The sequence below is a fragment of the Streptococcus infantis genome, from assembly GCF_047463655.1.
GTDB lineage: Bacteria > Bacillota > Bacilli > Lactobacillales > Streptococcaceae > Streptococcus > Streptococcus infantis_Z.
Genome location: NZ_JASHDM010000012.1, coordinates 1 through 57671 on the forward strand (window position 1 = coordinate 1; position 57671 = coordinate 57671).

54 protein-coding genes and 2 pseudogenes (1 of these 56 running past the window's edge) are annotated in these 57671 nt (G+C 38.6%); 47 read left to right on the plus strand and 9 right to left on the minus strand.

Annotated features, from left to right (window positions below):
* The 7 genes from QM877_RS08005 to QM877_RS08035 all read left to right on the plus strand — a co-directional run.
* A partial coding sequence (locus QM877_RS08005) for an LPXTG cell wall anchor domain-containing protein (protein WP_414318102.1) occupies window positions 1-782 on the plus strand: 782 nt, incomplete at its 5' end.
* Between the two features lie 225 nt (window positions 783-1007).
* Window positions 1008-1193, plus strand: coding sequence for a hypothetical protein (locus QM877_RS08010; protein WP_414318103.1), 186 nt, complete (start codon window positions 1008-1010; stop codon window positions 1191-1193).
* On the plus strand, window positions 1174-1524 hold the full coding sequence (gene tnpB / locus QM877_RS08015) for an IS66 family insertion sequence element accessory protein TnpB (RefSeq protein ID WP_414318104.1): 351 nt from the start codon (window positions 1174-1176) through the stop codon (window positions 1522-1524). The genes QM877_RS08010 and tnpB overlap by 20 nt, the downstream gene beginning before the upstream one ends.
* A 52-nt stretch (window positions 1525-1576) precedes the next feature.
* Window positions 1577-1783, plus strand: coding sequence for a transposase domain-containing protein (locus QM877_RS08020; protein WP_414318105.1), 207 nt, complete (start codon window positions 1577-1579; stop codon window positions 1781-1783).
* A complete protein-coding gene (tnpC, locus tag QM877_RS08025; RefSeq protein WP_414318106.1) occupies window positions 1767-3083 on the plus strand; it encodes an IS66 family transposase in 1317 nt (438 codons plus the stop codon). Before QM877_RS08020 ends, tnpC begins: the two co-directional genes overlap by 17 nt.
* 507 nt (window positions 3084-3590) lie before the next feature.
* Window positions 3591-4448, plus strand: a complete 858-nt coding sequence (locus QM877_RS08030) for a CatB-related O-acetyltransferase (RefSeq protein WP_414318107.1) — start codon at window positions 3591-3593, stop codon at window positions 4446-4448.
* 112 nt (window positions 4449-4560) lie between these two features.
* On the plus strand, window positions 4561-5445 hold the full coding sequence (locus tag QM877_RS08035) for a glycosyltransferase family 2 protein (protein WP_414274043.1): 885 nt from the start codon (window positions 4561-4563) through the stop codon (window positions 5443-5445).
* 131 nt (window positions 5446-5576) lie between these two features.
* Here QM877_RS08035 and QM877_RS08040 read toward each other — a convergent pair.
* Window positions 5577-5780, minus strand: a pseudogene (locus QM877_RS08040) (transposase); the annotation flags it as partial.
* 37 nt (window positions 5781-5817) lie between these two features.
* Between QM877_RS08040 and QM877_RS08045 the strand changes: the two are divergent.
* From QM877_RS08045 to QM877_RS08155, 23 genes and pseudogenes are all read left to right on the plus strand, one after another.
* A pseudogene (locus tag QM877_RS08045) lies at window positions 5818-6697 on the plus strand (IS630 family transposase).
* A 538-nt stretch (window positions 6698-7235) separates the two neighbouring features.
* The gene (locus QM877_RS08050; RefSeq protein ID WP_414318108.1) at window positions 7236-9329 is read left to right on the plus strand and encodes a glycosyltransferase; all 2094 of its coding nucleotides are present in this window, start codon (window positions 7236-7238) and stop codon (window positions 9327-9329) included.
* A complete protein-coding gene (locus QM877_RS08055) occupies window positions 9319-10191 on the plus strand; it encodes a DapH/DapD/GlmU-related protein (RefSeq protein WP_315640023.1) in 873 nt (290 codons plus the stop codon). The genes QM877_RS08050 and QM877_RS08055 overlap by 11 nt, the downstream gene beginning before the upstream one ends.
* A 1-nt stretch (window position 10192) precedes the next feature.
* Entirely contained in the window at window positions 10193-11068 is an 876-nt protein-coding gene (locus QM877_RS08060; protein WP_414311096.1) for a glycosyltransferase family 2 protein, read from the plus strand.
* Window positions 11069-11092: 24 nt separating this feature from the next.
* Complete coding sequence (locus QM877_RS08065; RefSeq protein ID WP_414274037.1) at window positions 11093-12103, plus strand: sugar transferase; 1011 nt, start codon at window positions 11093-11095, stop codon at window positions 12101-12103.
* A gap of 8 nt (window positions 12104-12111) precedes the next feature.
* Window positions 12112-14568, plus strand: coding sequence for an SP_1767 family glycosyltransferase (locus tag QM877_RS08070; RefSeq protein ID WP_414318109.1), 2457 nt, complete (start codon window positions 12112-12114; stop codon window positions 14566-14568).
* A gap of 11 nt (window positions 14569-14579) precedes the next feature.
* Window positions 14580-15806, plus strand: a complete 1227-nt coding sequence (locus QM877_RS08075) for a glycosyltransferase family 8 protein (RefSeq protein WP_315640019.1) — start codon at window positions 14580-14582, stop codon at window positions 15804-15806.
* Entirely contained in the window at window positions 15806-17002 is a 1197-nt protein-coding gene (locus QM877_RS08080) for a glycosyltransferase family 8 protein (RefSeq protein ID WP_371559278.1), read from the plus strand. The genes QM877_RS08075 and QM877_RS08080 overlap by 1 nt, the downstream gene beginning before the upstream one ends.
* 130 nt (window positions 17003-17132) lie before the next feature.
* Entirely contained in the window at window positions 17133-18350 is a 1218-nt protein-coding gene (gene secY2 / locus QM877_RS08085; RefSeq protein ID WP_414318110.1) for an accessory Sec system protein translocase subunit SecY2, read from the plus strand.
* Window positions 18351-18359: 9 nt separating this feature from the next.
* Entirely contained in the window at window positions 18360-19940 is a 1581-nt protein-coding gene (asp1, locus tag QM877_RS08090) for an accessory Sec system protein Asp1 (protein WP_315640017.1), read from the plus strand.
* Window positions 19924-21456, plus strand: coding sequence for an accessory Sec system protein Asp2 (gene asp2, locus QM877_RS08095; RefSeq protein WP_414318111.1), 1533 nt, complete (start codon window positions 19924-19926; stop codon window positions 21454-21456). The genes asp1 and asp2 overlap by 17 nt, the downstream gene beginning before the upstream one ends.
* The gene (gene asp3, locus QM877_RS08100; RefSeq protein ID WP_315640015.1) at window positions 21453-21893 is read left to right on the plus strand and encodes an accessory Sec system protein Asp3; all 441 of its coding nucleotides are present in this window, start codon (window positions 21453-21455) and stop codon (window positions 21891-21893) included. Before asp2 ends, asp3 begins: the two co-directional genes overlap by 4 nt.
* Entirely contained in the window at window positions 21880-24258 is a 2379-nt protein-coding gene (gene secA2 / locus QM877_RS08105; RefSeq protein WP_414318112.1) for an accessory Sec system translocase SecA2, read from the plus strand. Before asp3 ends, secA2 begins: the two co-directional genes overlap by 14 nt.
* A gap of 12 nt (window positions 24259-24270) precedes the next feature.
* The gene (gene gtfA / locus QM877_RS08110; RefSeq protein WP_414318113.1) at window positions 24271-25791 is read left to right on the plus strand and encodes an accessory Sec system glycosyltransferase GtfA; all 1521 of its coding nucleotides are present in this window, start codon (window positions 24271-24273) and stop codon (window positions 25789-25791) included.
* On the plus strand, window positions 25775-27121 hold the full coding sequence (gtfB, locus tag QM877_RS08115; protein WP_414318114.1) for an accessory Sec system glycosylation chaperone GtfB: 1347 nt from the start codon (window positions 25775-25777) through the stop codon (window positions 27119-27121). Before gtfA ends, gtfB begins: the two co-directional genes overlap by 17 nt.
* Window positions 27114-27293 (plus strand): accessory Sec system protein Asp4, encoded by a 180-nt coding sequence (asp4, locus tag QM877_RS08120; RefSeq protein WP_075230876.1) that lies wholly within the window; start codon window positions 27114-27116, stop codon window positions 27291-27293. The genes gtfB and asp4 overlap by 8 nt, the downstream gene beginning before the upstream one ends.
* Before the next feature lie 4 nt (window positions 27294-27297).
* Window positions 27298-27522 (plus strand): accessory Sec system protein Asp5, encoded by a 225-nt coding sequence (asp5, locus tag QM877_RS08125; protein ID WP_414318115.1) that lies wholly within the window; start codon window positions 27298-27300, stop codon window positions 27520-27522.
* Window positions 27523-27766: 244 nt separating this feature from the next.
* The gene (locus QM877_RS08130; RefSeq protein ID WP_414318116.1) at window positions 27767-28489 is read left to right on the plus strand and encodes a pseudouridine synthase; all 723 of its coding nucleotides are present in this window, start codon (window positions 27767-27769) and stop codon (window positions 28487-28489) included.
* 120 nt (window positions 28490-28609) lie between these two features.
* On the plus strand, window positions 28610-29944 hold the full coding sequence (gene pepC, locus QM877_RS08135; protein ID WP_414318117.1) for an aminopeptidase C: 1335 nt from the start codon (window positions 28610-28612) through the stop codon (window positions 29942-29944).
* A 138-nt stretch (window positions 29945-30082) separates the two neighbouring features.
* Window positions 30083-31399 carry an ISL3 family transposase gene (locus QM877_RS08140; protein WP_001059646.1) on the plus strand — a complete coding sequence of 439 codons (1317 nt, stop codon included), beginning with the start codon at window positions 30083-30085 and terminating at the stop codon, window positions 31397-31399.
* Window positions 31400-31660: 261 nt separating this feature from the next.
* Window positions 31661-32239 (plus strand): DUF4230 domain-containing protein, encoded by a 579-nt coding sequence (locus tag QM877_RS08145; RefSeq protein WP_000493216.1) that lies wholly within the window; start codon window positions 31661-31663, stop codon window positions 32237-32239.
* A 166-nt stretch (window positions 32240-32405) separates the two neighbouring features.
* Entirely contained in the window at window positions 32406-32651 is a 246-nt protein-coding gene (locus tag QM877_RS08150) for a hypothetical protein (RefSeq protein WP_004238875.1), read from the plus strand.
* Between the two features lie 362 nt (window positions 32652-33013).
* On the plus strand, window positions 33014-33409 hold the full coding sequence (locus tag QM877_RS08155) for a leucine-rich repeat domain-containing protein (protein WP_083301256.1): 396 nt from the start codon (window positions 33014-33016) through the stop codon (window positions 33407-33409).
* Between the two features lie 83 nt (window positions 33410-33492).
* Here the strand turns inward: QM877_RS08155 and QM877_RS08160 are convergent, their stop codons facing one another.
* The 5 genes from QM877_RS08160 to adhP all read right to left on the minus strand — a co-directional run bounded on the left by QM877_RS08160 (window position 33493) and on the right by adhP (window position 37774).
* A complete protein-coding gene (locus QM877_RS08160) occupies window positions 33493-33582 on the minus strand; it encodes an IS3 family transposase (protein ID WP_367400507.1) in 90 nt (29 codons plus the stop codon).
* A 61-nt stretch (window positions 33583-33643) separates the two neighbouring features.
* Entirely contained in the window at window positions 33644-34555 is a 912-nt protein-coding gene (locus QM877_RS08165; protein ID WP_006149277.1) for a PTS system mannose/fructose/sorbose family transporter subunit IID, read from the minus strand.
* 14 nt (window positions 34556-34569) lie between these two features.
* The gene (locus QM877_RS08170) at window positions 34570-35382 is read right to left on the minus strand and encodes a PTS mannose/fructose/sorbose transporter subunit IIC (protein ID WP_281335193.1); all 813 of its coding nucleotides are present in this window, start codon (window positions 35380-35382) and stop codon (window positions 34570-34572) included.
* A gap of 29 nt (window positions 35383-35411) precedes the next feature.
* Entirely contained in the window at window positions 35412-36401 is a 990-nt protein-coding gene (locus QM877_RS08175) for a PTS sugar transporter subunit IIB (RefSeq protein WP_281335194.1), read from the minus strand.
* Between the two features lie 353 nt (window positions 36402-36754).
* Entirely contained in the window at window positions 36755-37774 is a 1020-nt protein-coding gene (adhP, locus tag QM877_RS08180; protein WP_414318118.1) for an alcohol dehydrogenase AdhP, read from the minus strand.
* A gap of 369 nt (window positions 37775-38143) precedes the next feature.
* On the opposite strand from adhP, the gene QM877_RS08185 reads away from it, so the two are divergent.
* The 10 genes from QM877_RS08185 (at window position 38144) to QM877_RS08230 (ending at window position 48948) form a co-directional block, all read left to right on the plus strand.
* On the plus strand, window positions 38144-39421 hold the full coding sequence (locus QM877_RS08185) for a glutamate-cysteine ligase family protein (protein ID WP_248035885.1): 1278 nt from the start codon (window positions 38144-38146) through the stop codon (window positions 39419-39421).
* A 74-nt stretch (window positions 39422-39495) separates the two neighbouring features.
* On the plus strand, window positions 39496-40980 hold the full coding sequence (thrC, locus tag QM877_RS08190) for a threonine synthase (RefSeq protein WP_414318119.1): 1485 nt from the start codon (window positions 39496-39498) through the stop codon (window positions 40978-40980).
* Window positions 40981-41040: 60 nt separating this feature from the next.
* On the plus strand, window positions 41041-42321 hold the full coding sequence (locus QM877_RS08195; protein WP_414318120.1) for an MATE family efflux transporter: 1281 nt from the start codon (window positions 41041-41043) through the stop codon (window positions 42319-42321).
* 3 nt (window positions 42322-42324) lie between these two features.
* Window positions 42325-42939, plus strand: a complete 615-nt coding sequence (locus QM877_RS08200; RefSeq protein WP_414318121.1) for an HAD-IA family hydrolase — start codon at window positions 42325-42327, stop codon at window positions 42937-42939.
* 176 nt (window positions 42940-43115) lie between these two features.
* Window positions 43116-44177, plus strand: a complete 1062-nt coding sequence (locus QM877_RS08205) for a LysM peptidoglycan-binding domain-containing protein (protein ID WP_414318122.1) — start codon at window positions 43116-43118, stop codon at window positions 44175-44177.
* A gap of 233 nt (window positions 44178-44410) precedes the next feature.
* Window positions 44411-44827 (plus strand): MarR family winged helix-turn-helix transcriptional regulator, encoded by a 417-nt coding sequence (locus QM877_RS08210; RefSeq protein ID WP_153225644.1) that lies wholly within the window; start codon window positions 44411-44413, stop codon window positions 44825-44827.
* A 10-nt stretch (window positions 44828-44837) separates the two neighbouring features.
* The gene (locus QM877_RS08215) at window positions 44838-45200 is read left to right on the plus strand and encodes a DUF1304 domain-containing protein (RefSeq protein WP_414318123.1); all 363 of its coding nucleotides are present in this window, start codon (window positions 44838-44840) and stop codon (window positions 45198-45200) included.
* Window positions 45201-45555: 355 nt separating this feature from the next.
* Complete coding sequence (locus tag QM877_RS08220; protein ID WP_153225646.1) at window positions 45556-47334, plus strand: phosphotransferase; 1779 nt, start codon at window positions 45556-45558, stop codon at window positions 47332-47334.
* 1 nt (window position 47335) lies between these two features.
* Window positions 47336-47521 carry a hypothetical protein gene (locus QM877_RS08225; RefSeq protein WP_153225647.1) on the plus strand — a complete coding sequence of 62 codons (186 nt, stop codon included), beginning with the start codon at window positions 47336-47338 and terminating at the stop codon, window positions 47519-47521.
* Window positions 47521-48948 (plus strand): cytosine permease, encoded by a 1428-nt coding sequence (locus QM877_RS08230; protein WP_414318124.1) that lies wholly within the window; start codon window positions 47521-47523, stop codon window positions 48946-48948. The genes QM877_RS08225 and QM877_RS08230 overlap by 1 nt, the downstream gene beginning before the upstream one ends.
* A 52-nt stretch (window positions 48949-49000) precedes the next feature.
* On the opposite strand, the gene QM877_RS08235 is transcribed toward QM877_RS08230, so the two are convergent.
* Entirely contained in the window at window positions 49001-49858 is an 858-nt protein-coding gene (locus QM877_RS08235) for a DUF975 family protein (RefSeq protein WP_414318125.1), read from the minus strand.
* A gap of 116 nt (window positions 49859-49974) precedes the next feature.
* On the opposite strand from QM877_RS08235, the gene tgt reads away from it, so the two are divergent.
* From tgt to QM877_RS08250, 3 genes are all read left to right on the plus strand, one after another.
* Window positions 49975-51117, plus strand: a complete 1143-nt coding sequence (tgt, locus tag QM877_RS08240; protein ID WP_414318126.1) for a tRNA guanosine(34) transglycosylase Tgt — start codon at window positions 49975-49977, stop codon at window positions 51115-51117.
* Between the two features lie 132 nt (window positions 51118-51249).
* Window positions 51250-53067, plus strand: a complete 1818-nt coding sequence (locus QM877_RS08245; protein ID WP_414318127.1) for an acyltransferase family protein — start codon at window positions 51250-51252, stop codon at window positions 53065-53067.
* Between the two features lie 263 nt (window positions 53068-53330).
* On the plus strand, window positions 53331-53672 hold the full coding sequence (locus QM877_RS08250; protein WP_075230952.1) for a metal-sulfur cluster assembly factor: 342 nt from the start codon (window positions 53331-53333) through the stop codon (window positions 53670-53672).
* Between the two features lie 43 nt (window positions 53673-53715).
* Here QM877_RS08250 and QM877_RS08255 read toward each other — a convergent pair whose 3' ends face one another.
* Together QM877_RS08255 and ilvD are read right to left on the minus strand one after the other, a co-directional pair.
* Window positions 53716-54000 (minus strand): glyoxalase, encoded by a 285-nt coding sequence (locus tag QM877_RS08255; protein ID WP_075230951.1) that lies wholly within the window; start codon window positions 53998-54000, stop codon window positions 53716-53718.
* Window positions 54001-54106: 106 nt separating this feature from the next.
* Window positions 54107-55810: a dihydroxy-acid dehydratase gene (gene ilvD, locus QM877_RS08260; protein WP_414318128.1), complete on the minus strand. Its 1704-nt coding sequence runs from the start codon at window positions 55808-55810 to the stop codon at window positions 54107-54109.
* Window positions 55811-55992: 182 nt separating this feature from the next.
* Between ilvD and QM877_RS08265 the strand changes: the two genes are divergently transcribed.
* The 4 genes from QM877_RS08265 to rpmG form a co-directional block, all read left to right on the plus strand.
* Window positions 55993-57000, plus strand: a complete 1008-nt coding sequence (locus QM877_RS08265) for an SPFH domain-containing protein (protein WP_414318129.1) — start codon at window positions 55993-55995, stop codon at window positions 56998-57000.
* Window positions 57001-57002: 2 nt separating this feature from the next.
* The gene (locus tag QM877_RS08270) at window positions 57003-57203 is read left to right on the plus strand and encodes a PTS ascorbate transporter subunit IIC (RefSeq protein ID WP_000796543.1); all 201 of its coding nucleotides are present in this window, start codon (window positions 57003-57005) and stop codon (window positions 57201-57203) included.
* 148 nt (window positions 57204-57351) lie between these two features.
* Window positions 57352-57534: a 50S ribosomal protein L32 gene (gene rpmF, locus QM877_RS08275; protein WP_000290417.1), complete on the plus strand. Its 183-nt coding sequence runs from the start codon at window positions 57352-57354 to the stop codon at window positions 57532-57534.
* Window positions 57535-57549: 15 nt separating this feature from the next.
* Window positions 57550-57671 carry the 5' portion of a 50S ribosomal protein L33 gene (rpmG, locus tag QM877_RS08280; RefSeq protein WP_001265622.1) on the plus strand. It continues 28 nt past the right edge of the window, so only the first 122 of its 150 coding nucleotides appear in the window; its start codon is at window positions 57550-57552; the stop codon falls past the right edge of the window.

The following is a 57671-nucleotide window of genomic DNA, read 5'->3' on the forward strand; positions in this document are numbered from 1 at the left end:
AGTCAGCGTCAACCAGTGCAAGCCAATCAGCCAGCACATCAGCTTCTGAGTCAGCAAGTACAAGTGCAAGCCAATCAGCCAGCACATCGGCCTCTGAGTCAGCGTCAACCAGTGCAAGCCAATCAGCAAGTACATCGGCCTCTGAATCAGCGTCAACCAGTGCAAGCCAATCAGCAAGCACATCGGCCTCTGAATCAGCGTCAACCAGTGCGAGTCAATCAGCCAGCACAAGCGCCTCTGAATCAGCGTCAACCAGTGCAAGCCAATCAGCCAGCACCAGCGCATCAGAGTCAGCGTCAACCAGTGCGAGCCAATCAGCCAGCACCTCGGCTTCTGAGTCAGCAAGTACAAGTGCAAGCCAATCAGCAAGCACATCAGCCTCTGAATCAGCATCAACCAGTGCGAGTCAATCAGCCAGCACCTCGGCTTCTGAGTCAGCAAGTACAAGTGCGAGTCAGTCAGCAAGCACAAGCGCATCTGTTGTTACAAGTAAGGGAGTGCCAGAGAGCTTATCACTTGATAGTTTAGATATCGATAGTGTGATTACATCGGATTCAATTAGCACATCAGTATCGCAATCACTATCATTATCAGTAAGCGTAAGCCAGTCAGTGATTCATTCGACTAGTCAAGCTCCTCAAACTGATACCACTAAGACACGTAAGCAACTTCCAAATACTGGAACAGCAACTTCGGCTACAAATCTGTTCCTAGGAGCTGTAGCAGGTCTAACAGGATTAGGATTAGTAGCTAAACGTCGTAAGCGTGATGATGAAGAATAAGCTTTCTAACTAATCAGTAATTTGATTATTCTGATCAAAAAATCTGAAAGTTCAGATTGAAGACAAAGGAGTCTGGGACAATAGTCCGTATCTCCTAAAAAAGCAACGGTTTTTGCCGTTGCTTTTTTACATGTTTAGTAACCGCCCCATAACAGAGTACCTAGCCAACTTTCCATTCCTCCAGTATACTGTTAGTAGAAAAAAACAGTACTGGAGGTTATTTTAATGTCACACCTTATTGTCCCTTTGGAAACACCCCAGTCTCGCCGTTTTGATAAGAAAAAGAAGAATGAGATGATTTTTCGTTGTCAGTTAAAAGAGTTTGATTTTTCCATCTATTCTTCCGTCTCTCCTGAACAAATGGCTGCTATTTTAGACAAGGTGCTTTCTTATGACAATCCAACTCAGTAGTCTAGGTCAGGTCTACCTTGTTTGTGGAAAAACAGATATGAGACAAGGTATTGACTCACTGGCTTATCTGGTTAAAAGTCAATTTGACTTGGATCCCTTTTCTGGTCAAGTTTTCCTCTTCTGTGGTGGGCGTAAGGATCGCTTCAAGGCACTTTACTGGGACGGACAAGGTTTCTGGCTGCTTTATAAACGTTTTGAAAATGGAAAACTCACTTGGCCTAATGATGAACAAGAAGTCAAAACCCTAACTTCCCAACAAGTCGACTGGCTCATGAAAGGATTTTCCATCTCTCCCAAAATAAATGTTTCAAAAAATCGTGATTTCTATTGAAAACATGACCTTTTTTTGGGTATAATAAGAGAAAAATCAGGAGGGTATTAGTTTGGAAGAATTATTAGATATCATCAAGCAACAAGCTTCTGTTAACCAACAATTAACCAACGAGCTTGCCCTTCTGCGTGAACAAGTGGCATATCTGACTCAGAAACTTTATGGCAAATCTTCTGAGAAAACCTCAACCATGGCTGGTCAACTCAGTCTCTTTGACGAAGAACAGTTAGCTGAAGAAGAGGATGACCTACCCAGTTGATACTGAAGTCATTACTTACAAACGCCGAAAGGTTAAGGGAAAACGCCAAGTCCTTTTGAGTCAGTTTAAAGCAGAGGAAGTTCACCACAGACTAGAAGACTGTACTTGTCCAGACTGTCATGGTGAGCTCAAGGAAATTGGTGCAAGTCTTCAACGCCAGGAATTGGTTTTCATTCCAGCACAATTAAAGCGACTTGACCATGTCCAACATGCCTATAAGTGTCTCAAGTGCAGTCAGGCAAATGACGGAGATAAGATTGTCAAGGCTCCAGTCCCTAAGGCACCTCTGGCGCACAGCCTGGGCTCAGCTTCCATCATTGCCCACACCATTCACCAGAAATTTAATCTAAAAGTTCCTAACTATCGCCAAGAAGAGGATTGGGCTAAGATGGGCTTGTCAATTAGCCGTAAGGCAATGGCTAACTGGCACATCAAGTCTAGTCAGTATTATTTTGAGGCGATTTATGACCTTCTACGAGAGAAGCTCTTGGAGCAGCCGATTCTTCATGCGGACGAGACCTCCTACAAGGTTCTAGAAAGCGATAGCCAGCTGACTTACTATTGGACTTTCCTATCTGGCAAGCACGAAGAGCAGGGGATTACCCTCTATCATCATGACAAGCGACGCAGTGGCCTGATGGTTAAGGAGTTTCTTGGAAATTATGATGGCTACATTCACTGTGACATGTGGGGTGCTTATCGCCAGTTGGAAAAGGCAGAGCTGGTTGGTTGTTGGGCACATGTGAGACGGAAATTCTTCGAAGCGACTCCTAAGAAGGCAGACAAGAGGTCCTTAGGAGCCAAGGGTTTGGCTTATTGCAACCAGATGTTTGGGCTAGAAAGTTCATGGGAGAAATTGAGCGCTGAAGAACGTCTTAAGAAACGTCAGGAAGAGTTGAAACCTTTGATGGAAACCTTCTTTTACTGGTGTCGAAGTCAAGCAGTTTTGTCTGGTTCAAAACTTGGAAGAGCTATTGACTACAGTCTCAAGTATGAGGAAACTTTTAAGACCATTCTAAAGGATGGCAATCTGGTGCTCTCTAACAATCGAGCCGAGAGAGCCATTAAGTCTTTGGTCATGGGTCGGAAGAACTGGCTCTTTTCACAGAGTTTTGAAGGAGCCAAGGCAACAGCTATTATTATGAGTCTGCTTGAAACCGCCAAACGACATGGACTTGATTCCGAGAAATATATCATCTATCTTCTAACCCATCTCCCCAATGAGGCGACTCTCGCGAAAAGAGAGGTGCTAGAAGCTTATTTGCCATGGGCTGAGGTTGTACAAGAAAATTGTAAATGACAAAAGTTCCAGAGTCAAAACTGACTTTGGAACTTTTTCAATATACTTTGTTATGGGGCGGTTACTATATTTCGTCGTAAATGTCCAATAATGATCTATAGTTGTATTCGCATTTTTCCTGTACGATTATAGCTTATGGTAAACAAGGCTTTAAGACCTCTTTTTGCTTGTGGATTAATATCCTTGAAAAAATGAAACTTCAATGGCATGACTTTAAATCGTGTATGATCATATTTCCGATTTGCTAATTGTATGTAAATTTATTAATTATCAATTTTTGGATAGCATTGATATTTTTATGTAAGTTGCTTTTATTATAAGGCTATTTGTGGTAAGATGTACATAATAACAGAATGCTATATAGTATCTCTATATTAATGGTAAATAACATTAAATTTGTATAAAAGTTTTAGTTAGATGACAAGTTATTCATATTGTAGGCACACTGATAGATATAGTCAATTTAGTTGGAGGGGGAAGTTTTAATTGCTATCTGGAAAATTCTGCATGTTTTCACATAAAAATAAGCAACATCAGCGCTTTTTTCAACTTTTACCTGATGGTCAAATCAAGGATATTGGTGGAACCGGTCATGATAATGAGCGGTTTTGGCATATGCAGGAGAAAAAACTTCAACTATTTTCTAGCTCGAAAGAGTTGACGGCAGTTTTTGACTGTTGTTATGAGGAAGTCAGCTATTCTTATTGGGAAGGTTTGCATCAGGAAACGATTCCTCTGGAAATTCGTGTCTATAATTCGCGTTCGGATCTGTTTGATTACCTGACGAAATTTACTAGTCGCTATTTGATTGACTACGGGGCCTTAACAGTGGGCAATCATACTTATGGTATTCCTCAATTAGTTGACTATGACCATGGAGGCCAGGTCATTATTGGTGATTATTGTTCTATTGGACAAAATGTTCAATTTGTAACAGCAAATCATGATTTAGAGTTGATTACAACCTATCCATTCAAGAGTTTAGAGGTGTTTTACACGGATGAGCCTCTGCAGATGACTGATGATCATATTTTGAAAAGTCCAACTCGAGTTGGGAATGATGTTTGGATTGGAAACAATGTTCAAATCATGGCAGGGGTAACTATTGGAGATGGAGCAGTGATAGCAACAGGTGCTGTAGTAACCAAGGATGTGGAACCCTATGCTATTGTTGGAGGAAATCCTGCTAAGCTTATTCGTTATCGCATAGCAGATCCTACTTTCCGTGAACAGATGTTAGAAATTGCGTGGTGGAATTGGCCGGAAGACATTATTTCTGAACGATTGGATAAAATCATGAGTAAGGATATATCAGGATTTATAAAAGAATACTTACCAAATGCTGGGAAAGTTAAACATGATTGATCTGTTCTCAGAAATATTAGAATTGATTTAGAATGTATCTTAAAGAAATGTGTATTGAAATCGACTTTGTTTTTTATATATTGCATCAGAAAAGGAGTATATGATTAAAATGATGGAAAAAATAAGTGTTATTGTTCCTGTTTACATGTCAGAACTATATCTTGAAAAATGCTTGGATAGTATCGTTCAACAAACCTATCAAAATCTTGAAATTATTTTGATTAATGATGGCTCAACAGATGGTTCAGCCGCAATCTGTCAACGTTATCAAAACCAAGATGCACGTGTTAAAGTCTATCATAAAAGAAATGGTGGAGTTTCTTCTAGCCGCAATCGTGCCTTGGAAGTGGTAACTGGGGATTATATCGTTTTTGCAGATAATGATGACTGGTTGGAGTTGGATCATATCCAAAATCTTTATGATTTATTGAAAAAAACAGATGCAGATATTGCAATCGGAAACTTTACTCAATTTTTGGATGATCAAGCTAGTTTTTTGATTCATGTAGGAGCAGATGATTATTTTGAGAAGACTTATACGCCATTTGAATGGTTTAACCATCAATATGATAGTAAGTATAATTTCAGTCAATGCTTCACAGTTCCGTGGGCGAAGTTATACAAGACAGAGCTATTTAAAGATATTGTATATCCAACAGATAAAAGTGTAGAGGATGATTACACAACTTATAAAGTTTATCTTCAGGCAGATAAAATTGCTTTTATGAATAAGGCTATTTATATCCATAGAAAACGTTCTACAAGTGTTACAAGGACAGTCAATCTTGCAGATGTATATCCCTTAAAGAGTATTGAAGAACGTATGACTATTCTCCAATTAATTGGAGCTCCTCAGGAGTTATTAGATAGAGAAATTCAAGCTTATAAATGGCGATTATCTATTCATGAAGAAGAAACTCTTAAACATGGGGACGTGGAATCTTATCAACAAATTTTGGTCAAAAAAGCAATTGCAGCTAAATATTTTGAAGGTTAGTCAAACACATTTTATAAATTGATTTTTCTCTATTTTTAGATAGAAAAAGTGACCTATACTCAAAAATTAGAATGTTATCTCGTTTTTGATGTAGGTTGCTTTTTACGTTTATCAGATAGCTATTCTAATACTCAATTGTTTTCAAAAAACAACCTCATCCATTGTCTGCTGACAGTGGACTTTAAAATACTTTTTTCCAGTCCTTGAATAACTTCTTGAAGCTTATCAATGACAGATTCCAATGTTTGAAAAGCCTTATTTTTAAAACCTCGTTTTTGAATTTCTTTCCAGACTTGTTCAATAGGGTTCATTTCTGGTGCGTAAGGTGGGATATAGTCGCTTAGTTTATAAAATACATGTTATAATAAAGTTATGGCATATAGTACAGATTTTAGACAAGGAGCATTAGATTACATCAAAGAGGGACACAGCCATGTCGAGGCAGCCAAAGTTTTTGATGTTGGCATCAGAACTCTCTTCACATGGGAAAAGAAATTACGTGAACAAGGGCACTTAGAGCGGAAAAAGCGAGTCGCCAAAAGCCGAAAGATTCCTTTGGAGGAGTTGAAGGCCTTTGTAGAGGCTCATCCAGATGCTTTTTTACGGGAAATTGCGACACATTTTGATTGTGCTGTTCCTTCAGTATGGGCAGCTTTAAAGCAGATTAAGGTCACTTTAAAAAAAGACGACTAGCTTTAAGGAACAAGATCCTGAGAAAGTCGCTGAGTTTCTTGATATTTTGGATAACCTAAAAGATTTACCAGTCGTATATATTGACGAAACAGGAATCGACCGCTACCTCTATCGTCCTCATGCACGGGCTCCTAGAGGAGAGAAAGTCTATGAAAAGATTAGTGGACGGCGTTTTGAGCGGGCTTCAATTGTTGCAGGACAAGTAGATGGAGAGTTTATAGCTCCTATGATTTACAAGGAAAGCATGACGAGCGACTTATTTGTGAAGTGGTTCAAAACGTAGCTCTTGCCTGCTTTGAAGACACCTCATGTCATTGTCATGGACAATGCTAGTTTTCATCCCAAGAACATCTTGGATGAACTCTGCATTCAAGATAGACACTTTTTCTTACCTCTACCACCTTATTCACCAGATTTGAATCCTATTGAGCAAGCTTGGGCTGTCTTGAAAAAGAAAGTGACAGCTTTATTAAGGGAAGTCCCCAATATCTTTGAATCATTAGAGTGCTTTTTAAAACTAAATGACTATAACACTTTTCTTTTGAGCGAAAATAAATAATCTGTAGACGTTTATGATATTTGGCGTACGATGAATCTCTTAGGAGTTGTTCAATTTTTTGTATTTCTTCATTTGTAAGTTTCATAACTACTATTATAAGATGTTTTTTTTGATTTTAGTATAGTATAAAATAATAAGGTTATTTACATCGATAGATACCTAAAATATACTTGAGATGAATTATAGTGAGTTGAATCTGGAATAGCACACCACAGTTACTAAAATATTTTTATAAAGTGATTTAAATTTTCTAATTATTTTGTTCAGTTTTTAATTCATTTCACTATAAAAATTTATCTTTAGGATTGATTATTCGAAAATGTTATCATATAATTACAGCGAGATTACAATATTGAATTTATTAAGCTATTTTACTTTTGTTTTTGTATGATTATTTAATTTGGAAAGTAATTATAATTTAACACTGTATGAACGATACTGTCAATGAAATAAATATATTTTTGAAATTGAAATTCCTTAATAGCTCAAAAAATAGCAAAAAAAAAATGTTATAATAGTAGGAAAGGAGAGCGACTACATGACTGAAAAAATTACTGTGATTGTACCCGTTTATAATGTTGAAAATTATCTAGAAAAATGTTTGGATAGTTTAATAAACCAAACTTATAAAAATCTTGAAATTATCGTTATCAATGATGGCTCTACAGATAATTCGGGCACAATTTGTCAAGAGTACGCACAAAAAGATAATCGAATTGTCTATATTGAAAAAGAAAATGGTGGTCAAGCGGAAGCAAGAAATATGGGCTTGGATCGAATGACTGGATCTTATGTGAGCTTTGTTGATTCGGATGATTGGGTCGAGTTAGATTATGTAGAAACCCTATATAAAAAAATAACGGAGTATCAGGCTGATATTGCGGTTGGAAATTATTGTAAGTTTAATGAGTCTGATTCAAATTTCTATTTTCATATATCTGGAAATTATTTTGAGAAACTTTATGACAATGTCTCTATAGTGGATTGTTTAAATGATTCTAATAGATTATTAAATTCAGCATTGATAGTTGCTTGGGGAAAAATTTATAGAAAAGAAATTATTTCTAATTTTCGTTTTCCGGTAGGAATAGTGACTGAAGATACAGTATTTAATTTGAAAATATTATTAGCTTCTAAAAGTATTGTTTATATTAATAAAGCTGCTTATATCTACAGAGTTAGGAGTGGAAGTATTTCAAATACTTGGGATGAAAAATGGATTAGAGATTGCATATACGCTATAGAAGATAGATTGGCATTGTTATCAACATTAGGTTATCCAATGTCAGAACATATACATGCTTATAAATTTATTTTAAATCATATAACTTCTGAAAGTAAGAACAGAGGAATATCAGAATCTCATGTGTTAGATCAGATAAAAGAGAAGAAGATGTTATTAGATTTACTTCAGACTCAAAATCAGGAATTTAAGAAAGCTATTGTCCTCGCAGCTAACTATGCCTATGTTGAGCAGGTCATGACGACTATTAAATCTATCTGTTACCATAATCGCTCGATTCGGTTCTATCTGATTAATAGTGATTTTCCTAATGAATGGTTTAAACAATTAAATAAGCGATTAGAAGTATATGATTCAGAGATTATCAATTGTCGGGTAACTTCTGAGCAAATTTCGCGTTATAAAACAGATATTAGTTACACAGTATTTTTGCGTTATTTTGTATCTGACTTTGTGAAAGAAGATAAGGCTCTCTATTTAGACTGCGACTTGGTAGTAACTAAAAATCTGGATAACTTGTTTGAAACAGATTTGCAAGACTATCCATTAGCAGCTGTTCGAGATTATGGAGGAAGAGTATACTATGGTAGGGAAATGTTCAATGCGGGTGTTTTACTAATCAACAATCGTTTGTGGAAACAAGAAAACATGTCCCAACGCTTGATAGATTTGACAAATGAGTGGCATGATAAGGTGGATCAAGCAGATCAGAGTATTTTAAATATGCTCTTTGAAAATAGATGGCTAGAGATGGAATTTGACAATAACCATGTTGTGATTCATAAGCAATTCACAGATTATGAGTTACCAGCAGGTCAAGATTATCCTGGGATTATCCACTATCTCTCACATAGAAAGCCGTGGTTTGATTTAGCTGCGCAGACCTATCGTGATGTTTGGTGGTATTATCATAGTCTCGAATGGACAGAGTTAGGAAAAAATCATCATTTACATCCATTACAAAAATCACATATCTATCCTATCAGAGAACCGCTTACTTGTTTAATTTATACGTCTTCAGATCAGATTGAACAAATTGAGACATTGATTCAATCTTTGCCTAATATTCAATTTAAGATTGCGGCTAGAGTGATGGTCAGTGATCGTTTGAAACAATTGTTGGTCTATCCAAATGTAACTGTTTATGCTGGAATTAATTATTTAGCAGAACTAGATCAAGAATTAATTGAGACTAGTCAGGTACTTTTAGATATTAATCATGGTGAAAAAACAGAGGAAATGTTAGATCAATTTTCAGAAAGAGGAAAGTTGATTTTAGCTTTTGAGAATACAAAATATCGTGAAGTTGGACAGATAACCTACAAAGTAGAACAAGTTCAAGAAATGATTGAAAAATTAAGAGAAGTGGAAGAAAAACATGGATTTTAAAGATTCTGTAAAGTTATTAGGAGATTTTCATCATATAGAGATTTCCCCCACCAGTACTATTGAATTAGGAACAGATGTTACATTTCGTTCATTTGTAAGTTTAGAAGTGGCTAATAATGCTAAATTAACACTTGGAAATAGAGTTTTCTTTAATGACCATTGTACGATTCGTTGTGGTAAAGAAATTGAAATTGGTAAGGATACCATGTTTGGAGATGGGGTAAGGATTTTTGACCATAATCATAAATACTCAAATTACCACATCGAAAAAATTCAATTTACTGCTGATAAAATAACGATAGGAAAAAATTGCTGGATTGGAACCAATGTTGTCATTTTAAAAGGGGTGACGATTGGAGATAATGTCATTATTGGAGCAAATGCCCTAATTTATAAAGATATACCAGCTAATTCTATCGTTACTTCTCAGGAGGATTTAAAAATCATTCCTAGGAAACAACACCAATTTCATGTTTTTACTTTAACAGCTTCAGACACTTTAGAAAACCTAGACTATCTTGTTCAGAATCTTCCAGAGGTAGCTTTCCATATAGCAGCTAAAACAAATATTTCGGATTATCTTGAAAGTTTCAATCGTTATGAGAACGTGAATATATACACAAATGTTCATCATGATGATATTATTGAGGATTTGTTGAAGAAATCAGATATTTATTTAGATATTAACCATTGGGGAGAGGTGGATGGTATTGTTCATAGAGCAATAGAACAGAATAAGCCTGTTTATGCTTTTGAGAATACCAATCATGATTCAAGTGGATTTAGTAAAGTTTTTCGACAAGAAGATGCAAATGGAATGGTGACAGAGATGAAAAAATTTTTAGGAGAAGAAAAATTATAGTATGGAGAATGAATTAATCAGTATTGTAGTTCCAATCTACAACGTTGAGAATTACTTGCGAATGTGTTTGGATAGCATTCAAAATCAGACGTATCAAAATTTTGAGTGTTTATTAATCAATGATGGTTCTCCAGATAATTCAGCAGATATCTGTAGAGAATATCTTGCTAAAGATGCTCGTTTCCGTTACTTTGAAAAAGAAAATGGTGGCTCATCTTCAGCAAGAAATTTTGGGATTGAACGTTCGGAGGGGGAGTATGTTACGTTTGTAGACTCTGATGATTGGTTGGAACATGATGCTTTACAACTGTTATATGATGCATTGAAAAAAGAAAATGCGGATATTAGTATCGGACGTTATAATTGTTACGATGAATCACGTTGCCAATATTTGTTTTATGATTCTAATCCAGATGATTCTCTTGAGGTGATAGAAGGAAAAGAAATCATAGATAGAGAAGGTGTCGAAGAAATGAAAACTGGGAATTGGACTGTAGCTTATTTGAAATTATTCAAGAGAGAGTTACTACAAGATTTACCATTTCCTATAGGGAAAATGGCTGAGGATACATACTGGACATGGAAGGTACTTCTAAAAGCTTCGAAGGTGGTCTATTTAAATCGTTGTATTTACTGGTACCGTGTTGGTTTGACTGGTACTTTATCAAATACATGGAGCGAAAAACGTATATATGATGAAATAGAGGCTAGGGAAGAGAAAATCTCTATTTTGGCAAGTTTAGATTATGACTTGACCAATCATATTTTAGTTTATAAAAATAGATTACAAAGAGTGATAGCGAAGTTAGAAGTACAAAATATGCAGTCTACGGAGATTTATAGAAGAATGATGGAAAAATTGTCTTTACTACCGTAGTAATAAAAAATGAGATAATACAATATGAAACTACATTTAACAAACTTATACGGTATGGCTGGTGATAGTACCGTCATTCTTGCCCAAAATGCTGTACAAAAAATAGCAAGTCAACTGGGGTTTAGAGAGGTTGGTATTTATTTTTACAACATTGCTTCAGATAGCCCTTCTGAAATGAATAAGCGTCTGGATGGGATTATGGCTAGTATCTCTATTGGTGATATCTTAGTCTTTCAATCTCCTACTTGGAATGGTTTTGAATTTGATCGTGTCTTATTTGATAAGCTGAAGGATATGCAGGTGAAAATTGTTTGCTTTATTCATGACGTTGTTCCTCTCATGTTTGATAGTAACTATTATCTCATGAAAGAATACATGTATATGTATAATCTATCAGATGTTTTGATAGTTCCATCAGAGAGAATGAAAGCACGCTTGATGGAAGAAGGCTTGACAACTAAGAAAATCCTCGTTCAAGGGATGTGGGACCATCCTCATGATTTATCCTTATACACTCCGGCTTTTAAAAAAGAACTCTTTTTTGCTGGAAGTTTAGAGCGTTTTCCAGACTTACAAAATTGGTCTCAAGATACGCCTTTAAGAGTATTTTCAAATAAAGGGGAGGCTAGTTCTAGTGCTAGAAATCTTAGTATTGAAGGATGGAAAAAAGATGAGGAACTGTTGCTAGAATTATCAAAAGGTGGATTTGGTCTTGTCTGGGGAACTCATCAAAATGATGGAGAAAGTAACCAATATTACACCCTGAATATATCTCATAAGGTTAGCACCTATCTGACAGCCGGGATCCCAGTCATTGTACCAAGTAGCTTATCAACTGCTAAATTTATAGTAGATCAAGGCTTGGGCTTTGTGGCAGATAGCCTAGAAGAGGTTCATGAGATAGTTGATAAAATGAATCTACAAGAATATCAAGAAATGACGAATCGGATAAAGACCTTTAGTTATTTGCTAAAAGAAGGTTATTTTACAAAAAAATTACTGGTAGATGCCATCTATCAATTAGGAATTAACTAGGAGAAAATATGAAAAAAGTAATTGTACTAGCTGGGGATTGCATCTATACTTCCCAGCTAGAAACGACGATCAAGTCCATTCTCTATCACAATCGAGACCTTAACATTTATATTTTAAACCAAGATATCATGCCAGATTGGTTTCGGAAACCTCGCAAAATGGCTCGAATGCTGGGGAGCGACATCATCGATGTGAAGTTACCCGAGCAAGCCGTGTTTCAGCAGTGGAGTAAACAGGATCATATCAGTGCGATTGCCTATGCTCGCTATTTTATAGCCGACTACATTCCAGAAGACAAGGTTTTATATTTAGATTCGGATTTGATTGTGAATGATTCTTTAGAGGGATTGTTTACTATCAATCTTGGAGATAAGTGGCTGGCTGCTGTTAGGGATACAGAGGGTGTTACCTTTAATACTGGGGTTTTGTTAATTAACAATGCCAAATGGAAACAAGAGAATATTAAAGAGTTACTCATTACTCAATCAATTGAAACTCTAAAAATAGTAGCAGAAGGTCGTTTTAAAAATTTCAATGGTGATCAGACTATTTTTAATCAGGTTGTCAAGGATAACTGGCTAGAATTGGACCGTCGATTCAATTTGCAAGTTGGACATGATGTTGTCGCTTTTTATAGTAATTGGCCAAATTTTTTTGATGAATCATCCTACAGACCTGTTGTTTTGCATTTTTTATCTCATAGAAAACCATGGACGACATTGATAGCTAATCGCTACCGTGATCTCTGGTGGGATTTTCATGATTTAGAATGGACGCAAATTTTGCAACACCATATGGGCGAGTTTGAGCTAGTTTCCCCTCAGAATCGAGGATTTTCTTGCTTGACGCTTACAACATCGCAAGATTTAGAAGGAATAGAAGAACTGCTTACAGCTTTACCAGACGTGATTTTCCATATCGCAGCCTGGACCGATATGGGCGAAAAGCTCAAAAGACTGGCAAGCTATGATAACGTCCGCCTCTATCCTCAAATTGTTCCTCCAGTATTAGAAAATCTTAAAAATCTAGCTTCAATCTACCTTGATATTAACCATGGCAATGTGGAGCAATCGATGTTGGAGTCCATGAAAAAACAAGGGAAACCAATGCTGGCTTTCCAATCCACCCAACATGGAAATTGTGGTCAAGTTTTATTTGAAACAGGGAAAACTGCTTTGATGATTGAGGCAATCAAAGATTTCAAGGAGAATGGGCACTTTACACGATTTTATCAAGTTCCAGAATTAACGTGTTTAACCTTTACGGCTTCTCAAGAACTAGAACAATTAGACTACTTAGCAGAACAATTGCCAAATGTAGCCTTTCATGTAGCAGCCTGGACAAGTATGGGGCCAAAACTTCATGACCTATCCAATCGTTATCCAAATATCCACCTCCATCCAGCAATTTCAAAAGAAAAACTCGAAGAACTAAAAGAGCAGATGGATGTTTATCTGGATATTAACCTAGAAACCTCAACTTCAGACATGGTTGCAGATGTAGTTCAACTGTCTAAGCCTGTCTTTGCTTTTTATAAATCTCAAAATGGCTATCATGGACAAAGACTATATTCGAGTGAGCACCCTGAACGGATGCTAGCAGACCTTCAAAAACTTCTTGATGGGGAACCACTGGCAAAACAAGAAGATCCTATTCAGGTTAAGAGCATTGATGAAACTCTGGATTATATCATTGAACACCAGTCGTCTTTAGTTCGCTTTGGAGATGGCGAGATCAATATGCTTGCTGGGCATTCAATTCCCTACCAAAACTATGATGAAGAGCTCGTTTCCACCATGCGAGAGATTATAGGTTTAGAAAGTGCGAAAGACCTAGTAGTCTGCCTTCCTGATGCTTTTACGGATCGTTTCAAATTTACATCATGGGCCATTCCCTTCTGGAAAGAACATATGGATCATTATATGGACTTTTATCGCGAACTCTGCACGGGTTCGTGGTATGGTTCAACCTTTGTATCACGTCCTTACATTGATTTCGAAGATAAGAGTCAGGCCAAAGGTCAATTTGATAAACTGAAAAGTATTTGGGAAAATCAAGACCTACTCATTGTAGAAGGGGCTACTTCACGTTCGGGTGTCGGCAATGATTTATTTGATGAAGCAAAATCGATTAAACGAATCGTTTGTTCATCTCATAGTGCCTATTCGCGTGTCGATGAGATTGAGCAAGAGATAGAAAAGCATGCAGCTGGGCGTCTTGTTTTATGTATGCTTGGACCTACAGCCAAGGTTTTGGCTTACCGTCTAAGTCAGAAAGGCTATCAGGTCTTAGATATTGGACACATCGACTCAGAATATGAGTGGATGAAGATGGGAGCTAAAACTAAGGTTAAATTTGCCCATAAACATACGGCTGAATATAATTTTGATCAAGATATTGAATTTATCGAAGATGAGACCTATACAAGTCAAATAGTTGCTGATTTATCAAAAGCAACTCAGTAAAAGGAGAACGAATGAAAAAACAGCAGTCAGTTATCTTTGCAGGAGATTATGCCTATATTCGTCAAATTGAAACTGCTATAAAATCAATCTGTCGCCACAATAGCCATTTGAAAATATATGTACTTAATCAAGATATTCCACAAGAATGGTTTATGAATATTCGGACCTATATTCAACAAATGGGTGGGGATTTGATTGATTGTAAGGTCATTGGAGCAAAATATAAGATGAACTGGACCAATCAGTTGCTTCATATCAATCACATGACCTTTGCCCGCTACTTTATTCCAGATTTTGTCGAAGAAGATAAGGTTCTCTATTTAGATAGTGATTTAGTTGTGACTGGTGATTTGAGTCAGCTGTTTGAAATAGAACTAGAAGAAAATTATTTGGCAGCAGCTCGTTCTTGTTTTGGTGCAGGAGTTGGTTTTAATGCAGGTGTATTATTAATCAATAATAAAAAGTGGAAATCAGATGACATCAGACAGAGATTGGTTGATTTAACTGAGAGAGAGCATGAAAACGTGGGAGAAGGAGATCAGTCTATTCTCAATATTCTCTTTAGGGATAGCTGCTATCAGCTAGAAGATACCTATAATTTTCAAATAGGTTTTGATGCTGGTGCAGCTGAAATGAATCATCGTTTTGTCTTTGATATTCCGCTAACACCTCTTCCAAAAATTTTACACTATATCTCTCCAGATAAACCTTGGAACCAATTCTCTGTTGGTCGTCTCAGAGACCAATGGTGGCACTATTCCATGATGGAGTGGTCATATATTGTATCTACTTGGAGAGAAAAGAATCTTGTTTGTACTGCAGATGTTTACAAACCTAAGTTAAGATGCATGAACCTAACCAATTCTTGGTGTGTTAAGAAAATAGATTATCTGGCTCAACACTTGCCTGAGGTCCATTTTTACATTGCTGCTCATACATTTATGGCAGATGAACTGAAGCGCTTATCAGCTTTTCAAAATGTGACTCTCTATCCAAATTCCTTCCCTCTTTTAGTGGAGAATGTTCTTGAACAATCGGATCTTTATTTAGACCTAAACATGGATCAAAAACTAACTTACATTTATGATTTGGTTCAAAAATACCAAAAGCCGATGCTCAGTTTTGATAGTAGTCGTTGTCCAGATTTGCCTGATACTTGCTATGCAGGTGTTTACTCTGAAAGTCGACCAGAAGAATTAGTAGAAGCAATTAAGTGCTATATGAAGGAGAGAGAATAGTGAGAAAGTCAATTGTACTTGCGGCAGATAATGCCTATCTCATCCAGTTAGAAACAACCATCAAATCGATTTTATATCATAATCAAGATGTTGATTTTTATATACTAAATAGTGATATCGCACCAGAGTGGTTCAAGTTATTAGCAAAGAAAATGACAGTTGTGAATTCTACTATTCATAATGTCCATTTGAACAAAGAGATATTTGAAGGTTATAAGACGGGGCCTCATTTAAATTACGCTTCATACTTTCGTTTTTTTGCTACGGAAGTGGTTCATTCTGAACGAGTTCTGTATCTTGATTCAGATATCATTGTGACAGGGGACTTGTCACCTTTATATACAATGGATCTTCAAGGCTATTATGTAGGTGCTGTCGATGATGTATATGCCTACGAAGGTAGGGAATCAGGATTTAATTCTGGTGTTTTAATCATGGATGTAGCAAAATGGAAAGAGCACTTAATTGTTAATAGTCTATTAGAATTAGCAGCAGAACAGAATCAGGCTGTGCATCTAGGGGATCAAAGTATTTTAAATATTTACTTTGAAAACAAATGGCTGCCCTTAGACCAAACTTATAATTATATGGTTGGTGTAGATACTTATCATCTAACCCAGAAGTGTCAACGTCTAGATGATCAGCCACCAGTAATTGTTCATTTTGCTAGTCATGATAAGCCATGGAACACCTATAGTATTTCACGGCTTCGTGAACTCTGGTGGACTTATAGAGATTTGGATTGGACAGAGATTGCTTTTAAACGTTCTAGTTTGAACTACTTTAAACGGAGTAATCAATCTCAAAAACAAGCGATGATTGTGACTTGGAGTGCTAATGTGGAGCATTTAGAGTATTTGATTAGTAGCCTACCAGATTGGCATTTCCATCTAGCAGCTCCAGTTTACTGTATTGAGTCGCTCACAAAGCTATCCTCTTATCCTAATATGACTTTGTACCAGTCTATCCTTCATCAAAGAATTGATTGGTTATTGGATGATTCCAGTGTTTACTTGGATATTAATAGGGGTGATGAAGTCTTGGATGTAGTTTCAAGAGCAAAAGAAAGAGGAAAGAAAATTTTTGCTTTTGAAGACACTCGAAAAAAAGCTGAAGATAGTATCTATGATGGCATTTTCTCTATCGATAAACCAGAGGACTTGGTAGCTGCTATGAAAAACTTGGATACTAACTAATTACCAAGTGATTGAGAGTTACCTGTAAGATTAGAGGATGAGTGAAGAATGATATAATTTTCAAATCTCATTTGTAACAACAGCTTGAGTGATTTGACTGCAACCTATAACTAATGAAAAGGAGTATTTCGTGAAACGATTTTTTTCATCTATAGCAGTAAAGAAAGGTCTAGGAACCTTGTTTCTGCTCTTTATTTATGTATTAGGGAGTCGAATTACTCTTCCTTTTATCGATTTGAATAGCAGGGATTTCCTTGGCGGTGCTACCGCCTATTTGGCCTTTTCAACCGCAATTACAGGTGGAAATCTACGGAGCTTGTCAATCTTTTCAGTCGGTTTATCTCCTTGGATGTCATCGATGATTTTATGGCAGATGTTCTCCTTTTCTAAGTGTTTGAATCTTGCCTCTGGTTCGACTGAGGTTCAGGATAGGAGAAAGATGTATCTAACCTTTACAATCGCTTTGATTCAATCGCTAGCCTTAGCGGTAAATCTACCAATCAAGGACAACTATAATACACTTTTGGTACTCATACTCAACACGATATTGCTGATAGCTGGAACATTTTTCTTGATATGGTTATCAGATATTAACTCGGTGATAGGTGTTGGTGGCTCTATTGTCATCTTGTTGACCAGTATGATTATCTATATTCCCCAAGACATTGTGCAATCGATACAAAAATTAGGGATTCCTATGTGGATTGTTGAAATACTCGGAGCGATGGGGATCGTTTTTGCCTATCTCATTGCAATTTTTTATCGTGCTCGTTATCGGATTCCAGTCAATAAGATTGGTCTCCACTCTCGCTTTAAGCGTTATTCTTATTTTGATATAATGCTGAATCCTGCAGGTGGGATGCCCTTCATGTACGTGATGAGTTTAATTAACTTACCAACGTACTTGTTTCTTTTGTTGCAATTATTTGATCCAGGAAATCCAGTTTATCAACAAATAACGATCCAATATGCGATGGGGAAACCCTTGTGGATCTATACCTATATAGCGACCTTGTTTGTCTTTAGTATTGCCTTTGCTTTTGTCAATATTAGTGGAGAGCAGGTGGCAGAACGGATGAAAAAATCTGGCGAGTATATTTATGGCATCTATCCAGGTGAGGACACTAGTAAATATATCAATAATCTAGTATTCAAGTTTGCTATTGTAGGTGGTATCTTTAATGTGTTATTCGCAGGTCTACCGATGTTGTTTGTTTTAATGGATGAACAATTATTAAGAGTGAGTATGATACCAGGTTTGTTTATGATTTTAAGTGGTATGATCTTTAACATTAAAGATGAAATTAGAGCACTGAAGTTAAATGAAACTTATAAACCACTGATTTAGGAGAGTGTTATGTATTATTTTATTCCGGCTTGGTATGGTAGCCATCAGCAGTGGCATGCTGATATAACCCCTTGGTACTTTTCACAATTTAAATTAGAATTTGACGATACCTTTAATCAGATTCGTCTACTAGATAGGTTGGAACAATCGACACGTCTATTGATTTTGGCTTATCAGCCACATCTTCGCTATTTTTTACATCGTCATGGTGTATTAGAAGCTGAAGTATATTCTATTTTTGATGAGATGCAGGATATTACTGATATTTCTCCACAAGTCTTGAATATCAGAGATATCGAGTGGGATAAGGACTGTGAATTTATATACAGTCCTTTCGCCATTATTGTCCAAAAAGATGGAAATCGCTATGCTCAGATTGAGCATGGAGTGGAAGGATTTATTAGTGATATCCAGTATTTTGATATCCAAGGGCAAATGTCTAAACGCTATATTATGGATGACAGAGGCTTTGTTTCGAGTGTCATTTATTATCAGGACAATTATCCAGCTTGTCAAGATTACCTGAATCCTAAAGGGATTTGGCAATTCAGAGAGTATTTACAAGAGGATGGTAGGGTAGAGATTAATCCTATTTTTGCCTTTCGTTTTCATTCGCTCCATTATAGTGATATGGGGCAGTTGGTTGCTGAATTTTTTGAGAAACGACTCGAGAAGATTGAAGAGAGTAGTGATTTGTTTATTGTCCCATCTGATTCTCGGCATAACGATTTTGTTCTAAATCGTTTACCTGAAGCAAATCCGAAAATCTTGAGCCTTTTCATCGGTCGCAATCCAAAGCAGACTATGAGAGACCTTCTTGGTCCTATATCCAAAGTCGATTTGGTCTTGGTTGATAGGGAGGATAGCCTTCAGCTTTTGCAGGAATTGTATCCAGATAAATACAATCTGTTCAAACATTTATCGCCATTTGATACTCGTTTGAGATTGGGAAAAAGTCAGACAAAGAGGGAATCCATTATTTACTATCAACTTAATTTTGAAGAAGAAGTGGACAAAGAAGGACTTTTCCAAATCTTATCCTTCCTTGCAGAGACCAAAGACACTGAGGTAATTTTCGGTGCTTTTGCTGCCAATAACGACCAGATGGAGAGAGTGGCAGATATAATTCAAGAGATCATAGATGAAAAATTCCCAGCAAAGAGTTTTGAAAAAGCGGTTGACTATGAAGGGGCTGAAAATCCTTTAAAGGAAAATGCACAGCAGAAACTCCGTTATCGCCTGTTAAACATCAATGATGAATTGGAAATGATTAAGACATTAGAATATGTGCGTTTGATTGTTGATTTGAATCCTCAACCTCATCTATATACCCAAATAGCAGGGATTAGTGCAGGAATTCCTCAGGTGAATCAAGTAGAGACTGTCTATGTTGACCATTTGAAAAATGGCTACCTGCTTTCTACCATCACAGAATTTAAGAAAGCGGCCCATCACTACCTGGATACCCTAAAAGAATGGAATCAGTCTTTAATCTACTCGATTGATAAAATCAAGGAACATACAGGTGAAAAATTTGTGGAAAAACTAGATCAATGGATAGAGGAGAGTACAAATGTCAAAGGATCTTAAAATCCTACAGATAGGGACGGGAAATTGGAAACATCGTTATGAGATCCCTAAGAAAATGGAATGGTATTATTTTTATCCTAATTCTCCTAAGGTACTTAAGGAAACGATAAAAATGGATGAGATTCGCAAGTTTAATGCCATTCTCATTGAAGACGGCCGTTACTTGGTTGACCTATTACCAATTATTAAAATGATCGATCCTTATACGATTTTTTATAACCAAGAGTTTCAAACAAGCAACCCTCTTATTTTAGATTTAATCAAGAAACGCTGTGCCCAAGCAATCGACTTTTCAGATCCACAGAGGCTATTAAAAGATTTATCAACTTCCTTATTTGGTGGTGGTTATGGAGATAAGTTGAATCCCTCTGCAATTGATGTCCATCCAAGTTTTAAGGGTTCTATTTCTTATCAAGGGTTTGAATATTTGCTCTTAGAGGGAGATTTTGGTTCTGAGTTTTCCCAAGTAGCTAATTGGAAATACAACTTTGTATCATCAACAAAACTTCCAATCGAGGTGTGGTTAGAGTATGAAAAAAGTGAAGGTGTAGAATTTCAGTTTCGTGTTCGAAAAATGCCTGAAGGTTCAGTTTCGGATGTGGTTGAAGACTTGATGTATACAGAAGAGGAACTAGAAACGGCTCTAGTCATGGAGCAGGATTACAATGCCCACCTCTGTATGTCTATTGAAGCGCGTGGTCAGGGAAGCTTAAAATTGGGAAATCTACATCAGCGTTGGACCCGTAAACAATTTGGGAAATTTGTTCTTGGAGGCAATATTTTACACGATAGTAAGAGAGACGAGATTAACTACTTCTTTCATCCTGGGGATTTTAAGCCACCATTGGCTGTTTACTTTTCAGGATTCCGACCTGCCGAGGGATTTGAAGGATACTGGATGATGCAAAATTTCAAGTGCCCCTTCATTTTGTTCTCGGACCCTCGCTTAATAGGTGGAGCATTTTACCTAGGTAGTGAAGAACTAGAAGAAAAAATCAAACAAACGATTGAACATTATCAGAAATACTTAGGTTTTGATAAAAAAGATTTGATCTTATCAGGTTTATCAATGGGAACTTTCCCTTCTCTTTACTATGGCTCATTCTTCGAACCGAAAGGAATCGTTGTAGGTAAACCCTTAGCAAATTTAGGAACAATTGCAAGACGTGGTAGATTGGAAGCACCAGGTGTCTTTCCAACAGGATTCGACGTGCTTCATCATCAAACTGGAGGAATCAGCCCAGCCCACATGGATGAGTTGGATAACCGTTTTTGGTCTGCCTTCAAACAAGCAGATTTTTCTCAAACGACGTTTGGTCTTTCTTACATGAAGGATGAAGATATGGATAGTCATGCTTATGATCAGCTAGTCACTACGCTCTGTCAAACTGGAGCGAAGATCTTATCAAAAGGAACAGCCGGTCGACACAATGATGATACAGGGACCAACGTTACCTGGTTTATCCATTTTTATAACATGATATTACAAGCAGAATTTGGAAGAGGTGAGACATGATTATAAATCAAAGAGAAGACATACTCTGGGGAGATATGGGAGCAACTTACCTGTATGGAACTCGAGTTCAGTTTTGGGAAGATGGCCATATCAGTCTTTCAAATCCATTACTAGCTCCAGGAGAAGTTCTCAAATCATGGCTTTCAAGCTTGAATTATCAAGGTGGTAGAAGTCAACCCAGCCTACCTCTCTTAAAAAGAAATCATCGCTATCAGTTCACCATGAATATGACTTGTTATCCTGAAAATAGCATTTACATAAAACTAGTTTTCTTGGACCGTTACGAAGAAGTGCTAGAAGAAAAAGTTGAGAAAACCCTATCTTTTTCTTTCGTTTATCCTGAGGAGGCTTATACCTATAGAGTTTCTCTCATTGCTGCTGGGTTTGAGTCACTCGATTTTTATTCTTTCTCAATTAAGGAGTATGATCGTGTTTAATAGTTTGTATCAAAATAGAAAACTCAGAAAAGTCGGAGCTACTTTAAAAAAGATCAATGGTCTCAAAGATGAGATGGCAGCTCTTAGCGATGAAGCCTTGGCAGTAAAAACGGTAGAGTTTCGTCAACGTTTAGCAGAGGGGGAAACCCTAGATGACTTACTTGTTGAAGCTTTTGCAGTTGTACGTGAAGCTGATAAGCGAATCCTAGGGATGTTTCCTTATGACGTTCAAGTTATGGGGGGCATTGTCATCCACCAGGGGAATGTTGCGGAGATGAATACCGGTGAAGGAAAGACTTTGACTGCGACTATGCCTCTTTATCTCAATGCCCTAACTGGTAAAGGTGCCATGTTGATTACGACCAATGAATATCTAGCTAAACGTGACGCAGAGGAAATGGGGCCGGTCTATCGATTCTTAGGCTTAAGTATAGGGATCCCATTCACTGATGATCCTGAGGAAGAATTAAAAGCCGAAGATAAAAAGAAAATTTATAACTCAGATATCATCTATTTAACCAATAGTAGTCTAGGTTTTGATTATCTAAGTGATAATTTAGCTTCCAGTAGTAATGAAAAGTTTTTGCGCCCATTTGACTATGTCATCATTGATGAAATTGATGATATTTTACTAGATAGTGCACAGACCCCACTCATCATTGCGGGATCTCCTCGCGTTCAGTCCAACTACTATGGCATCATCGATACTTTAGTAACAACTATGGTTGAAAATGAAGACTATATCTTTAAAGAAGAAAAAGAAGAGATATGGTTGACTACAAAGGGGGCTAAAACTGCTGAAAGCTTCCTAGGGATTGATAACTTGTATAAGGAAGAATACGCGACTTATGTACGACATCTAGTCTATTCCTTGAGAGCTCATAAGTTGTTCACGAGAGATAAGGAGTACATCATTCGAGATGATGAAATGATTCTCCTGGATAAAGGAACAGGTCGTTTGATGGAAATGACCAAGTTGCAGGGAGGTCTTCATCAGGCCATCGAAGCCAAAGAGCATGTGAAACTCTCTCCTGAAACGCGGGCAATGGCTTCTATCACCTATCAAAGTCTTTTCAAAATGTTTAATAAGATATCAGGAATGACTGGGACTGGGAAGGTCGCAGAGAAGGAATTTTTGGAAACCTATAATATGTCTGTTATCCGAATTCCGACTAATCGTCCCTTGATCCGAAAAGACTATCCAGACAATCTTTATGTAACACTACCAGAAAAGGTTTATGCTTCACTTGAATGTATCAAGGAATACCATCTCAAAGGAAACCCACTACTAGTCTTTGTAGGATCGGTTGAGATGTCGCATCTCTATTCGTCCCTACTGTTGCGGGAAGGAATCGCCCATAACGTCTTGAATGCCAATAATGCTGCGCGTGAGGCACAAATTGTCTCAGAATCAGGTCAGATGGGAGCCGTGACGGTTGCAACATCCATGGCAGGTCGAGGAACAGATATTAAATTGGGACCTGGAGTTGCCGAGCTTGGTGGCCTAGTAGTTATCGGTACAGAACGAATGGAAAGCCAGCGAATCGATCTGCAAATTAGAGGACGCTCGGGTAGACAAGGAGATCCAGGTCTGTCGAAGTTTTTTGTATCATTAGAAGATGATGTTATCAAGAAGTTCGGTCCATCCTGGGTTCACAGAATGTACAAAGAGTACAGTGTTGCAGATATTACTCAACCACAAGTCCTTGAGGGAAGAAAATACCACAGACTGGTTGAGAAAGCTCAAAATGCAAGTGATAGTGCTAGTCGCGCCAACAGACAGAGAACACTAGAATATGCTGAGAGTATGAATATCCAACGTGATCTCATCTATAAGGAAAGAAATCGTTTAATAAACGGAGATAGGGATCTTCGAGATGTATTATCTGAGATGATTGACGAGTATATTGAAACAATTTTATCTGAAAACATAAAAACTAGAGAAGAATTATTTCACTATATTGTCACGAATATCAGTTTTAATATTAGAGAATTACCTCTTGATCTAGTCATTGAAGATCAACAAGCGTTGAGAAATTTCCTGATTCAGATCATTAACAATGAGTTAAATGATAAGAAGACCTTGTTAGAACCTCATGATTTATATGACCAATTTTTGAGAGTTTCCATGCTTAAAGCCATTGATGATAACTGGGTGGAACAGGTGGACTACCTGCAACAATTGATGATGGCAATTGGCGGACAATCAGCCAGTCAAACGAATCCGATCGTAGAATATTACCGAGAAGCCTATATGGGATTTGAAACCATGAAAGAGCAGATTCGTTCAGATATGGTACGGAATATCTTGATGGGCTTGGTACAGATGGGACCTAAGGGCGAAATCGTAACCCATTTTCCATAAAAAGGGGACAATATGACAATTTACAATATAAATTTAGGAATCGGCTGGGCCAGCAGTGGTGTTGAATATGCCCAAGCTTATCGTGCGGGTATTTTTCGCAGCCTGAATCTGCCGTCGAAGTTTATCTTTACAGACATGATTTTGGGTGATAATATCCAGCATTTAACAGCAAATATCGGTTTTGATGATGATCAGGTTATCTGGCTCTACACTCATTTCACAGACATCAAGATTGCACCGACCAGTGTGACGGTAGATGATGTTTTGGCTTACTTTGAAGGTGTAGAAAGCCGTCGTGAACGAAATGGGAAAATTGAACGAATCTTCTTCTCAGATGAAGACAAGTTTATTACTTGTTATTTGGTAGATGAGGAAAAAGATTTTGTCCAACATGTGGAGTATGTGTATGCTGGTAAGTTAATCCGCAAAGATTACTTCTCTTACACACGCTACTGCACAGAATATTTTGCTCCTAAAGACAATGTAGCGACACTCTACCAAAGAACCTTCTACAATGAAGATGGGACTCCAGCTTATGAGATGTTCATGAATCAAGGAACTGAGGAAGTTTATCGTTTCAAGGATCGCATTTTATACGGGAAGCCTGCCTTGATTCGTTATTTCATGCAAACTCTTCAGTTAAGTAAATCAGATTTAGTAATTTTAGATCGTGAGACAGGGATTGGTCAGGTGGTCTTTGAAGAAGCGCGTGCTGCTCGCCTTGCTGTTGTCGTTCATGCGGAGCATTACAGTGAAAATGCGACCAACGATGACTATATCTTGTGGAACAACTATTATGACTACCAGTTTACCAATGCAGATAAGGTCGATCTCTTTATCGTTTCAACGGATCGCCAAAAAGAAGTCTTAGAACAACAGTTTGCTCGCTATACCTCGCATACTCCTAAGATTGTGACCATTCCAGTTGGAAGTGTTGATCAATTAACAAAACCACAAGTGAGTCGTAAACCATTTTCTCTCATTACAGCTTCTCGTTTGGCTAAGGAAAAACACATTGATTGGCTCGTGAAGGCTGTTATTGAGGCTCATAAGGAATTGCCAGAATTGACCTTTGATATCTATGGTAGTGGTGGCGAAGAAGGACGTCTTCATGAGATTATAGCTGCAGGTCAGGCAGAAGAGTATATTAAACTCAAGGGCCATGCCGAACTTTCCCAAATCTATTCACAGTATGAAGTTTATCTAACTGCTTCTACAAGTGAAGGATTTGGGTTAACACTCATGGAAGCAATTGGTTCGGGCTTGCCATTGATTGGTTTTGATGTTCCTTATGGAAATCAAACTTTCATCGAAGATGGCGAAAATGGCTACTTGATTCCAAGCTCATCTGACCATGTCGAAGATGAAATCAAGAAAGCTTATGGAGAAAAGATCTGCCAACTGTATTTGGAAAATCGTTTGGAAAGTATGAGAGAAAAATCTTACCAGATTGCTGAGAAATTCTTGACTCAAGAGATTTTGAACAAATGGGAAAAAACAATCAAGGAGGTAGTGGATGATTCAGTTATTTGATGTATATAATCAAGAAAGTCAAGATTTGCACTATAGTCTGACTGCGGCAGGACTGTCTGATTTGACTGTGGTTATTGAACCAGATGGATTTTTACCAGATGGAGTTGTCTCACCCTTCACCTATTATTTGGGTTATGACAGTGGTAAACCCTTGTACTTTAACCAAGTTCCTGTCCCAGATTTTTGGGAGATTGCTGGTAATAATCAATTTGGGACCATCAATGACCTTAATCAAGAACGAGCAGTGATTCATTTTGCAGATGGCTTACAGGCTCGTTTGGTGAAAAAAGTTGAATGGAAAACACCAGCAGGTCGCATCTTCCAAGTGGATCACTACAATCGTTTTGGAGCTTGCTTTGCTAAAACCACCTATGATGGTTTGGGTCAAGCTATCATGACTTCTTATCGGGACGTAGATCAAAAGGAAGTTATTTTGGAAAATCATGTCACAGGTGATATTCTTTTGACCTTGGAAGGGCAAGGTTTGCGCCATTTTTCTGGTCGAGTGGCCTTTATTATAGACTTCTTACAAGGTTTGAAAGTGAATCTTGACCACATTCTCTTTAATACCCTGTCTACATCGTTTTTGACTTCCTTCCATTTCCCAGACAAATCAGGTCAGGATATTCTAGTTTGGCAAGAACCATTGCAGGATCATATTCCAGGAAATATGCAACTGATCTTGGAGAATGACCAGCTTCGAGCTAAGACCATTATCATTCCAGATTATGCGACTTATGAACGCGCTCTGCAATTGACGGATGAAAAATTCCATCATAAGTTTAGTCACCTAGGCTATCATTATAACTTTAAGCGTGATAATTTTGTTCGTCCTGATGCCTTGATTGTGACCAATTCGGACCAACTAGAGCAAGTCGAAAAATTGGTGGAAAGTTTGCCAAGGGTTACTTTCCGAATCGCAGCAGTGACAGAGATGTCATCCAAGTTGCTGGATATGCTCCGCTATCCCAATGTCGTACTCTATCAAAATGCCAGTTCCCAAAAGATTCAGGAGCTTTATCAGTTATCAGATATCTATTTGGACATCAACTATGGTAACGAACTACTTCAAGCTGTTCGTCAGGCTTTTGAACACAACCAACTGGTCCTAGCTTTTGAGGAAACAGCCCATAATCGTCGCTATATTGCCCCAAATCATATTTTCGCTAAGGAAGCAGTTGACGACATGATTCACACCATTGAGTTAGCTCTTTCTCATGTCAAAGAAATGGGACGAGCTCTGGGAGACCAAGGTTACCATGCCAATTATGTGGATCCAATCATGTATCAGGAGCGGATGAAAACCATTTTAGGAGAAAGCCATGACTAAAAAAGATCTATTTTATCAGGATGTTGAAGGTCGTATGGAAGAGATGAAACAAGAACCCATCAAAAAAGAAAAATCTACACGTGGTGAAAAAATCAGTAAAACATTCTCTTTCTTGTTGGGATTGATTATTTTGATAGGTTTGCTGTTTACTTTAATAGGACTTTTGAGGTAGTTAAATGACTGAATTATTGATAATTTTAACCATTATTTTAGCTATTGTCTTAATCATCCTTGTGACCATTCAACCAAGACAAACTCAAATTTTTTCTATGGATGCAACTAGTAATATCGGCAAGCCCAGCTATTGGCAAAGCAATACGCTTGTTAAAGTTCTAACTTTGCTCGTTAGCTTAGCCTTATTTGTGATGCTACTCCTCTTTATGGCCTTAACATTTTCATGATCTATATTTTTTAAAGAGACAATGCTTGACTTTAACAGTGAAGATTTACAGAAATTTAAGTTTGAGGAGAAAATTTTAAGAAAACTTTTAGGAATCTAGCTTATACTATAAGCATAAGTTAAGAAGACCTTAACTTTAACTCCTAAAAATTTTTCATAATAATCTCCCTATAAAATAAAGTCGCCCAATCAGGCGGCTTATTTTTTTGTTCAAAATCTATACTTTTTCATGATATAATAGCTTTATGAGATTAGATAAATATTTGGTTGCCTGTGCTGTCGGTAGCAGGACGGAAGTAAAAAACTTTCTCAAGGCTGGGCGCGTGACAGTGAATGGTAAGAAAGAAAAATCTGCCAAGTTGCAAATCAATGAAGACACGGACGAAATTTGTTTTGACGGGCAAAAGATAGACTACGAGGAGTTTGTTTACTATATGATGAACAAGCCCCAAGGAGTTATTTCAGCAACTGAGGATCCAAAACACAAGACAGTCTTGGACTTGTTGGATGACTATGCACGTGCCAAGGAAGTTTTCCCAGTAGGACGTTTGGATATCGATACGCATGGACTCTTACTCTTGACTAATGATGGTAAGCTGGCTCATGCTCTTCTTTCACCAAAGCGCCATGTGGATAAGATCTATTTGGCGCAGGTCAAGGGAATGATGACAGATGCAGACATAGAGCTCTTTGCGCAAGGAATTCCGCTCAAGGATTTTACATGTCGACCTGCCAAACTGGAGCTTGTGTCTATTGATAGGGGAAAAAATGAAAGTCTGATTCGCGTGACCATTGCAGAAGGCAAATTCCACCAGGTCAAACGGATGGTGACCTACTGTGGTAAGGAAGTCGTGGACTTGCAACGTTTAACCATGGGAACTTTGACCTTGGATGAGGCTTTGAAACGTGGAGAATGGCGCCGCCTAAGCAAGGAAGAACTAGAAGGCTTGCTTGAGAGCATCAACTAGTGACAGCTAAAAGATGAAACATTAGGAAAATGCGAGGAAAATATCCTTGCCTTTTTCAGTTTTTGGTTGCTTCCTTTGTGAAAAGAGTTATAATAGACTGTAGAATAAAAGGAGGATTTTATGAACGCGATTCAAGAATCATTTACTGATAAACTATTTGCCAATTATGAAGCAAATGTCAAATACCAAGCTATCGAAAATGCTGCTAGCCATAACGGTATTTTTGCAGCCCTGGAGCGTCGTCAAAGCCATGTCGACAACACACCAGTTTTCTCACTTGATTTGACAAAGGATAAGGTTACTAACCAGAAAGCTTCTGGTAGATGCTGGATGTTTGCGGCCCTCAACACTTTCCGCCACAAACTCATCTCTCAATACAAACTTGAAAACTTTGAATTGTCACAAGCCCACACCTTCTTCTGGGACAAGTATGAAAAATCTAACTGGTTCTTGGAGCAAGTGATTGCAACTGCTGACCAAGAATTGACGAGCCGTAAGGTTAGCTTCCTACTCCAAACTCCACAACAAGATGGTGGTCAGTGGGATATGGTGGTTTCTCTCTTTGAGAAATACGGTGTTGTTCCTAAGTCTGTTTATCCAGAGTCTGTTTCATCTAGTAGCAGTCGTGAGCTTAATGCCATTCTTAATAAATTACTTCGTCAAGATGCTCAAATCTTACGTGACCTCTTGACTTCAGGTGCTGATCAAGCAACTGTTCAGGCTAAGAAAGAAGACCTCTTGCAAGAAATCTTTAACTTCCTTGCAATGTCACTAGGTCTCCCACCACGTAAATTTGACTTTGCTTATCGTGATAAAGACAATAACTACCAAAGCGAAAAAGGTATCACTCCACAAGAGTTTTACAAGAAATATGTCGACCTTCCATTAGAAGACTACGTTTCTGTGATCAATGCTCCAACTGCTGATAAACCATATGGCAAATCATACACAGTTGAGATGTTGGGAAATGTCGTTAGTAGCCGTGCAGTTCGCTATATCAACGTACCTATGGAACGCTTGAAAGAATTGGCGATTGCTCAAATGCAAGCAGGAGAGACTGTTTGGTTTGGTTCTGATGTCGGCCAGCTCAGCAACCGTAAAGCGGGAATCCTTGCGACAGATGTTTATGACTTTGAATCAAGCATGGACATTCAACTCACTCAAGACAAGGCTGGACGTTTGGACTACAGCGAAAGCTTGATGACCCACGCCATGGTCTTGACAGGTGTTGATTTGGATGAAAATGGCAAATCAATCAAGTGGAAAGTTGAAAACTCATGGGGAGACAAGGTCGGTACAGATGGTTACTTTGTTGCTTCAGATGCTTGGATGGACGAGTACACTTACCAAATTGTTGTTCGTAAGGAATTACTAACAGCAGAAGAACAAGCTGCCTATGAAGCAGAACCAATCGTCCTTGCACCATGGGATCCAATGGGTGCCTTGGCTGAATAAATGAGATATAAAAAGAACGGTTCTATAATTTTTAGGGTTGATGGAAATTTTCCACCAACCCTATTTTAGTGTATACAAAAAGGCCAACATCCATTATATTAAAAGCGCTGAAACCTAAAACAAAAGGATGATGACCATATGAACAATATACTAGAAGCTACACTACAAATCAAAGATAAAAACATTATTTGGGATAATAAAGTTCAAGAGAAGATATTTAAAAAGAGAAAATCTTTATTTTATGCAGCTACTTATACGCATAAACCAGAATTTTGTACCGTTTGTGGGTGTGTTAGCCGAAATAATAATATCGTTAAAAACGGCACGAAAACATCTCGTATCACTCTCTGTTCTGTTTCAGGCCTAGCGGCCTACTTAAATCTACGCAAGCAGAGATTTCTCTGTAGAGAATGCGGCTCTTCATTTACCGCAGACACTAGTCGAATCGTAGAAAAACACTGTCATATCTCTAAACGCTTAAAAAACGAAATTAAATCAAAAATAAGTGAAACAGTATCTGAAACCTATATCGCAAAAGAAACAAATGTTTCAGTTCATACGGTAAGACGTATCATAGATGATACAACACGTTTACTAAAGATTAAACCATTACACGATTTACCTGAGCATTTGTGTTTTGATGAATTTAAATCCGTCAAATCTTCCGATAGTAATATGAGCTTCATTATTTGTGATAGCACTACACACAAGCTGGTCGATGTTGTACGAGATAGAAAATCTTACAGCTTGAAAAAGTATTTTCATCGTTTTGAGCCTAAGACTAGATTAAAGGTAAAAACTATCTCCATCGACATGTACTTACCGTACATTCAATTAATAAAAGAAATGTTTCCTAACGCTAAAATTATCATTGATCCTTTTCATATCGTACAAGCCTTAAATAGAGAATTAAATCGAACTCGGGTACGTGTCATGAATAAGCATCGCTATAAAGACTCTAAATTATATCGAAAGTTAAAACATTATTGGAAGTTAATTTTAAAGAACTCTAATGAACTTCAGAACTATAAATATAATCGTTATAAGCTTTTTGAAAGCTTCATAACAAGTAAAGGAATCGTAGATTATATCTTAGAAAAAAATCCATCTCTTAAAAATGATTATGAGGTTGTACATTCACTTCGTGAATGTATACAGGATAGAGATTATATAGAATTCAAGGAAACGATTGAAGCAGCTACGCAATTAGACCTATCTCCTGGTTTAAAAAGAGTATTAAAGACTCTTATGACTTACTTGCCATATATTCAAAATACTTGTGAGTATCCAACTAGAACAAATGGCCCTATTGAAGGAATAAACAATAAAATAAAAGTGCTTAAAAGAAATGCCTACGGCTTTAGAAACTATTACCATTTTAGAAATAGGATTATTTTAATAACAAAAATGTTTGGCCCAAAACAAAAAGGAATTAAGCAACAATTAGTTGCTTAATCCCTTCCTAAATTTCTTCATCAACACTATTTACCAAAGAGCCCTTTTTTAGTGCTCAAAATAGCACTCAATTTTAAATGGATTTGGTGTTCAAAAAATATAATCAAATGCAACAAACTAATTTCATTTTTAATAGGCACAATTAATTTTAGAAGATAGTACGAAAAAATATTGACTATTTTCTTTAGAATGTGTAAAATTTAGATAGATTATTTAAAGTGAGGTTTTTTTATCTTGTCTATATTAAAGAAGAAAGTTAATATGTTTAGTGTACTATTGAATGTGGTATTAATAGCTATTATAGCTATTGGAGTGCTATTTTTCTTACCTAAGGAACATAAATCAGAAGTCAAATCGTCAATTAATATCGAAAGTATTGAAAAAGTGAATGAAGTTGTATTTTTGAATGCGGGAATTAATGAAATTATTTCTGAAACAAAAACAACTCAAGTTTTTGGGTTTGATGTGCCGTTCTCTAAAAAAGCAGCATTAGTAATTTTAAATTATAAAGCTAAATTTGGAATTAAAAGTAGTGTAAAGGTTGAACAAATAAGCGAAAAAGAATATAAGGTTATTGTTCCAAAATTGGAAGTAATTGGTGTTGAACTTTCAAAAGATAATCCTTATGATTTATATGATAGTCATGGAGAGTTATTAAGTGGAACTACAGAAGATATTGATACTGGGAAATTGGTCGCTAACCAACTTTCTAGTGATAAACAAGCAGAGTATTTAGATAAATTTAAGAGTGAAATTAAAGAATCTGCAATCAATTATTATAAAACAATATTTTCTTCAATGGATTCTGAAGTAAAAGTAACTATAGAATTTACAGAATAATTTTTGAAATACAAAACCCTGGCTATCTCTGGTCAGGGTTTTGTGTGGTTCTATAATTTTTAGGGTTGATGGAAATTTTCCACCAACCCTATTTTAGTGTATACAAAAAGGCCAACATCCATTATATTAAAAGCGCTGAAACCTAAAACAAAAGAATGATGACCATATGAACAATATACTAGAAGCTACACTACAAATCAAAGATGCACACAATGAAGGTGTTACATTCCATTTCTTAGAGAATATTAAAGAAGTATTGCGTGATGAGAGTGGGAAAGTAACTGGTGTAAAGGTTATTACAATGGAACTTGGTGAATCAGATGAAAGTGGAAGAAGATCAACGCATGAAGTGGCAGGTAGTGAACATATTATTCCATGTGACCTTGTCGTTGCAGCAATTGAACAAAAGTAGACTTTAGTGTTCTAGATGAAAGGTAAAAATTTGACTTTCGGTCAACATCAGAATACAATAGAAATGAACTAATAACAGGGGATGCATATTTAGGTCCTCAATCTATCGCAACCGCAATTAAAGGCGGGTGAGAAGTTGCGACAGAAGTACATGAATCGTTTAAAGAAAACACATAAATAACTTGTGGTGCCTTTCGTTTTTTTACTGGGAAAATTAAGGAACTATAGTTATAAATTCTTAAAGATATTAATATATTAACGTGCGTATATTTATAGGAAGAAGGTTATGTCATCTATAGTTGTACTTCTGACGATAAGGTTGTTCGTGTACCAAAGGAAATTAAAGGTAAACCTGTTATCGCAATTGGAGAACGTGGTCTTGCGAACTTGAAACATTGTGAGGCAATCGTTTTACCAGATACAGTACGATATATTGGAAAAGGTGCGTTTGCGATTGACAATAAGTTAAAGTATGTCCACTTTGGTAAGTCAATAGAAACAGTAGAAGATGATGTTTTCAACTCTGACAGTTCATTAGAATCAGTTGTATTCCCAGAAGGAACAAAGAGTATTGGAACATTAGTATTCTGGGGGACATCATCAATTAAATCTATTACAATTCCAGCAAGTGTAACAGAAATTACAGAATACTTCTATTTTGTGGATAACTGTAACCCAGATGTAGAAATCCATACACCTAAGGGATCAAAGGCAGAAGAAGTAGCTAAAGCAATGCAACTTAAAGTAGTAAATGACTAAAGGGGAATAGTATGAACAAAAAATTACTATCAGGCTTAGGGACTGACCCCAAAAAGTGAGAATTTAATAAAAACACCCTAGGGCTACCGTCTTCGGTATTCAACCGGAGACAGGTAGTCCAATTTTTGTTGGATTCTTTTTTCATTAGGTTCTTCATCAACACTATTTGACAAAGAGCCAAAAGAATCAGGTGATAAACCTGATTCTTTTTTTGTTTATACATTCTCGTCGAGATTACATGATACCGAAGAAACGAGCTGCGATACCAACTGCAAAGAGGGCAAGGATGATTGTGATTGGAGATACTTTTTTCTTAAGCAACCACATGCAAAGGAAAGTAAGGAGGAGTCCCATCAATCCTGGAATCAATGAGTTCAACTGACCTTGAAGGGTTTGTGGTTGAACGCTATCCAAGCTCATACCACTAAGTGCTTGACCAAGAATACCCTTCAATTCTCCACCTGTAACAGCACCTTCTGGGAAGTTGATGTAGGCACCTTCTGATAATTGTTTCCCTGGAAGGTTGATAGTGAAGTTGATGGATACCCAACGTTGTACAAGAACGGCAAGGATGAACATACCAAGGATTGAAGCTCCTTTAGTGATGTCTTTCAAGATACCACCTGACATGTCTTTAGTGATTTCAGATCCAGCCTTGTAACCAAACTCTTGTGTGTACCAAAGGAAAGACATACGGATTGCATTCCATCCAAAGAAGAAGAGAAGTGGTCCAACGATATTACCAGTTGCAGCAAGTGATGCACCAAGGGCACCAAGGATCGGACGAACTGTAAACCAGAAGACTGGGTCACCGATACCGGCAAGAGGTCCCATCATACCGATCTTAACACCTTGGATAGCAGCATCATCGATTTCAGTACCGTTAGCGCGTTCTTCTTCAAGTGCAAGAGTAACCCCCATGATTGGAGCAGCTACGTATGGGTGAGTGTTGAAGAATTCAAGGTGACGCTCAAGAGCGGCTGCTTGGTCTTCTTTTTTAGTGTAAAGTTTCTTGATAGCTGGGATCAAAGAGTAAGCCCAACCTAAGTTTTGCATACGTTCGTAGTTCCAAGAACCTTGAAGGAATTGTGAACGCCACCAAACTTTTTGGCGATCTGATTTTGATAATTGAATTTTTTCAGCCATGATTGTTCCCCTTTCTAGTAGTCTTCTAGGATATCACCGATTGGATCGTTAGAAGTTGCAGCTCCTCCGCCACCGTTTCCACCTTGTTTAGAAAGGTTGAGGTAGATGAAGGCAAGGGCAACACCGATGACACCAAGGGCAATCAAAGTCAATTGAGAGATTGCTGCAAGAGCAAAACCGATTGCGAAGAATGGCCATACTTCACGAGTAGCCATCATGTTGATAACCAAAGCGTAACCAACGGCAACGACCATAGCACCACCGACAGCCATACCACCTTTAAGCCATTCTGGCATAAGGTTCAATACGCTTTGAACGGCTTCAGTTGGCATTGCAAGCAAGAGTGCAGCTGGGATAGCAATACGTAGACCTTGAAGAGCAAGGGCAAAGTAGTGAGCGCGTTCAACAGCAGCAATGTTTCCTTCTTTAGCAGCGTTATCTGCAGTATGAACCAAGGCAACTGAGATGGTACGAACGATCATAGTCAAGAAAAGACCAGCTACGGCAAGAGGGATAGCAGTTGCAGTTGCGACTGCGATACCTTCAGTAGTAAAGTTACCACCCTTAATCATGATGATTGCAGCAGCAACAGAGGCAAGAGCCGCGTCAGGAGCAACGGCAGCACCGATGTTAGCCCAACCAAGGGCGATCATTTGAAGTGATCCACCAAGCATAACCCCTGCTTCGAGGTTACCAGTTACAAGACCGATAAGGGTACATGCTACGATTGGTTGATGGAATTGGAATTGGTCGAGGATACCTTCAAGACCTGCGAAGAAGGCAACAACTACAACCAAGATAGCAGAAATGAATGAAATATCTGACATGGTTTTATTCCTTTTCTATTTAGTTTTAATTATTGAACGTTAGCTTTGCTAATTAAGTCAAACAAATCTTTTTTAGTGTCGTTTGGTACTTTACGTACGTCAAATTCAACACCAAGGTCACGCATTTTTTCAAATGTAGCAACGTCGTCTTTGTCCATTGACAATACGTTGTTGACCATTGTTTTACCAGTTGAGTGAGCCATTGATCCAACGTTAAGAGTTTTGATTGGCACACCACCTTCGATAGCACGAAGGGCATCTTGTGGTGTTTCAAACAAGATAAGGGCATGTGTTTCACCAAAGCGAGGATCTTTAGCAACCTCAATCAATTTTTGGATTGGAACAACGTTAGCCTTCACTCCGTTTGGAGCTGCTTGTTTGATCAATTCTTTACGAAGGTCATCTTTAGCAACGTTATCTGAAGCAACGATGATACGGTCTGCTTTTGAATCTGGTGTCCAAGCAGTTGCGACTTGTCCGTGAAGAAGACGTGTGTCAAGACGAGCAAGATTGATTTTCAATTTACCGTCTCCGATAACAGTTCCTTCTGGGATGGCAGCTTGGGCTACAGGAGCAGCTGCAGCAGTTGCAACTTCCTCAGCTGGATTTAGCTCCTCTGGAAGAGCCTTGATGCCATCTTTGGCCTCTTTAATGATGTTTGCAGCGACTTTATCCACTCCAGCAGCAGCGTCCATAAGGCGCTCTGTGTAAGCTTGGATCAACATCGGTAAATTAAGTCCTGTGATGATGGCAAATTTACGCTCAGGATTTTCTCCCATTACGCGACTAGCTTGGTTAAATGGAGAACCACTCCAAAGGTCAGCCAAGACTAGAACCTCATCTTCTGCGTCAAATGCAGCCACAGCATTGTTGAACTTGGCGTATAAATCATCTGGACCTTCGTTTGGCATAAAGGTTACGACTTGAACCTTTTCTTGTTCACCAAAGATCATAGATCCTGACTGATGAATACCCGCGGCAAATTCACCGTGGCTCGCAATAATGATTCCGATACTCATTATTGTCATTCCTCCTTATAAAATGTTTGACTTGTAGTTTAAGAAAACTTTAAGACTCCTTAAGTATAAATCGTTTTCAGAAAAAATGCAACTAATTATAATAAAGAGTGAAAAAAATCTCAAAGCCTCATTTTTACAAATATTGATATATAAACTTTTTTATAAAATCGTCTATAAAATGGTAAAAAAATTTAATATAAAAAAGTGGAGGGACTAGGAAGTTTTCGTCAGTAGTGCTCTTGGGCGTCTAAAAAATGCCTCAAGTCCAATTAATTGTTATGTCAAAATTTTATTACTAAAAAAACGAGGTAGGATCTTCTGTCCCTACCTCATTTTGGCATTTATTATTTATCTTAGTGAGTAAAGTCTAGAACCATACGACCTTGGATGGTTCCAGCAGCCATTTCATCAAAGACAGCAATAGCATCTTCCACAGGGCGTTTTTGAACGACTGGAACAACGAGACCTTCAGTACCAAATTGGAAGGCTTCTTCCAAGTCTTTACGTGTTCCAACGAGGGATCCGATGACTTGAATACCGTCAAGAACTGTTTTGACGATGCTTAGATCCATCATTTCTGAAGGGAGTCCGACAGCTACTACACGACCGCCCGCACGAACAGAGTCAACTGCTTGGTTGAAGGCAACTTTTGATACAGCTGTTACGACAGCTGAGTGAGCACCACCGTTTGTTTTTTCTTTGATAAGGCCTGGAACATCTTCGACTTCAAGACCATTAATCACGATATCAGCACCAACTTCTTTAGCTAGGGCAAGTTTATCATTGTTAATATCAACTGCGATAACGTGAGCGTTGAATACTTTTTTAGCGTATTGGACAGCCAAGTTACCAAGACCTCCAGCACCATAGAGGACAACCCATTGGCCTGGTTCAACTTTTGCTTCTTTGATAGCCTTGTATGTGGTAACACCGGCACAAGTGATAGAAGAGGCTTGGGCTGGATCGAGACCATCTGGAACCTTAACAGCATAATCTGCAGTTACGATACATTGTTCAGCCATACCGCCGTCAACTGAGTAGCCTGCATTTTTTACGGAACGGCAAAGAGTTTCTCGTCCGGTTGTACAGTATTCACACATACCACAGCCTTCAAAGAACCAAGCTACGCTGACACGGTCGCCAACTTTGAGACTTTTAACATCAGGGGCGATTTCTTTTACGATACCGATACCTTCGTGACCGAGAACGCGTCCTGGAACTTTACCAAAGTCACCATGGGCAACGTGGAGGTCAGTGTGGCAGACACCACAGTACTCAACTTCTACAAGAGCTTCCCCAGTTTCGAGTGGACGGAGAACTTTTTCTTCAATAGCAACACCAGTGCTTTCTGGATTTACAACAACAGCTTTCATAGCTATCCTCCTTGATTAGTCGTTGAGGTGCAGAGGAAAAGGGGCTTGCCTTGACTCATGATTCAAGTGAAGTCGAATTTGAACTGCCCTCTTTTTGTCTATATGTGAATTATATCACTATATTTAATATAGTACAAGGGATTTGATGCAAAAATATATGTAATCGCTTAACTGGTTGATGAGACTGTGAAAATTGAACAATGATATCTGACGTCTTATTATAAAATTTCATATAATTAGGAAGTTGTTTGGTCTTAAATCTAGGGAGCAAGCTTGCAAACAGACTTTCTAAGATCCTTCTCTAGGACTTTTTGGTATAATAGAGAGTAATTTGTTTTCTAGTATGAGAAGTTAGAATGAGAGGTATGTATGTCCCCTTCAGTTCAGTTATTAAAAGACCGCTATTTAAAGAATATCAAAGAAAATCCAGATCTCTACATCGGTATTGAGTTGGAGTTTCCGATCGTTCATAAGAAAGGTCAGCCTACAGATATTGAAGTCAGCAAGGAATTGATGCGTTTTTTAGTTGACGCTCTCAGTCTAGAAGTTGAGAAGGAAGACCAGGATGGCAATCCAATTCAACTTGTAGAACCGATGAGTCAAGACCGTATTTTGTTTGAGGTTTCCTACACGACCTTGGAGTTTGCTTTTGGGAAGGCAAAGAGTATTCAGGAAGTGGAAGAGCGCTTTAGAGCCTATATGGAAGTAATTCAGGAGAAGCTAAGAGAAAAGGATCATGCTATTCAAGGTTGGGGGATTCACCCGAATTGGGATATCAATGATAATAGGCCTGTCGCATATCCTCGCTACCAGATGTTAATGGATTATCTGAAGATGGGCAACAATCAAGAATCTGTTTCTTTGCATGATTTTCCAGACTATGGAGCCTTTATCTGTGGGAGCCAAGTTCAGTTGGATGTATCGACTGCTAACTACCTACGTGTCATTAATGCATTCACTCAGCTTGAAGCAGTCAAAGCTTACCTGTTTGCTAATTCTGAGTTTTCGGGAGCAGAATGGGATACTTTGATTTCACGAGATATTTTTTGGGAAGATTCCATGCATGGAATTTATCCAGAGAATGTCGGTGTCAATTCAAAACTCTTCAAAGATGAGGATGATTTCTTTGATTATTTAGATTGCTCTGCGATTTTTACAGCAGAACGTGATGGGGAAACCTACTATTTTTCTCCGATACGAGCTAGAGATTACTTAGATACTGATGAGATTACTGCCTATACTCTAAATGGAAAAGAAACTCTGCTTGTTCCTCAAGAGAAGGATTTCCAAACGCACCGTAGTTACCAATTCCAAGACTTAACAACTCGAGGAACGGTCGAATTTCGGAGTGTTTGTACACAGCCACTAGATCGAACCTTTTCTTCGGCAGCCTTTCATTTAGGCTTGCTGGTGAATCTAGACAAGCTTGAAATTTACCTAGAAACAGCTCCTTTCTTTGAAATATTTGGTCGTGACTACAAGTCTTTGAGAAGACAATTTTCTAAGAAACACCTCACAGATGAAGAAACAGCTGGGATTGTCCAGTTCTCCAAAGACTTGCTAGCGATAGCAGAGCAAGGTCTTAAGATGAGAGATCAGCAAGAAATGACCTATTTAGAGCCTTTGAAAGAAGAATTAGACCTATAATTTTCCTATAAAGGAAGAATTTTCTGAAAAATCATGTTATAATGAATAGGACTATAGATAAAGGATAGAGATTTATGACATTAGTTTATCAATCAACGCGTGATGCGAACAATACAGTAACAGCCAGCCAAGCGATTTTGCAAGGTTTGGCAACAGATGGAGGCTTGTTTACTCCAGTGAGCTATCCAAAGGTGGACTTGGATTTTGACACATTAAAAGACGCTTCTTATCAAGAAGTGGCCAAACTTGTCTTGTCAGCCTTCTTGGATGATTTTACAGCAGAAGAGTTGGACTACTGTATCACCAACGCCTATGACAGCAAGTTTGATACACCAGCCATTGCTCCTCTTGTGAAACTAGATGGCCAATACAACTTGGAACTTTTCCACGGTTCAACCATTGCCTTTAAGGATATGGCCTTGTCTATCTTGCCATACTTTATGACAACAGCTGCCAAGAAACATGGCTTGGAAAACAAGATTGTCATCTTGACAGCGACGTCTGGAGATACCGGTAAAGCTGCCATGGCAGGATTTGCGGATGTTCCTGGAACTGAAATCATCGTCTTTTATCCCAAAGACGGTGTCAGCAAGGTGCAAGAGTTACAAATGACTACTCAAACTGGGGACAATACTCATGTTATCGCCATCGATGGAAACTTTGACGATGCTCAAACCAACGTTAAGCACATGTTCAATGATGTGGCCCTTCGTGAAAAATTGGCTGCTAACAAGCTCCAGTTCTCATCTGCTAACTCTATGAATATCGGTCGTTTAGTACCACAGATTGTCTATTATGTGTATGCCTACGCTCAGCTTGTTAAAACTGGTGAGATTAAGGCTGGTGACAAGGTTAACTTCACCGTACCGACAGGGAACTTTGGGAATATCTTGGCTGCCTTTTACGCTAAGCAAATCGGCCTACCAGTTGGCAAATTGATCTGTGCTTCAAATGACAACAATGTTTTGACAGACTTCTTTAAAACTCATGTTTATGACAAGAAGCGTGAATTTAAGGTAACCACTAGCCCATCTATGGATATCTTGGTCTCTTCAAACTTGGAGCGCTTGATTTTCCACCTTTTGGGTAATAATGCGGTTAAGACAGCTGAACTCATGAATGCTTTGAACACTCAAGGTCAGTATGAATTGACAGATTTTGATGCAGAAATCCTTGACCTTTTTGTAGCTGAGTATGCGACTGAAGCAGAAACAGCAGCAGAAATCAAGCGTGTTTATCAAACAGATGCCTACATCGAGGATCCTCATACAGCAGTTGCTTCAGCTGTATTTAAAAAATACCAAGCAGCGACTGGTGATGCGACCAAGACAGTGATTGCATCAACAGCTAGTCCTTACAAATTTCCAGTGGTTGCGGTGGAAGCTGTAACTGGACAATCAGGTCTTAGCGACTTTGAAGCCTTGGCTCAATTACATGAAATCTCAGGAGTAGCAGTGCCACCAGCAGTGGATGGCCTTGAAACAGCTCCAGTTCGTCACAAGACAACTGTTGCAGCAGCAGAGATGCAGACTGCAGTAGAATCTTATCTAGGACTTTAAAACAGAGGAAGTAAACTCGGTTGGGAAACTAACTGAGTTTCTTTTCATCAGGAGGAAGGATTGTTTAAGAAATATAAAGATATTCTCAACATAGCTCTGCCAGCCATGGGTGAAAATTTTTTGCAGATGCTCATGGGAATGGTGGATAGTTATCTGGTAGCACATCTAGGCTTAATCGCCATTTCGGGTGTGTCTGTAGCGGGTAACATTATCACCATTTACCAAGCGATTTTTATTGCTCTAGGAGCTGCGATTTCCAGTGTTATTTCCAAAAGTTTGGGGCAGAAGGACCAGTCTAGACTAGCCTACCATGTGACAGAAGCGCTCAAGATAACCCTGCTACTGAGTTTAGTTTTAGGGGGCTTGTCCATCTTTTCCGGTCAAGAGATGATTGGTCTTTTGGGGACAGAAGCGGCTGTGGCTGAGAGTGGAGGACTATACCTAGCTTTAGTTGGAGGGACAATTGTCCTCTTGGGCTTGATGACTAGTTTGGGTGCCTTGATTCGCACCACCCATAATCCGCGCCTTCCCCTTTATGTGAGTCTTTTATCCAATGCCTTGAATATTCTCTTTTCAAGTCTAGCTATTTTTGTTCTTGATATGGGCATAGCTGGTGTAGCTTGGGGGACTATTCTATCTCGTTTGGTCGGGGTTGTGATTTTATGGTCACAATTAAAACTCCCATATACAAGACCAAGCTTTGGACTGGACAAAGACTTACTGACTTTGGCTTTACCTGCAGCGGGAGAGCGTCTCATGATGCGAGCTGGAGATGTGGTTATTATTGCCCTGGTTGTTTCTTTCGGAACTGAGGCAGTCGCAGGAAATGCAATCGGTGAAGTCTTGACTCAGTTTAATTATATGCCAGCCTTTGGTGTCGCTACAGCAACAGTCATGCAGGTGGCTCGAGCAGTTGGAGAAGATGATTGGGCAAGGGTGGACAAGCTCAGTAAGCAAACTTTTTGGCTATCGCTCTTTCTCATGTTGCCCTTAACACTTAGTATCTATGCTCTCGGAACGCCCCTAAGTCACCTCTACACTAGTGATCCTGCGGCCATTAAAGCCAGTGTTTTGGTGACACTGTTCTCACTACTAGGAACTCCTATGACGACGGGGACAGTCATTTATACAGCTGTCTGGCAGGGGTTGGGAAATGCACGCCTCCCCTTTTATGCGACAAGTATCGGAATGTGGTGTATCCGTATCGGAACAGGGTATCTGATGGGAATTATTCTTGGTTGGGGCTTGCCTGGTATTTGGGCAGGAACGCTTTTGGATAATGGTTTTCGCTGGTTCTTCCTGCGCTATCGTTATAAGCAATATATCTCTTTGAAAGGATGACATATGAAAAAAATTGGATTTATCTGGGATTTAGATGGGACTTTATTGGACTCTTATGAGGCTATCTTAGCAGGAATCGAAGAGACTTTTGCCCAGTTTGATATTCCTTATGATAAGGCTGAGGTTCGTGCCTTTATTCTAAAAACTTCCGTTCAAGATCTGTTGGAAAAGGTGGGAGAAGAAAGAGGCTTGGATGCTGATATGCTCAATCAGGTTCGTGCTCAGAGTTTGGCTGAGAAGAATGCTCAAGTTGTTCTGATGCCGGGGGCGCGTGAAATCTTAGCTTGGGCAGACCAGCAAGGAATTGAGCAGTTTGTTTATACCCATAAAGGGGATAATGCTTTTACAATTTTGGAAAATTTGGGTTTGGCCCACTATTTCACAGAAATTTTAACCAATCAAAGTGGCTTTTCTCGGAAGCCTAGTCCAGAAGCTGCGATCTATCTTCTAGATAAGTATGAACTAGATCCACAGCAAACTTATTATATAGGGGATCGGACTTTGGATATCGAATTTGCTCAAAATAGTGGGATTCAGAGTATCAATTTCCTTGCCTCACCTGTATCTTGTAATCAACAGATAGAGCATTTAGAAGACATTAGCTCGCTTTCCTTCTAGAATTTTCTTCAAGAAAAATGTGTCAGCCTGATGACAAGAAACTAACAAACTATTTCAAGTAGTGTGATTTGTTACAACGAATGTACAGTTCTGTTAAATAGCCCCAAAAGGGCTTTTTTTCTATTTTCTTTGTGTTATGATAGACAGGTACTACATTTGAAAAGGAGTTTGATAGTATGAAGAAAAGAATTATTTTAGCATCAACAGTAGCCTTATCCCTTGCCCCTGTATTGGCAACTCAAGCAGAAGAGCTAGTATGGACAGCGCGTAGTGTTGAGCAAATTCAAAACGATGTTACAAAGAATGAGAATAAAACAAGCTATACGATTCAGTATGGAGATACTCTAAGTACCATTGCCGAAGCTTTGGGAGTGGATGTGACCGTTCTTGCTAACTTGAACAAGATCAGTAATATTGATTTGATCTTCCCTGAGACAGTCCTTACAACAACTGTAAATGAAAAAGAAGAAGTGACAGAGGTTGAAATTCAAACCCCTGAGACAGTTCAAGGAGGCGAAGGTACAACTGCAACAGCAGATTTGACAACCAACCAAGTCACTGTAGATGACCAAACTGTACAGGTTGAAGATTTAACTCAACCAGTTGCAGCACCAACTGTAGCTGAGCCAGTGGCAGAAGCAACAACAGAAGCCGTTACAGAAGTTGCAACACCAGCAGAAGAATCTGCAGCAGAAACAACAACAGTAGCCGTTGCAGAAGTTTCAGCACCAGTGGAAGAGCCGGTCGCAGAAACACCTGTAGTGGAAGAAACGACTACAACAGAGACTCAATCAGCACCATCAACTTATCAAGCTGAAGCAAGCCAAGGTTCATCAGCGACTTATGCAGCACCAGCAGCACCTGATTATGCAAGTATTGCAGCTTCAAAATCAGAAAATGCAGGTCTTCAGCCACAAACGGCTGCCTTTAAAGAGGAAGTGGCTAACTTGTTCGGAATCACATCATTTAGTGGTTACCGTCTAGGAGATAGTGGAGACCACGGAAAAGGACTTGCCATTGACTTTATGGTTCCAGTAAGCTCTGCTCTTGGAGACCAAATTGCAGATTATGCTATCCAAAATATGGCTAGCCGTGGCATCAGCTACATCATCTGGAAACAACGTTTCTATGCACCATTCGATAGCAAATACGGACCAGCCTACACTTGGAATCCAATGCCAGACCGTGGAAGCGTTACAGAAAACCACTATGACCACGTTCACGTATCTATGAACTAAGAATATTAAGAAGTTGGGAACTTGAGTTTCCGCTTCTTTTTTTGTTTTCAAACTCTTAGATAGCGTAAATAAACTCCAGACATAAAATAGAAAAACATAGCCTTGAGGGATTGTGACTAGTAGACTAATTTAACGGAGTAAGCAAAAGACTTGCAAAGTCAATTTATTTGTATTATACTTGACAAGTCAACTATTGATAAATCAAATATAAAAGAAAGGAGAAAATACTAAAAATGCATGAATTACTGTACCAGCTCCATTTAACAGATCAGACCATCACTCAACTTTTTGAGAAACAATTGGGAATTAGTTTGACCCGCTATCAAATCCTGCAATTTTTACTGCAACAGTCACCCTGTAACCAGATTGCCGTTCAGGAGAAGTTACAGATTGACCAGGCAGCCTTGACCCGTCATTTTAAGATACTGGAGTCAGAGGGCTATGTCAGTCGCAATCGGAATCCAATCAATCAGCGAGAAGTCTTAGTTGAATTAACCCAAGAAGCCAAGAATCAACTCTTGGTCAATCCGCCTAAACATCACTTGCGAGTGAAGGAGCAGATGGAGAACATCTTATCCTCTACTGAGCAGCAAGACCTGACAGCTTTGTTGACAAAACTAGTATCAGGGTTAGAAAAAATAGAATTTTAAGGAGAAAACGATGTCAATCATTACTACTATTTTAGCAACTATTGTTGCCCTCGAACATTTTTATATCTTTTATTTGGAGAGTATCGCAACCCAATCAGACGCAACCGGCCGTGTCTTTAATATGGACAAAGAAGAACTAGCAAGACCATCTGTAACCTCATTGTTTAAAAACCAAGGAATTTATAATGCCTTGATTGGGGTTTTTCTTATCTATGGGATTTATTTCTCACATAGCTTAGAAATCGTAACAATCTTTGTTTTATTTGTGATAGGAGCAGCGACTTATGGTGCCTTAACAGCAGATAAAAAAATCATTCTCAAGCAAGGTGGACCGGCAATCTTAGCACTCTTGAGTATCCTTTTCTTGAAATAAAAAGCGGAGGTGGAAAAAATATTGGATTTAAGAATCCATTATTATAAATCCTTATGCTTGATAAATTAAATAAAAAAAGCGGACAAGATAGAATTCTGAGTATCAGAAACAAGTATGGTTCGCTTTTTTATTTACGATTAGACTTTTATACGAATTTTTGTTTTTAAGTTGGTTCACTTCAGTGTGGTTAAGGAAGTGCTGTTTGTAAATTTTTTAAAACTAATGGAAATGCGTGGTCATGTTATTCAAGACTACTTCTTTACTATTAAAGTTTATTTGGATAATACTTGACAAAAGCGACTGTTCATACTATAATCTTTTTTAAACAAGTATTGAACAAAAAGAGGTTATCAATATGATTTCAGAAAAACAATTTAAATTACTGTCTTTTTTGCAAGAGCATCCACAAGAGGAGTTTACACAAAGACAGTTAGCGGAACAATTGGAAGTTTCTTTAGGAACAATTAATTCCCTGCTTAAAGAAATGAAAGAAGCTAATTGGATTGATCAAGAAGGTCACCTATCTGAGTTAGGAAAAGAAGCTTTAGAACCTTATCGAGTACAAAATGCAGTGATTATGGCTGCAGGGATGAGTAGTCGATTTGCACCATTGTCTTACGAAGTACCAAAAGGATTGTTAAAAGTCAAAGGGGAACGCCTGATTGAAAGGGAAATTGAACAACTACAGGAAGCAGGTATAGAAGATATTACAGTTATTGTAGGTTATTTACAAGAAAAAATGTTTTACCTTGCTGAAAAATATGGTGTAAAAATCGTTGTCAATAATGATTACTATAAATACAATAACTGTTCTTCATTAATGTTGGTTAGAGATCAACTATCAAATACTTACATTTGTTCATCGGACAATTATTTTGCCGAAAATCCATTTGAGAAGTATATTTATAGAGGTTACTATTCAACGATATTTGTGGAAGGCGAGACAGACGAATATTGTGCTACCGAAGACTCCAACAACATGATTGTTGACATACAGATTGGTGGTAAAGATACTTGGGCTATGGTGGGACATGTGTATTTTGACCGTGCCTTTAGTGAAAAATTCGTAAAAATTTTAGAAACTGAGTTTAAACACGAGCCCTATAAAGAACAGCTCTGGGAAGATTACTATACCCGTAATGTTCATGAATTGCATCTAGAAGCTCGTCATTATTCAGCGGATATTGTTAAAGAATTTGATTCCTTAGATGAGTTGCGTCAATTTGATGACCGCTACTTGATGAATTCTAATTCTGAGATTATTGATAACATCTGCAAGACCTTGAATTGTGATGCTTCGGATATTGTTCATATTAAACCACTCAAAGATGGTTTGACCAATACATCATTTAGCTTTGATTGTCTTGATAAAAAATATGTTTATCGTCATCCTGGAAGAGGAACTGAAAAATACATCAACAGATCAAGCGAAGCAGCTTCTATGGAAATTGCAGCAAAACTGCAAATAGACAGAACATTTGTTGCAATGGATAAAAACGAAGGGTGGAAGATTTCAGAATTTATCCCTAACGCTAGACCGCTTGATTATGATAATTGGGATCATGTAGAAAAAGCTATGGGGCTCTTGAGAAAACTACATCAGTCTGGAGAGAAGACAACCCATAATTTTGATTTATTTGTAGGAATTGATGATTTTAGAGAAAAATTGAAGGCTAGCAATCGTTTTGAGTTTGATGGACTTGATGAACTCGATAAAAACATTTCAACTATTAGAGAATTTTTAAAACAGGATGACACTGAGAGAGTTTTATGTCATGGAGATTCCTATAGCCCTAATTTTCTCCTAAACGAACAAGAGGAGATGAGTCTGATTGATTGGGAGTATTCTGGTATGGGGGACCCTGCAGGGGATTTAGGTACCTTCATTGGTTGTTCGAATTATACTGTTGAACAAGCTGAGAAAGTACTTGAGATTTACTTGCAAGAAGTTCCAGATACAAAAACAAGACGTCATTATTTAGCCTATGTGGCAGTGACATCTTATTATTGGTTCTTGTGGGCCTTATTCCAAGAGAGTGTTGGAAAACCTGTGGGAGAATTTCTTTATACTTGGTATCGATTTACCAGACAATACGGACAACTTTCATTAGAGTTATATCTAGGAGAAAAATAAGATGAAATCTGTATCTGAAATTGAACAATTGGTAGCAGATGAAACGAAACGAAGACTGGAAGAAATGGAATCTCCAGACTATGATTTTGCGCAACCATTCTTAAAAAAAGATTTTGCTTTGATTGGTGTTATCATTGGAATTAATCTAATCTTGATTATCTTAGCTATGACAGGAGGAATTAAATAATGTCGAAAACGACCGACTTTATTCAACAAGAAACCATAACTGGGATTGTTCCAATGACTAGTAAGGATCGGCAATATTCCTTCTGGGATCTATTCTTATCAACAAGTGGTTTTGCGATTGCAACTTGGTGTTACACACAAGGAGCGTATGTTGCTCAATATTTGACCTTCAGCCAGATGTTAATCAATATTTTTAGCTTTAATATTATTTGGGTCTTTATCGAGTGTCTTCCCACCTTGTTTGCAGTGAGATACGGAATTGATTTATGGATTTGGCTTCGAGCGGTTTTAGGGAAGCGTGGAGTGGCATTTTTGTCAACAACTATCAGTTTAGCAAATTTTGGTTGGTATGCAGTTACTGCAAATCTTTTTGCCAGTTCTATGATTCATCTAGCTAATAATTTCGGCCTTGGACTGGAGAAGGGGATTTGGGCACCAATTCTTGGGACACTTTGTGTCTTATTAGGGACCTTGATTGCCCTTGGTGGACCGGAGGTTATAAAAGGTATTAATCGGTTTATGGTAATTGCTTTACTAGTTGTTGGATTGATTATCGTTGGAATTTGTTTTGTAGCAGTTCCGATTACTGACATTATGAACGTTCAACCAGCAGTACAAGGAGATTTGAGCCCGCTAGAGCGATTTATGATTTCAGGAGAGGGGAATGTAGCGACTGCCTTTTCTTGGTCGACGCAAGCATTAATTTTACCACGTTTAGCAAAATCAGAACGTAGTGGGTATTGGGCTACTTCTTTATCTTATGGCGTGGTAGCACCATTCTTTGCTGCGACGGGTGGTGTTATGGCTCTAGCTATGTTTGTAAGAACAGGAGTTTACGAGAGTGATCCAACTGCGATGCTTTCAACCTTGAGTACTCCTACCTTTGCTCTTCTTAGTTTATTGCTAGTAGCTTTTGCTAACATCGGAACACAAGGAACTGGATCTTATGTGAACTGTATGATTGTTAAGAGTGGGATGCCTAAGGTAAGTTACAAGTTGATGGTTTGGATTGCCATGGTTTATGTGAGTGCATTGACAATCTGGGGTGGTGTAGAAGAATATTTTGGTTCTTTTATCTCGCTTGCAGCTTATATTCAAGGGCCTATTATTGGAATGATTGTTGTTGATTATTTCTTGATAAGAAAACGGAAATTAGATTTACGATCAGCTTATTTCTTAGATGGACATCAGGCTTATGAGTTTACTAAGGGATTTAATTTAGTTGGTTTGTCTTGTGTATTCGTATCTCTGTTAGTTGCGGTACTCTTTGTTTACAATCCCCTAACTAAACAAATTCAAAGTTCGATCTTCTTAATCACAACAGGTAGTGGCTTTACGGCGATTTTTGGTGGCTTCCTATATTGGTTGGCAAGCCTAACTCCATTAAAACACTACATGATTAAAGACAGAGATCAAGTAACCATTTAAATAAAAACAAACCAGCACTCTCCATAGAAGGTGCTGGTTTTAATCATTCACATTAAACTTTTCTCCGCTTGATTTCGAGTAATCTTTGATAAAAGAAGAATTGACTACTATAGATATAAGGGAAAGTAGGGATGCTCGCAATTCCGAAGCTGATCCAGATAAGGAGATACCAAGGAAGTAGCTGTAAATCAAGTACGAAGCGTTGGAACTTATAGCCTTTCATAAGGAAGCGACTGGTTTTGAGTACGCGACTTGGCTTGGCAATTCCAATTGCAAGGGTATCGCAAAGGAGCAGCTCTACTTGGGAATAAGCGTAGTATTGTGGCAGATAGGCAATGGTTCCCAAAATCATCAGAAAGACGCTACCAAAGAAGTAGAGTGCAAAAGTGAGCAGAAAATGTTCGATATCTGAATTGGTGACGTCTACGGCTGGAAATTCGGGATGAAGTTCTACAAATTTACGAGCCATGGCACTGCTATAAAAGAGCAAGTAGACACCAAAAAGATTAGGGATGCTCCACAAAAAGAGATAGAAACGCTTGAGCAAGAGAGTCAGAAAGGTCTGGGTGAAGAAGCGGTTGTCAAGTAAGGACAGGCTATCTTTAAAGGAAAGCTCTATCTCGGAAATTCTGTAAAGATTAATGGTTGTAAACAGAGCACCAGCTAGGATAATAGAACTTGTAAATCCGACTGCTAGAGGAAAGAGTGAAGACTGGATCAAGCTCATCAAAAAAGTAAAGAAAGATTGCTCAAGAATCCCCTCATAAAGTAAGGATAATGGACTTATAAAGCTGGATAGAATCAGGAAAATGCTTGGTAATAAAAAGACAAGCAATAGACGTGGATGTTCAGCTTGAAACTGTTTAGCTTGTTGACGAACTTCTTTTAAATCAATTTTTGGGTATTTCATTCTTTCATTATACCATAGTTCGTGACAGTTCCTGTTTTTTTTGATAGAATCATACAGTATGCCCTTGGGCACAAAGTAAGAACTGGGACTGTCTTTCCCAGCTTCGGAGGTAAAAAATGTCAGATTCACCAATCAAATATCGTTTGATTAAAAAAGAAAAACACACGGGAGCTCGTCTGGGTGAGATTATCACGCCACATGGAACTTTCCCAACTCCTATGTTTATGCCAGTTGGAACTCAAGCAACGGTTAAAACCCAATCGCCAGAAGAATTGAAAGAGATGGGGTCAGGGATTATCCTCTCTAATACCTATCACTTGTGGCTACGTCCTGGAGATGAGTTGATTGCTCGAGCAGGTGGGCTTCATAAGTTCATGAACTGGGACCAGCCTATCTTGACAGATAGTGGAGGTTTTCAAGTTTATTCCCTAGCAGATAGTCGTAATATCACAGAGGAAGGTGTGACTTTCAAAAACCACCTCAATGGTTCCAAGATGTTCCTTTCACCTGAAAAAGCCATCTCTATCCAGAACAATCTAGGCTCAGATATCATGATGTCCTTTGATGAATGTCCTCAATTTTATCAGCCTTATGATTATGTGAAGAAGTCAATTGAACGTACCAGCCGTTGGGCAGAGCGTGGGTTGAAAGCTCATCGTCGTCCACATGACCAAGGTTTGTTTGGGATTGTACAAGGTGCAGGATTTGAAGATCTTCGTCGTCAATCAGCTCACGACCTTATTAGCATGGACTTCCCAGGCTACTCTATCGGTGGACTAGCAGTTGGAGAAACCCACGAAGAGATGAACGCAGTTTTGGACTTCACCACTCAACTCCTTCCTGAGAATAAACCTCGTTACTTGATGGGAGTAGGAGCACCAGATAGCTTGATTGATGGCGTTATTCGTGGGGTCGATATGTTTGACTGTGTCTTACCGACTCGTATCGCTCGTAACGGGACTTGTATGACCAGTCAAGGTCGCTTGGTTGTCAAGAATGCCCAGTTTGCGGAGGACTTTACACCACTTGATCCTGAATGCGATTGCTACACATGTAAGAACTACACCCGTGCCTACCTTCGTCACCTGCTCAAGGCTGATGAAACCTTTGGTATCCGCTTGACCAGTTACCATAACCTCTACTTCTTGCTCAATCTTATGAAGCAGGTCCGTCAGGCTATTATGGATGACAATCTCTTGGAATTCCGTGAGCATTTTGTTGAAAAATATGGCTACAATAAATCAGGTCGTAATTTCTAAGACTATCAATCTAAAGCTCAAATCCTAAGTTTTCTCTTAGGATTTTTCTTCTTTTTTTGATAAAATAAAGGTAATATGGAATGAACATTAGATGGTTTTTTTACTACTCTAATGAACGGAGAATAAACTCGTATGCGTATTAAATGGTTTTCCTTGATCAGGATTACAGGCTTACTCTTGGTACTCTTGTACCATTTCTTTCAGACGGTTTTTCCAGGAGGTTTCTTCGGGGTTGACGTCTTTTTCACCTTCTCAGGTTTCCTAATTACGTCACTTTTATTAGAAGAATTTGGCCAAAAAGGAAAGATTGATATCCTAGGATTTTTCAGGAGACGTTTCTATCGGATTTTCCCTCCAGTCGTCTTGATGATTCTCGTCGTTATGCCCTTTACTTTCTTGGTTCGCCAAGATTATATAGCCGGGATTGGTAGTCAGATAGCTGGTGTTCTTGGTTTTATGACTAACTTCTATGAAATGTTAACAGGGGGAAGTTATGAATCTCAATTCATTCCTCATTTATTTGTCCATAATTGGAGCTTGGCTGTTGAGGTTCATTACTATATCTTGTGGGGTTTGGCAGTTTGGTTCTTGTCCAAACGGGTAAAATCATCTGGACAATTAAGAGGTCTAGTCTTTCTTCTATCATCAGCTGTCTTTATCATCGGTTTTCTTTCAATGTTTATCGGTAGTTTTATCGTTAGCTCCTACTCGACACTCTACTTTTCTAGCTTTACTCACGTCTATCCTTTCTTTCTAGGCAGTATTTTGGCATCTTTGGTAGGTGTTCGTCAAACGACTACTCTTGTTAAGCGTTTAAATAATACCTGGGATTTGAAAAAGACCTTGCTAGTATTCGGGGCAGGTCTCGGAGTTTTGCTCTTATTGACCTTCTTCGTGAAATTCAATTATCTCTTTGCCTACTTGCTTGGCTTCTTTTTGGCAAGTTTAGCTGCACTTGCTATGATTCTTGCTACTCGAGTCTTGCATGAGAAAACACCAAATATTGAGGAGCCAAGGGTGATTAGCTTCCTAGCTGATACCAGTTACGCAGTATATCTCTTCCACTGGCCGTTTTATATTATTTTCTCCCAATTAATGGGAAATATACTAGCAGTGATTCTCACCACTATCTTTTCTTATCTCTTTGCAAGCCTTTCCTTCTATGTGATTGAACCTTTCATTGCAGGGAAGAACAGTAGCTTATTGCAAAAGGTAAAAGAAATTCCGCATATTCAACCAATCTTTGCGGGTAGCGTCGGATTTCTTGGCTTGCTGACACTGATTGTGATGCTTATTGCCCCCCAAGTAGGCGCTTTTGAAACGGATTTGATGGTAAATGGCCTCAATCAAGCCCAAACCAATATTACCCGTACGAAAACCATGGCGGATCAAGCAGAAGCAAGTCGCTACAATATTGCCGAAGGTGTATCCATCATTGGAGATTCTGTAACCTTGCGTGCAACACCTGGACTTAAAGAGGTTCTACCAGACGCTCAGACAGATGGTCAAGTAAGTAGAAATACCAAGCAAGCCAATGCTATTATGCTCAATCACAGTCAGAATAAAGTCCTCCCTAAAATAGTCGTTATTGCTACTGGAGTGAATAACCCTGAGGATTATAAGGCTGATATCGATTCTTTGATAACAAATCTACCTAAGGGGCATCAGCTTGTACTTATGACACCTTATGAGGGTGATACAACTCAAGCAACTCAGCCTTATGTAGAACAGTATGCTAGCTATGTGCGTGAAGTAGCTCAAAAGTATCCTTACATTGAGGTTGCGGACTGGAATCAGGTATCTAAAGATCATCCAGAGATTTGGAAAGGAACAGACCAGGTTCACTTTGGAAGTGATAATGCCAAACTAGAAGAGGGAGCTAAGCTCTATGCAGAAACGATAGCATCAGCTATCAAGGCCTTGGCAGATAAACCTGTGAAGTCAAAATAATATCTAAAAAGTAGAGATGACCTTTCTCTACTTTTTCTGTTTAGAAAGTATGTCTTAGAAGCTCAATCATTCTCTAAGCTTATCTCTTTAACCTATGCCAATATCCCCGTACTCTAGGTTGTTAGATCTTTGGGTAGTTTGTCTCAACTATGGCAATCACTAGGCTTTCGTTTTTATGGCGGATTACGTCTTGATTGGGAAAAACTTGCCAAATTGTCAGAATTATGAGAAAATAGGTGCAGTTTACAAATGGAGGGAATGCAATGAGAGAAGATATCAAAATCAATGATCGTGCTTTAGCATTAGAAGATCAAATCATTGACAAGCTAGAAAAAGTTTACGATACAGATGTGGAACTAGATGTCTATAATCTTGGCTTGATTTACGAGATTCATTTGGACGAGGCTGGTCTTTGTACAATTGTCATGACCTTCACCGATACTGCCTGTGACTGTGCAGAAAGTTTACCAATCGAAATCGTGGCAGGTCTGAAACAGATTGAAGGAATTGAGGATGTCAGGGTTGAAGTTACCTGGTCGCCTGCCTGGAAGATTACACGCATCAGTCGCTATGGACGTATAGCACTTGGACTACCACCGCGCTAAAAAACAAGAGCTCTCTGCTAATAAACAGAGAGCCTTTTTGTTATTAGATTCCTCTAACTGCGAAATAGTGTCCACTTGGATTTGCAAAGTTAAAGTGAGGGAAAGGTTGGGTACTGATCGGACTAGTGGTGTCAGTCACTGCAGCTAGGCGTTTATGAAGACCGTGAAGATCTGCTGTCTCAAAGAGTAGGCTGGGTTTCATCTCAAAAGTTTCAAATCCCATGATTTCAGAGTGGTTCACAATTTCAAAATCGAAAGCAGACCAAAAGTCTCTCTCCACTGCTACATCATCTACGTAGAGCATAATTCCTGTATTTTGTGAAAACATTGCAACTCCTTTATAATCATAGTTAGAGCAATTATCTTAACACATTTCACGAGATAACACAAAGGATTAGAAAAAGCAGTCATTTAGCGACTGCTTATTTTTCTAGTTATTTTTTACCAGATTGTTCCATATTCCAGAAATCTGTAACGGCACCACGTGATGCAGAAGATACGGTATGGGCATACTTACCAAGGACACCACGGCTATAGAGTGGTGGCAAGGTTGTTTCTGCCTTGCGTTTTTCAAGTTCTTCATCGGAAACGGCCATGGAAATTTCTTTTGTATCTTGGTCGACAGTGACGATATCGCCTGTACGGAGATAGGCAATTGGTCCACCATCCTGAGCTTCAGGAGCGATATGTCCAACAACCAGACCATAAGTACCACCAGAGAAACGGCCATCCGTCAAGAGGGCAACCTTGTCTCCTTGACCTTTACCAACAATCATTGATGAAAGTGACAGCATCTCAGGCATACCAGGACCACCCTTAGGTCCAACGAAACGAACAACGACAACATCGCCATCGACGATTTCATCTGACAAGACAGCTTGGATAGCATCTTCTTCAGAGTCAAAGACCTTAGCTGGACCAACGTGACGACGAACCTTAACACCTGATACCTTGGCAACCGCACCGTCTGGTGCAAGGTTCCCGTTCAAGATGATAAGCGGACCGTCCGCACGTTTAGGATTTTCAAGTGTCATAATGACTTTTTGACCTGGTGTAAGATCTGCAAAGTCAGCTAAGTTTTCAGCGACAGTTTTACCAGTACATGTGATACGGTCTCCGTGAAGGAATCCATTTGACAGCAAGTACTTCATAACCGCAGGCACACCACCAACTTCGTAAAGATCTTGGAAGACATATTGACCAGAAGGTTTCAAGTCAGCCAAGTGAGGCACACGTTCTTGGATAGTATTGAAGTCCTCAAGTGACAAATCAACATTGGCAGCATGGGCAATGGCAAGTAAGTGAAGAGTGGCATTTGTAGAACCACCGAGAGCCATAGTTACAGTGATGGCGTCTTCAAAGGCTTCACGAGTCAAGATATCTGACGGTTTGAGACCAAGTTCCAACATCTTAACAACAGCACGTCCTGCTGCTTCGATGTCTTCTTTCTTGTCAGCAGATTCTGCCGGGTGAGAGGATGAGCCTGGCAAACTCATACCGAGAACTTCGATAGCTGTCGCCATGGTATTAGCAGTATACATACCACCACAGCCACCAGGGCCAGGGCAGGCATTACATTCAAGACGCTTCACGTCCTCAGCTGTCATGTCACCGTGGTTCCATTTTCCGATACCCTCAAAAACAGAAACCAAGTCGATATCTTTACCATCAAGATTTCCCGGTGCAATGGTTCCACCATAGGCGAAAATAGCTGGAATATCCATATTAGCAATGGCAATCATAGAACCAGGCATGTTCTTGTCACAACCACCGATAGCCACAAAGGCATCCACGTTATGACCGCCCATAGCAGCTTCGATAGAGTCCGCGATGATATCACGTGACGTTAGAGAGAAGCGCATACCCGGCGTTCCCATGGCAATACCGTCGGCTACCGTAATGGTTCCAAACTGCACAGGCCAAGCACCAGCAGATTTGACACCTTCTTTTGCAAGCTTACCGAAGTCATGCAAGTGGATATTACAGGGTGTATTTTCTGCCCAAGTCGAAATGACTCCCACAATCGGTGTTTCAAAGTCCTTATCTGTCATACCAGTCGCACGAAGCATGGCACGGTTTGGTGATTTAACCATGCTATCATAAATGCTACTGCGGTGACGTTTATCTAATTCTGTCATTTGTTCCCTCCCAATTCAGTTTGTATCATTATAGCACATTTTAAAAGCAATGAACAGAAGAAAATTCTTGAATTTTCAGAAAATTCTATACAGAAATATTTTTTTAAAAATTTTGCATTTATTTCTTGACTTTATATATTAAAGTGATATCATTTAGATATCAAAAGCAGGAGGTCATTCTGATGACTGAAAAACTAATCAATTCAAAACCAAATGGTGTAGTAGCATTGGTACTCATTGAGTTGGCACTCGTACTTGGTTTCCTTATATTTATCATGGGTGCTGGTTCGGAAAACGTTTTTGGAATTATTATCGGACTTTTATTAATCTTAATTTCAGCTCTAGCTCATGCTGGTTTAAAAGTTGTTAAACCTCAGGAAGCTCTGGTTTTGACCCTCTTTGGTAACTATACGGGTACCATTAAAGAACCTGGTTTTTACTTTGTCAATCCCTTCAGTATAGCGGTCAATCCTGCAAACCACACTCGACTAGGTCAAAGTGGTGATGTTAGCACAAAATCACCTTTTTCAGGGATGAAATCATCAAATGGCAATGATGTAAACATTGAAATTGGCAAGAAACAGATTTCTCTCAAGGTTATGACTTTGAGCAATTCTCGTCAAAAGATTAACGATTGCCTAGGTAACCCTGTTGAAATCGGAATCGCGGTAACTTGGAGAGTTGTCGATACAGCCAAAGCAGTTTTCAACGTGGACAACTACAAAGAATACCTTTCATTGCAGTGTGATAGCGCCCTCCGTAATATTGTCCGCATCTATCCTTACGATGTGTCTCCGAATGTGGATACTACAGGTGATGGGCAAGCCGATGAAGGAAGCCTCCGTGGTTCTAGTGAGATTGTAGCTAGTCGCATTCGTGAGGAAATTCAAAGTCGTGTAGAGGACGCTGGTTTGGAAATCCTTGAAGCACGTATTACTTACCTAGCTTACGCTCCAGAAATTGCGGCTGTTATGCTTCAACGCCAACAAGCATCAGCTATTATCGATGCACGCAAGATGATTGTTGATGGCGCTGTAGGAATGGTTGAAATGGCACTAGAACGTCTCAATGAAGGAGAATTAGTAGAACTTGACGAAGAACGAAAAGCTGCTATGGTTTCAAATCTCCTAGTCGTTCTCTGTGGCAATCATGATGCACAACCAATTGTCAATACAGGAAGCCTTTATTAGAAATGGCAGAAGCTAAAAAAAAGCAAATCCCCCTTCGACTCTCGAATAAGTTATATGCTGCACTCGCATCATGGGCAGAAGATGACTTTCGATCAGTCAACGGGCAAATCGAATATCTTCTCACCGAATGTGTCAAACAACGAAAAAAAGACGGGAAATATGTCTCAGAAACCATTGATGAACCATTCGAGATTGATATTTAGTCTATTTTCCTATCCAGAACCTTGGATAGGAAAATTTTTTTATCTTTTTTTGTCAAGTAACTTTACTTTACAAAAAAGTTTTGATATACTATTAAAGTTGATGAAAATCAAACCTAACTGAATTTATATCTTAAAAGGAGAAATCAAAATGGCAGTACCTGCACGTCGCACTTCAAAAGCGAAGAAAAACAAACGTCGTACACACTACAAAGTGACAGCTCCATCTGTAAACTTTGACGAAACTACTGGAGATTACTCACGTTCTCACCGCGTATCACTTAAAGGATACTACAAAGGACGTAAGATCGCTAAAGCTGCATCAGCTGAATAATAGAAGGGAGATACCATGCGCGTAAATATTACACTTGAACACAAAGAATCTGGTGAACGCTTGTACCTTACTTCTAAAAACAAACGTAACACTCCAGACCGTCTTCAATTGAAGAAATACTCACCAAAACTTCGCAA

Coding starts and splice junctions, on each gene's coding strand:
- QM877_RS08250 (WP_075230952.1), top strand. CDS start 53,331: ATGAGAGAAGATATCAAAATCAATGATCGTGCTTTAGCATTAGAAGAT.
- gtfA (WP_414318113.1), top strand. CDS start 24,271: ATGACAATTTACAATATAAATTTAGGAATCGGCTGGGCCAGCAGTGGT.
- QM877_RS08235 (WP_414318125.1), bottom strand. CDS start 49,858: ATGAAATACCCAAAAATTGATTTAAAAGAAGTTCGTCAACAAGCTAAA.
- tgt (WP_414318126.1), top strand. CDS start 49,975: ATGTCAGATTCACCAATCAAATATCGTTTGATTAAAAAAGAAAAACAC.
- QM877_RS08200 (WP_414318121.1), top strand. CDS start 42,325: ATGAAAAAAATTGGATTTATCTGGGATTTAGATGGGACTTTATTGGAC.
- rpmF (WP_000290417.1), top strand. CDS start 57,352: ATGGCAGTACCTGCACGTCGCACTTCAAAAGCGAAGAAAAACAAACGT.
- QM877_RS08165 (WP_006149277.1), bottom strand. CDS start 34,555: ATGGCTGAAAAAATTCAATTATCAAAATCAGATCGCCAAAAAGTTTGG.
- adhP (WP_414318118.1), bottom strand. CDS start 37,774: ATGAAAGCTGTTGTTGTAAATCCAGAAAGCACTGGTGTTGCTATTGAA.
- QM877_RS08050 (WP_414318108.1), top strand. CDS start 7,236: ATGACTGAAAAAATTACTGTGATTGTACCCGTTTATAATGTTGAAAAT.
- QM877_RS08060 (WP_414311096.1), top strand. CDS start 10,193: ATGGAGAATGAATTAATCAGTATTGTAGTTCCAATCTACAACGTTGAG.
- QM877_RS08185 (WP_248035885.1), top strand. CDS start 38,144: ATGTCCCCTTCAGTTCAGTTATTAAAAGACCGCTATTTAAAGAATATC.
- QM877_RS08130 (WP_414318116.1), top strand. CDS start 27,767: ATGAGATTAGATAAATATTTGGTTGCCTGTGCTGTCGGTAGCAGGACG.
- QM877_RS08255 (WP_075230951.1), bottom strand. CDS start 54,000: ATGTTTTCACAAAATACAGGAATTATGCTCTACGTAGATGATGTAGCA.
- gtfB (WP_414318114.1), top strand. CDS start 25,775: ATGATTCAGTTATTTGATGTATATAATCAAGAAAGTCAAGATTTGCAC.
- asp1 (WP_315640017.1), top strand. CDS start 18,360: ATGTATTATTTTATTCCGGCTTGGTATGGTAGCCATCAGCAGTGGCAT.
- QM877_RS08150 (WP_004238875.1), top strand. CDS start 32,406: ATGAACAATATACTAGAAGCTACACTACAAATCAAAGATGCACACAAT.
- QM877_RS08035 (WP_414274043.1), top strand. CDS start 4,561: ATGGAAAAAATAAGTGTTATTGTTCCTGTTTACATGTCAGAACTATAT.
- QM877_RS08055 (WP_315640023.1), top strand. CDS start 9,319: ATGGATTTTAAAGATTCTGTAAAGTTATTAGGAGATTTTCATCATATA.
- secA2 (WP_414318112.1), top strand. CDS start 21,880: ATGATCGTGTTTAATAGTTTGTATCAAAATAGAAAACTCAGAAAAGTC.
- asp3 (WP_315640015.1), top strand. CDS start 21,453: ATGATTATAAATCAAAGAGAAGACATACTCTGGGGAGATATGGGAGCA.
- QM877_RS08010 (WP_414318103.1), top strand. CDS start 1,008: ATGTCACACCTTATTGTCCCTTTGGAAACACCCCAGTCTCGCCGTTTT.
- ilvD (WP_414318128.1), bottom strand. CDS start 55,810: ATGACAGAATTAGATAAACGTCACCGCAGTAGCATTTATGATAGCATG.
- QM877_RS08210 (WP_153225644.1), top strand. CDS start 44,411: ATGCATGAATTACTGTACCAGCTCCATTTAACAGATCAGACCATCACT.
- asp2 (WP_414318111.1), top strand. CDS start 19,924: ATGTCAAAGGATCTTAAAATCCTACAGATAGGGACGGGAAATTGGAAA.
- QM877_RS08245 (WP_414318127.1), top strand. CDS start 51,250: ATGCGTATTAAATGGTTTTCCTTGATCAGGATTACAGGCTTACTCTTG.
- QM877_RS08175 (WP_281335194.1), bottom strand. CDS start 36,401: ATGAGTATCGGAATCATTATTGCGAGCCACGGTGAATTTGCCGCGGGT.
- QM877_RS08170 (WP_281335193.1), bottom strand. CDS start 35,382: ATGTCAGATATTTCATTCATTTCTGCTATCTTGGTTGTAGTTGTTGCC.
- QM877_RS08220 (WP_153225646.1), top strand. CDS start 45,556: ATGATTTCAGAAAAACAATTTAAATTACTGTCTTTTTTGCAAGAGCAT.
- tnpC (WP_414318106.1), top strand. CDS start 1,767: ATGACCTACCCAGTTGATACTGAAGTCATTACTTACAAACGCCGAAAG.
- pepC (WP_414318117.1), top strand. CDS start 28,610: ATGAACGCGATTCAAGAATCATTTACTGATAAACTATTTGCCAATTAT.
- QM877_RS08225 (WP_153225647.1), top strand. CDS start 47,336: ATGAAATCTGTATCTGAAATTGAACAATTGGTAGCAGATGAAACGAAA.
- QM877_RS08145 (WP_000493216.1), top strand. CDS start 31,661: ATGTTTAGTGTACTATTGAATGTGGTATTAATAGCTATTATAGCTATT.
- QM877_RS08205 (WP_414318122.1), top strand. CDS start 43,116: ATGAAGAAAAGAATTATTTTAGCATCAACAGTAGCCTTATCCCTTGCC.
- QM877_RS08215 (WP_414318123.1), top strand. CDS start 44,838: ATGTCAATCATTACTACTATTTTAGCAACTATTGTTGCCCTCGAACAT.
- tnpB (WP_414318104.1), top strand. CDS start 1,174: ATGACAATCCAACTCAGTAGTCTAGGTCAGGTCTACCTTGTTTGTGGA.
- thrC (WP_414318119.1), top strand. CDS start 39,496: ATGACATTAGTTTATCAATCAACGCGTGATGCGAACAATACAGTAACA.
- QM877_RS08230 (WP_414318124.1), top strand. CDS start 47,521: ATGTCGAAAACGACCGACTTTATTCAACAAGAAACCATAACTGGGATT.
- asp4 (WP_075230876.1), top strand. CDS start 27,114: ATGACTAAAAAAGATCTATTTTATCAGGATGTTGAAGGTCGTATGGAA.
- QM877_RS08030 (WP_414318107.1), top strand. CDS start 3,591: ATGTTTTCACATAAAAATAAGCAACATCAGCGCTTTTTTCAACTTTTA.
- asp5 (WP_414318115.1), top strand. CDS start 27,298: ATGACTGAATTATTGATAATTTTAACCATTATTTTAGCTATTGTCTTA.
- QM877_RS08065 (WP_414274037.1), top strand. CDS start 11,093: ATGAAACTACATTTAACAAACTTATACGGTATGGCTGGTGATAGTACC.
- QM877_RS08075 (WP_315640019.1), top strand. CDS start 14,580: ATGAAAAAACAGCAGTCAGTTATCTTTGCAGGAGATTATGCCTATATT.
- QM877_RS08265 (WP_414318129.1), top strand. CDS start 55,993: ATGACTGAAAAACTAATCAATTCAAAACCAAATGGTGTAGTAGCATTG.
- QM877_RS08070 (WP_414318109.1), top strand. CDS start 12,112: ATGAAAAAAGTAATTGTACTAGCTGGGGATTGCATCTATACTTCCCAG.
- QM877_RS08270 (WP_000796543.1), top strand. CDS start 57,003: ATGGCAGAAGCTAAAAAAAAGCAAATCCCCCTTCGACTCTCGAATAAG.
- QM877_RS08140 (WP_001059646.1), top strand. CDS start 30,083: ATGAACAATATACTAGAAGCTACACTACAAATCAAAGATAAAAACATT.